Origin of the sequence: Sphingopyxis panaciterrulae, assembly GCF_014199295.1 — a bacterium.
In the GTDB taxonomy this organism is placed as follows: Bacteria; Pseudomonadota; Alphaproteobacteria; order Sphingomonadales; family Sphingomonadaceae; genus Sphingopyxis; species Sphingopyxis panaciterrulae.
The window spans coordinates 168,600-216,822 of sequence record NZ_JACIJH010000005.1 but is presented as its reverse complement, the minus strand read 5'-3'; the positions used below and the strand labels follow the sequence as shown (position 1 = coordinate 216,822).

The following is a 48,223-nucleotide window of genomic DNA, read 5'->3' as shown; positions in this document are numbered from 1 at the left end:
GCAACCCGGTACGACAAGCTCGCCAGAAACTACGCTGGCTTCCTCAATCTCGTCGCAGCCATCAAATGTGCCGCGTGAATGTAAACGTCGCCTAGGGTCAGGACCCATTAATTCCACTTCGAGGCGTCGAAACGGCGAAGATATCGGGTTCGGGCGGGTGCAGCGGGTAGCATCGCTACCCGCAAGGCTGCACGGGCCCGAGATCGAAGCCATTTCGGCGTCGCTTCGCGATTTGACCGATTTTGCCCATGGCTTCAAACCTCGAGCGCGGAATTAATGGGTCCTGACCCTAGGATTGATCGAGCGCTTCGACCGAATAGGCGGGCGTTCCCGACCAGGTGAGCCGATACATGGCGCCCGGCACGACCGACTGCACGACATTGGGCCACAGCGCGGCGATGCAGGTGCCCCCGGCATGACGGACCGAGGGATAGATGATGCCATTGTGCCCCGCAGCCCGCGCCGCCGCGGCGACCGCGTTGCCCGCAGGATAGCCGACGGCCGGATCGGGATCGAGGCTGGCGTGCGCCGGCGCCTGCCGCAGGTCGACGAACAGCCCCGCCATGCTCGCGAGCATCTCGCCATACTCGACGACCGCATGGAAATCGCCGGCGTCGGCCAGCGCCCGCGTCAAATGGAAGCCAACCTCGGCGAGGCACGTCTCCGCGGCCAGCGCGGCATACCAGGCGCCCCGGTCGGCGGGGCTGAAGCGCATCGGTTCGCGCGGCTTGGCATAGGCGAAACTCGCATTGATGAACCGGGCATGGGGAACGCCGTGGACCAGCTCCGCGGCGGACAGCCCGGCCTTCCCGCGCTCTTCGGCGATCAGTCGGCTGCTGGTCGCCCCCTCGATCTCGGCAAGCAAGGCGAGTTCGTTGTCATCGTCGGCGAGCGGGCGCATCACCGCCGCACGCAGCCGCGCGCTGGTGACGAGCCGGATGGTCCGGGGAAAGGCGACCCGGACCAGCGCCAGCCCGTTCATCGCCCCCTCGTCAGAGACCGCCACGCAAGGCGTCTACATATTGCCGGGTCTCGAGCATCCGCGGGATGCCGCCTTCGATCATCGCCTGCACCGGCGTCTTGCGGTCGAAGACCGGCCCGCGATTCTCCAGCATGGGCCAGCGATCGGCCATGGCGTCGGCGAAGAGCAGGTGAAGCCCCTTGAACACGCCGATCAGCGCGGAGGCCCGGGTCAACTGATCCTGGCTCAGCACGCCGTCCCAGCGGCCGGCCTTCATCCGGTCCCAGGTGCTTTCCGACACGCCGAGCAGCGCCGCGCCCTCTGCATTGCTGCCGCCCCAGGCGTCGACGAGGCGCAGCACGGCCTTCACCGCAGCCCCGGTCAGCCGCCGCCGGTCGGGCTCGGCCGAAAATGTCTGCAACCCACCCGGTGCCGCCGGCGGGGTATCAAACCAAAGCGCGCTTGCCATATCGCACCTCCTGATGCGATCATAAGCATCATATGATGCGATTTCAAGAGGCGCGCGGCCAGTAGCGATCGCGAATCACTCTTTTGTAGAGCTTCCCCGTGTCGAGGCGCGGCAGCGCGGGGTCGAAATCGACCGATCGCGGGCATTTGACGGCGCTCAGCCGGCGCTTGCAGAAGCGGATCAGCTCGGCGGCGAAATCGGGCGTGGCGTCGGCGGGGTCGAGCGGCTGGACCACGGCTTTCACCTCTTCGCCGAATTCGGCGTTGGGGACGCCGATGACCGCGGCGTCGGCGACGCGCGGATGGGTGATGAGCAGATTTTCGACCTCCTGCGGATAGATATTCACGCCGCCCGAGATAATCATGAAGCTTTTTCGATCGGTCAGATACAGATAGCCGTCGGCATCGACATGCCCGATATCGCCGAGCGTGCTCCATTGCGGATGGTGCGGATGACGCGCATCGCGTGTCTTTTCGGGGTCGTTGAGATATTGGAAATCCCATCCGCCCTCGAAATAGACGAGGCCGTCGACGCCCGGCGGCACCTCGCCCCCCTCCTCGTCGCAGATATGAAGCGTGCCCCAATCGGCGCGCCCGACCGATCCCGGCCGTTCGAGCCACTCCTGCGGAGTGATGAAGGTCGAGCCATTGCCTTCGGACCCGCCATAATATTCATAGATGATCGGCCCCAGCCACTCGATCATCCGGTGCTTGATCTCGACCGGACAAGGCGCGGCGGCGTGGACGATCTTTTGCAGCGAGGACAGGTCATGACCCTTGCGCACCGCGTCGGGCAGCGCGAGCAGGCGGACGAACATCGTCGGCACCATCTGCATGAAGGTCACGCGGTGCGCCTCGATCAGCCGCAGCGTCGCTTCGGGGTCGAACCGGTCCATGATGACGAGCGTCGCGCCGTTGCGGTGCGCGGCCATGCCATAAGCGAGCGGCGCGGTGTGATAGAGCGGCGCGGGCGACAGGATGACGCTGTCGGTGCCGACCCCGTAGCGCGCCGCGATCCGTTCGCCGAGCATGTGCGGCGCATCGGCGGGTTCGCCGCTGAGCGGCAGCCGGATTCCCTTCGGCCGGCCGGTCGTGCCCGACGAATAGACCAGATGATAGCCGGCCGTTTCGTCGCCGATCGGCCGGGCGGGCTGCCCGGCCAGCGCCGCCGCCCAGGATTCGAGATCATAGCGATGCGCGACACCGGGAATCAGCGCCGCGCCCAGCGACGCCGCGCCGGGAACGTCCTTATGCGTCACGAGCAGCCGCGAGCCGCTGTCGTTCAATATATAGGCGGCCTCTTCGGCGGTGAGATGGCTCGATATCGGGCAGAGATAAAGCCCCGCGCGCTGCGCCGCCCAGTAGATTTCGAAATATTCGCGGCAATTGCCGAGCCAGACCGCCACCGTCTCGCCGACGCCGATGCCCAGGGCGCGAAAGAGCTGCGCCCCACGGTTCGCAGCCGCTTCCAGCCCCGCGTAGCTGACCGTCTCGCCGGTCGCCGCCATCACGATCGCGGGATGGGCCGGCGCCTGCTGCGCGAAAAAGCGCGGATGCATCCTCTGCTCCTCTTCTCTCGTCCAGTTATATAACTACGTTTACTTTCTATGTCGATTGACATATTGCGGCGACAGAAGCGACCGGCCGCCATAGACTGCGGCCGACGGGAAAGGATGGATGCGGATGGATTTGAAACCCGGATCACGTTGGAAAAGCGCGGTATGCGAGGCCCAGATGGTGGTCGTGCGGCCGCCGAGCACTGTGGGCGAGCTGCAATGCGGCGGCGCCGCGGTGATTCCGATCGACGATGGCGCCGCGCCGACGGGCGAGGTGAGCCCCGATTTCGCCGAGGGGGTCGCGATCGGCAAACGCTATGTCGACGAGGCGAGCGGGCTCGAGGTGCTGGGCGCCAAGGCCGGCAAGGGGTCGCTGGCGTTCGACGGCAAGCCGATGACGCTCAAGGGCGCAAAGCCGCTTCCCGCTTCGGACTGATCCCATGCGCACGCCGCTGCTGCTCGACATCGCCGCCGACGCCGCCTTCGATCGCATTGCGCTCGGCGCGCGCGCGGAGGGGTTCGATTTCGAAGCCTATCGCGCCAGGGCATCCCAGGTAGCGGGCTGGCTTCGGGGCCGAGGCAAGACGAACACCGCCTTTCTGGGCATGAACGGCGACGTGCTGCCGGTGCTGCTGTTCGCGAGCGGGATGGCGGGAACGCCGTTCGTGCCGCTCAACTACCGCCTTGCCGACGCCGACCTGAACAAGCTCGTCGCCCGAACCGCCCCTGCGGTGCTGGTCGTCGACGACGCCATGCTGTCGCGCATCGCCCCCGTCGACGGGATCGAGCTTGTCGCGCGCAGCGACTTCGAAGCCGAGTTCATCGCGGGCCGGCCCCCCGCGCGGATCGAGTTGCCCGAGGCCGAGAACGACATCGCCGTGCTGCTCTTCACCAGCGGCACGACCGGCGAGCCCAAGGCCGCGGTACTGCGCCACGCCAACCTGACCTCCTATGTCATGTCGACGGTCGAATTCCTGGGCGCCGACGAGGAAGAAGCGGCCCTGGTCAGCGTGCCCTCTTACCATATCGCGGGAATCTCCGCGATCCTGACCTCGGCCTATGGCGGGCGGCGGATCGTCTACCTTCCCGCCTTCACCGCAGAGGACTGGGTGCGGGTCGCGGCGGCGGAGCGCATCACCCACGCAATGGTGGTGCCGACGATGCTCGACCGCATCCTCGACGTCATGGAACGGACCGGCGAGACTTTGCCGACCCTGCGCGCCCTCTCCTATGGCGGCGGCAAGATGCCCGAACCGGTGATCGCGCGGGCGCTTGCGATGCTGCCGCACGTCGCCTTCGTCAACGCCTATGGCCTGACCGAGACCAGTTCGACGATCGCGCTGCTCGGCGCCGAGGATCATCGCGCCGCCTTTGCCTCCGACGATCCGCTGATCCGCCGCCGTATCGCGTCGGTCGGCCAGCCGCTGCCGAGCATCGAACTCGAGATTCGGCGCGAGGACGGTTCCTGCTGTGCGCCCGGCGAGCATGGCGAGATCCATGTCCGCGGCGAGCAGGTGTCGGGCGAATATCTGCACAGGAAGGCGGTCGCCGACGACGGCTGGTTCGCGACCAACGACGCAGGCTGGCTCGACCAGGGCGGCTATCTGTTCGTCGAAGGGCGGCTCGACGACGTGATCGTGCGCGGCGGCGAGAATATCTCGCCCGGCGAGATCGAGGACGTCCTGCGCGGCTTCGACGATATCGCCGATTGCGCGGTGCTGGGCATCCCCTGCGAGAAATGGGGCGAAAAGGTCGTCGCGGTGATCGTCTCGCGCTCGGGGAAACCCGACACCGAGGCGATGGCGCGGGCGATCCGCGCCAAGCTGCGCTCGACCAAGACGCCCGAGCAATGGTTCGTGCGCGACGACCTGCCGTACAACGAAACCGGCAAGCTGCTGCGCCGCGTGCTCAAGGCCGAACTGGCGGAAGCGGTCTGCGCCGGATAGAAAGCGCCGATATGACCGGCCCCGACCATCTCGACGCGGACCGCCTGTCCGCGCCGGGCGGGCAGCCGGTGCTGGTCGTCGATGCGGCAGGCTGGCGCCGCCCCCTCGCGCCGATCCAGGCGGTGGTGATCGGGATCGACCGCGAGGGCGCGCTGCCCACGGTCGTCGCCGACGATTTCGACCTGTTGCTGACCGTCGCCGAGAGTGCCCCGCGGCCCTGGGTGACCGACCCGCAGGCCGATCGGCTCGCGGACGCGGTGCGCGCGAACCCGATCGCGGCGACGATCGCGGCCGGGGTGCTGCGGCTGACGGCCAGGCTGCCTCTCGCCGATGCGTTGCAGGTCGAATCGCTGGCCTATTCGGCGCTGCTGGGAGGACGCGAGTTCCAGCGGTGGCGCAGCGCGGCGCCGGGCGGCGCGGCGCCCTGCCCGACCGAGCCGCTGGCCATCGCACGCGAAGGCGACCGGTTGCTGCTGACGCTCGACGACCCGACGAACCGCAACGCCATGTCGGCGGCGATGCGCGACGCCCTTTACGAAGCGCTGGCGAACGCCCTCGACGATCCGAGCCGGCCCGCGGTCCTGATCCAGGGCGCGGGGAAATGCTTTTCCACCGGCGGCGCGCTGGCCGAGTTCGGCACCGCGCACGACCTGGCAGAGGCCCATGCGGTGCGAACGCTCCATAGCTGCGCGCGTGCGCTCGACGTGCTCGGATCGCGGGGGACGGTGCGGCTGCACGGGGCCTGCGTCGGGTCGGGAGTCGAGGTCGCGGCGGCGGCGCATCGGCGGATCGCGGCCGCCGATAGCTGGTTTCAGCTTCCCGAGGTGAGGATGGGGCTGATCCCCGGCGCCGGCGGCACCGCGACGGTCGCGCGCGCGATCGGGCGGCATCGCACGCTGTGGATGCTGCTTTCGGCGCGGCGCGTCGGTGCGCGGCAGGCGCTCGACTGGGGGCTGATCCATGCAATCGGGGATGCGCCGTGACGGCGCTGATCGAGGCCGTCGCGGCGGCGGGCGACCGACTGGTCGCCGCCTCGCACGGGCGCATCGCCTTTGATCCGCGCCGCGCGCTGTCCCGCCACGACGAGCTTGTGCTTGCCGAGCCGGGCGTCTGCTCGCCGAACGGTCAGAGCCGGCTGATCGCATGCCGCGACGGCTGGATCGCGGTGTCGCTCCCCCGCGAGGAGGATCGCGAACTGGTGCCGGCGTGGACCGGCGCGGGCTTCGACGAGGACCCGTGGCAGGCCGTCGCCGCCAGCGCAGCCCGTCGCACGGCGGCGGAGATGAGCGAGAGCGGCGCCGGACTGCACCTGCCGGTCGCGCGCGTTAGCGAGGCCGAGCCGCCGGCACCGCCCGCATGGCGCGAAGGCGGCGCACGCGACGGGTCCGTCATCGACCTGTCGGCGCTCTGGGCCGGGCCCTATTGCGGCGGGCTGCTCGCCGAAGCGGGGTTCGAAGTGGTGAAGATCGAAAGCCCTGGGCGGCCCGATCCGACGCCGCTTCACACCCCGCATCTCGATGCGCGGCTCAACGGGCGCAAGCGGCGGCTGCGCATAGCGCTCGATTCCGCCGCACTGCGCGATCGGATCGCGGGCGCGCGCGTCCTCATCACCGCGGCGCGGCCGCATGCGCTCGCGCGGCTCGGGCTCGACGAGGAACGGCTGTTCGCGCGCAACCCCAGCCTGCTGTGGATCGCGATCACCGCGCATGGCTGGCGCGGGGAGGCGGCAATGCGCGTCGGCTTCGGCGACGATTGCGCGGCGGCCGGTGGACTGGTGCACCACGAGGCGGGCGCCCCCCGCTTCATGGGCGACGCGCTCGCCGACCCCCTCACCGGACTGACCGCCGCGACGCTGGCGCTGGAAGCGCTCGACGCCGGACGTTGCGGGCTGCTCGACATGGCGCTCGCGCAGACCGCCGCGCGCTTTGCGGAGGCGATCCGATGACCGGGCGTTTCGACCTGCTGATCCGCAATGCGCGCGATGCGCGAGGCCGGGGAACGAGCATCGGCATCCGCGAGGGCCGGATTGCGGCGATCGGACCGGATGGGGGTGGCAAGGGCCCCGAATATGACGCGCGAGGGCGGACGGTGGGCGCGGGCCTGCACGATCATCACCTGCACCTGCTCGCGACCGCCGCGCGGATGGAATCGGTCGATCTTTCCGCATGCCGGACCGCCGATGACGCGATCGCCCGCCTGCGCGCGAAGGCGGGGCCGCCGGGGCGCTGGGTGCGGGCGATCGGCTATGACGAGCGGATCGCCGGCCTTCCCGATCGCCGCCTGCTCGACGCCTGGCTTCCCGATCATCCGCTGCGAATCCAGGATCGCACCGGCGGCTATTGGCTGCTCAACGGCGCGGGTATCGCGAAGCTCGGCGAACCGCCCTTCCCCCCCTGCGTCGAGCGCGGCGCCGACGGGCGGCCCAACGGCCGCATCCGGCGCGGCGATGCCTGGCTGCGCGAACGGATCGGCGGGGCGCCACCCTCGCTGGCGGCGCTCGGCGCGACGCTGGCGCGGCGGGGCGTGACGGGGCTGACCGACGCCGGCGCCGCGAACGGGGCGGCCGAGGCCAGGCTGCTGTCCGGCGCGATGCCGCAGCGCCTGACCCTGATGGGAACCGAGAGCCTGAGCGCGGGCGAAGGCTATGCCCTGGGGCCGGTCAAGCTGCTGCTCGACGAAGCCGACCTGCCGCCGGTCGAGACCGTCGCCGCGCGCATCGCGGCGGCGCGGTCGCTCGGCCGCAATGTCGCGGCGCATTGCGTGACGCTGGGCGAGCTGCTCTTCTATCTGGAGGCGCTTGCCCAAGCGGGCGGATCGCAGCCCGGCGACCGGATCGAGCATGGCGCGATGATCGCCGAAAGCCTGATCGGCGATATCGCGGCGGCAGGGCTGACCGTCGTGACGCAGCCCAATTTCATCCACGACCGCGGCGACCGCTATCGCGCGCGGATGGACGCCGACGAACGCGGCGACCTCTACCGGCTCGGGTCGCTGCTGCGCGGCGGCGTGCGGATGCTCGGCGGATCGGACGCGCCCTATGGCGATCCCGATCCATGGGTCGCGATCCGGGCGGCGACCGACCGGCGAACTCGCGACGGCGCGGTCATCGGCGGTGGCGAGGCGGTCGACCGGGCGGCGGCGCTGGCGCTCTATCGGACCGGACCGCTGGCGGTCGGCGCGCCGGCGGACCTGATCCTCCACGACTGGCCCGACGATCCGGCCGCGCCCGCGACGATCGATCTGACCCTGATCGGCGGCCAGATCGTCTGGCAATCCTAGGATCGATCGACATTCAGAAGATGGCGAGTCGAAAATGGTGGTTTTCCGCGACCCGGAGCGCAGCGTGCTTCTGCACGTGAGTACCGGAAGCGTGGAAAGCCGCCATTTGCAGGCCGCCAGAGCTGAATGTCGATCGGTCCTAGTCGCGCACGAGCAGCATTGCCCCCGCAAGCGGCCCGCCCGAGGTCGAGGTCGCGCAGACGTGCGGATCGCCCTTCACCTGCCGCGCGCCGGCCCGCCCCCAGAGCTGGGTGCATGCCTCGTGCACCGCGCCATAAGCGTGAAGCCGCCCTGCCGACAGCGCGCCGCCGCCGGTGTTGACCGGCAGGTCGCCATCCAGCGCGATGCGATGACCGCCCTCGATGAAATCCTTTGCGCCATAGCGTTCGCAAAAGCCGAAATTCTCTAGCCAGTTGATCGTGTGGAAGCTGAATCCGTCATAGAGCTGCGCAATGTCGACGTCGGCGGGCCGGAGGTCGGTGCGGCTCCACAGCATCTCGGCGACCCGAGGCTGCGCCTGCGTGTCGAGCGCGTCGAGCTGGGTCCAGCTATTGCGATAGCGCATCGACGAACCGATTGCCTCGATGCGGATCGGCGGGTTCCTGAGCGTCCGCGCGACATCCATTCGCGACAGGATGATCGCCGCGGCGCCGTCGATCGGAACGTCGCAATCGTACAGGCGGAGCGGCGTCGCGATGATCGGTGAGGCTAGATAATCGTCGAGCGTGATCGGAGTCTTGTAGATCGCCTTCGGATTGAGCGCGGCGTTGCGGCGCTGGTTGACCGCGATCTGCCCGACCTGCTCGGGCGTGATGCCGCTCTTGTGGACATAGAGGTTGAAGAAGAGCGCCTGCTGAAGCGCCGCGGCATAGGTGTAATAGGGCGCATACCAGGCGAAGGCGCCCGCCTGCCGCTGGCCTTGGCGGAGCAGCGAATTGGCGTAGGAGGTCTTGCGCGCCGTCGCCTCGTACATGGTGCGAAAGATCAGGACGTTGCGGCAGAGGCCGGCGGCGATCGCCCCGACCGCGTTGAACACCGCGCCATATTGGCCCGGCGCCTCGCCGCCGCCGGCATACCAGCCGACCTCGAGCCGCAGCGCGTCCTGCACCGCGGCGCAGCCGACCGGCGAGAAGCCCGATCCGTCGGCGCGCTCGCCCGGCCAGGTCGCGATGCCGTCGATCTCGGCGCGGGTCAGCCCGGCGTCGGCGATCGCCTCGACGCAGGCATCGACCGTGAGCGCGAGCGCCGATTTCGCCGCGCCGCGCGCGACGTCGGACATGCCGACACCCGTGATCGCGGTGTCCTTCTCGGCCAGGCGGGTCATGGCCGCACCGGGCGGAAGAGGGGGACCCAAAGATCCTCGGCGGGCTCGAACAGAACCTCGACCGGCATGCCGAAGGCGACCTCCTCCGGCGCGCAGTCGACGATGTTGCACGCGATGCGGACATCCTCCTGCTCGTCGAGCGCGACGAGCGCGAGCACATAGGGGACCGAAAGGCCGGGTACCCACGCCTTGTGGTTGACGGTGAAGCTGACGATCCGGCCGCGCCCCGACACAGCCTGCGCCGCAACGTCGCGTCCCTCGCATTGCGGGCAGAAAGGCACGGGCGGATGGACATAATAGCGGCAATCGGCGCAGCGATGGATGGCGAGCCTCCCCTCCCCGCCCCAGGTCCAGAAGGCTTCATTGTCCCTGTCGATCGCAGGCAATATCCGCGCCGTCATCATCCTCTCCCCGATCCTTCTCCGGACTTATCTAACCAGGTCATAATCCAAGAGTTGACACATCGTCAATTTTTGCGAAGATAGGCGCAACGACAAGAACCATGAGAGGAGAGTCGCCATGCAGATGGACGACATGATCATCATCAGCGTCGACGACCATGCGATCGAGCCGCCCGAGGCGTTCGTCCGCCACTATCCCGAGGGCAAGAAGGATCGCGCGCCGCGCATCGTCCAGGACAATGGCAAGGATATCTGGCTGTGGAACGGCCAGCGCTTTCCCACCATCGGCCTCAACGCCGTCGTCGGCCGCCCACGCAGCGAATATGGCATGGAACCGAGCGCGTTCGACCAGCTTCGCCCCGGCACCTACGATCCCAGGCTGCGCGTCGACGACATGAACGCCAATGGCGTGCTCGCCTCGCTGAACTTCCCCACCATGCCCCAGTTCGCCGGCGGCACCTTCGTCGGCATGGCGCAGAAGGCGCCCGAGGAGGCACTGCTCGCCTGCCGCGCGTGGAACGACTGGCATGTGCAGGAATGGTGCGCCGCCGCGCCCGGCCGCTTCATCCCCATGTGCCTGATTCCGATGTGGGATATGGCGGAGACGCTGAAGGAATTGAAACGCATGAGCGACCTGGGCGTCCATGCGGTCAGCTTTTCCGACAATCCGGCTAACATCGGCCTGCCGAGCATCCACAACGAATATTGGGAGCCCTTCTGGGCGGCCTGCTCCGACTACAAGATGGTCATCAACTGCCACATCGGCACCGGCGCGCGCGCGATGCACCCGTCGAGCGAAAGCCCGATCGACGCGTGGATCACCGCGATGCCGATCTCGATCGCCAATTCGGCGGCCGACTGGACCTTCGCCAAATTCTGGCAACGCTATCCCGACCTGCGCATGGCGCTCTCGGAGGGCGGCATCGGCTGGATTCCCTATTTCCTCGAACGCGCCGACTTCACGCACGAGCATCATCGCGAATGGACCTTCACCGATTTCGGCGGCGAACGTCCGTCCGACCTGTTCAAGCGGCACGTCATCTGCTGCTTCATCGACGATCAGTTCGGGGTGAAGAATCTCGAATATATGAACGTGGACATGGTCGCCTATGAATGCGACTATCCGCATTCCGACACGGTCTGGCCGAACGTTCCCGAATATCTGTGGGCCTCGGTCAACGGCCTGGACAAGGGCACGATCGACAAGATCACCCACCTCAACGTGATGCGCGAATATAGTTTCGACGCCTTCGCGCTGAACGGCGGGCGCGAGAAATGCACGGTCGGCCATCTGCGCGAACTCGGCAAGGACGTCGACGTCAGCCCGCGCCACAATCTGGGCGGGCTCAAGATCGACAGCATGGACGCGATCGGCAAGGCGCGTCGCCCGGTGACGTCGGGCGACATCGAACGCATGTTCGCGTCGGCCTGAGCCGTGGCGAGCCTGGCCCAACGCTGCCCGGTCGCGCGGGCGGGTGCCGACGCCCCGCCCGCCCCCGCGCATGTGCCGCCCGAACTGGTGCTCGATACGCGATTCGCGGCGGGCGTCGTCCCCAATGATCTGGTCGAGCCCTATCGGCCGATGGACGTGGTTCGCGAAGAGGATTTCCCGCGAATCCACTATTACCCATGGCCGATCAGCGGCAACCAGCACGGTGCCTGGGTCGTCACCCGCTATGAGGATATCCGCCGCGTCTATGAGGACAACGCGCTTTTCTCGTCCGAGGGCGTCGCGCAGTTCCAGGCGCTCGCCGGCGAAACCTTCCCCTCGATCCCGCTCGGAATCGATCCGCCCGACCACGGCCGCTATCGCAAGTTCCTGAACCCCTGGTTCACCCCGGTCGCGATGAACGCGCGCGAGCCGCGCATCCGCGAGATCATCGGCGGGATGATCGACCAGTTCGCCGCCAGTGGCGAGGTCGACATCGCCTATGAATTCGGCCGCGTCTTTCCGGTGCGCGTCTTCCTCGACCTGATGGGCTTTCCCTTCACCATGTTCGAGCAGTTCCTCGACTGGGAGTGGAACATCCTGCACGAGGACGCGATCGAGAAGAAGGCGGAGGCGCTTCGCGGCGTTCTCGCCTATCTGCGCGGCTTCATCGCCGACAAGCAGGCCGATCCCGACGACACGCTCGGCAGCTATATCGCCAACGGCTCGATCGACGGCAAGCAACTGACCGAGGACGAGGTCATCGGCATGACCTGGTTCCTGTGGCTCGGCGGGCTCGACACGGTCGCCTCGACCGTCAGCCAGATGTTCCGCCGCCTCGCGATGCACCCCGAGCTTCAGACGCAGATCCGGGAGGACAAGGGGCTCATCAATTCGGCGGTCGAGGAATTCCTGCGCACCCAGCCGCTCGTCAATTCGGGACGCAAGGTGAAGCGCGACTTCGAATGGCACGGGGTCCAGATCAAGGCCGGCGATTGGGTCAGCGTCTTCAACACCTCGGGCAATTTCGACCCGGATCAGTTCGAATGCCCGCACCGGTTCGATCCCGCGCGCAAGAACAACCGCCATTTCACGCTGGCGGGCGGCGTGCATATCTGCCTGGGTGCCCATCTGGCGCGGCGCGAGTTGCGCGTGCTCCTCGACGAATGGTTCGACCGCATTCCGCACCCGTTCCGGGTGAAGGAAGGAGCCGACACCACCGTGGTCCCGAGCCTGTTGTCGATCCGCAATCTGCCGATCGTCTGGGACGCCGAAGCCGCTTCATAAGGACAAGAAAAACATGGCCTTTCTGAAATATGCCGACGCCATTTACGTGGGCGGCGAATGGGAGAAGACCGACCAGCGCGAAGCGGTCATCAACCCCGCCGACGAAAGCCTGCTGATCGAGGCGCCGGTGGGCAGCGCGCGCCAGGTCGACGCCGCGATCGGCGCGGCGCGGACGGCGTTCGACAAGGGCGACTGGCCCCACCTGCCGGTCGCCGAGCGACAGGCGGTGCTGACGCGCTTCCTGAACGCGATCGAGGCGCGCAAGGGCGCGATCGTCGACATGATCGTCGCCGAAGCGGGCGCGACGCGGATGCTGGCCGAATTCCTGCAGTACGGCATTCCGATGAAGCACGCGCGCCGGACAGTCGAAGTCGCCGCGCGGCCCGCGGTCAGCGCGCTGCCGGTCGAGCTGACCCCCAATGCGCTGGGTCGCACCACGCTGGGCACGGGGGTGGTCAGCCGCGAGCCGGTCGGCGTCGTCGCGGCCATCTCGCCCTATAATTTCCCCTTCTTCCTCAACATCGGCAAGGTCGTCCCCGCGCTCGCGGTCGGCTGCGCGGTGGTGCTGAAACCTTCGCCCTACACGCCGATGGAAGCGCTGATCCTCGGCGAGATCGCCGATGAGGCCGGGCTGCCCAAGGGCGTGCTGAGCATCGTCACCGGCGACGTCGAGACGGGCAAGCTCCTCACCACCGACCCGCGCGTCGATCTCGTCCATTTCACCGGATCGGACAAGGTGGGCGCGATGATCCAGGCGCAGGCGGCGCCGACACTCAAGCGTATCGTCATGGAGCTTGGCGGCAAGTCGGCGCTGATCGTCCGCGCCGACGCCGATATCCAGAAGGCGGCGGCGGCCGGGATCGGGGGCTTCACGACCCACGGCGGCCAGGGATGCGCGCTGACGACGCGCCATCTGGTCCACAACAGCATCCGGCCGCAGTTCGTCGAGGCGATGAAGGCGATGCTCGGCCATATCAAGATCGGCAACCCGGCCGATCCGAGCGTCAGCTATGGCCCGTTGATCCGCGAGGTCGCACGCAAGCGGACCGAGGATTATGTCGCGATCGCGCAGGATGAGGGCGCCACGCTGGTCGCGGGCGGCAAGCGTCCCGACGGGTTCGACAAGGGATTCTTCTATGAACCGACGCTGTTCGACAATGTGAAGAACGACAGCCGCCTCGCCCAGGAAGAAGTGTTCGGGCCGATCGGTGCTGTCATCGGCTTCGACGACGACGACGAGGCGATCGCCCTGGCGAACGCGAGCGACTTCGGCCTGTCGGGCGCCATCTACTCGGCCGATGCGGGCCAGGCCTATCGCATGGCGCTGAAGGTCCGCACCGGCGGCGTATCGATCAACGGCGGCGCGGGGACGATGCAGTCCGATGCGCCCTTCGGCGGCATCAAGCGGTCGGGATACGGCCGCGAATATGGCGAAGATGGCCTCAACGAATTCACCTATCAAAAGGTGATCGGTTTTCACGCCGAATAGGGAGAGAGGGCGATGACAAAGGTCATGGAGGGCATCCGCGTCCTCGAGGTCGCGCAATTCACCTTCGTGCCGGCAGCAGGCGGGGTGATGACCGACTGGGGCGCCGACGTGATCAAGATCGAGCATCCGGTGCGCGGCGACGCGCAGCGCGGCATCCAGATGCTCCAGCGGCTCGCGGTCAATCCGCAGCGCTCGTCGCTGATGCAGCACCCCAATCGCGGCAAGCGCAGCGTCGGCATCGACATCTCGACCGAGGAAGGGCGCGAGCTCCTCTATGAGATCGCGAAGACCGCCGACGTCTTCCTGACCAACTACCTCCCCTCGGCGCGACAGAAGCTGAAGATCGATATCGAGCATATCCGCGCCGCCAATCCGGACATCATCTATGTCCGCGGCAGTGCCTTTGGCGACAAGGGACCCGAGCGCGACAAGGGTGGGTTCGATTCCACCGCCTATTGGGCGCGCGGCGGATCGGCGGTGCTGGTGACGCCCAAGGCGCTCGACGGTCCGCTGACCCAGCCGGGGCCGGCCTATGGCGACACGATCGGCGGCATGAATATCGCCGGCGGCATCGCCGCGGCGCTGTTCCACCGCGAGCGCACCGGCGAGGCGACCGAGGTCGATGTGTCGCTGCTCTCATCAGGCATCTGGGCGACCGCCTGTTCGGTCGACGTCGCGATGGAACTGGACAAGGACCCGTTCGAGAATCTGATGCCCGGCGGCGGCCAGGCGGTCGGCACCAATCCCTTCATGGGCGTGTTCAAGACCTCGGACGGCAAGTTCATCAACCTGACCGTGCTGTCGCCGGGCCCCTATATCGAGGATGTATTCGGCCATCTCGGCATCCCCGAGGCGGCGAAGGACGAGCGCTTCTCGACCGCCGAGGCGATCATGGCGAACGCGGCCGAGGCCTATCCGCTGGTCAAGGCGGCGATCGCAGCCAGACCCTTCGATTATTGGACCCAGCATCTCAAGACGATGAAGGGGCAATGGGCCGCCTATCAGTCGGTGCATGACGTCGCGAGCGACGAGCAGGTGCTGGCGAACGACCTGATCTTCGAGGTCGAGAGCGCCGACGGTGGACCGCCGATCCGCCTCGTCGCCAACCCGGTGCAGTTCAATCATGCGGGCGTCGAAAACACGCGCGCGCCCGAAGCGTCGGAACATACCGAACTGTTCCTGATGGAACTGGGACTCGACTGGGATCGCATCGAAGAGCTGAAGAACCGGAAGGCGATCGCCTGACGGCGGTCGGCGCGGACATGACGACATGACGAACTCTCCCCTTCGCGTCGGCATCATCAGCGCCGCTTGGGGCGCCCGGGCGCATCTTCCCGCGTGGCGCAGCCTCGACGGCGTCGAGGTCACCGCCATCTGCACCTCGCGGCCCGAGACGGCGGCGAAGGCCGCGGCCGATTTCGATGTCGCGCGTGCCTTTCACGATTTCCGCGCGATGGCCGCCGATCCCGAGATCGACATCGTCGATTGCGGCACCCGCCCCCCGCTGCGTCATGCGATGGTGATGGCGGCGCTCGGCGCGGGAAAACATGTCTATAACGGCATCCCCTTCGCCAAGGACCTCGCCGATGCGCGGGCGATGGCCGCGGCGTGGTGGAGCGCCGGAACGGTCGCCGTCGTCGATGCCTTCATGCAGGCGGTGCCAGCGATCGTTCAGATGAAGGCGATGATCGACGCCGGCTGGATCGGCGAGGTCTTCGGCGCCGATGTCGCGTTCGAGGTGCCGCTGTTCAGCGCCGCGCAGACCAATGTGCCGGGCTATGTCTGGTTCGCCGATCCCGCCAACGGCGCCAGCGCGGGACGCAATCTGGGCAGCCATATGCTGCATCTGCTCGTCCATGCCTTCGGCCCCGTCGCGTCGGTGACCGCCGACCAGTCGCTGGCGCTGAAAGCGTGGCCGGTGGACGGCGAGACCGTCCTGCCGCAAGTGCCCGACCGCGCGTCGCTGCTGCTGCGTCACGCATCGGGGCTGCCGACCCGGCTCGAGGCGAACTGGTGCAAGATCGGCGGCGAAGGGTTCCGCTTTTCCGCCTGGGGATCGAAGGGACGGCTCGAAGCGCGGGCGCCGGTGTTTCCGATGGCACATGATACGCGGCTGTTCGGCACGCAGGACCCGGCGCTCGGCAGCGCGCGAACGGAAGAGATTGCGATCGAGCCCGGCCATCTGGCGGTGCCCGGATGCCATGCCGTCGCCGACCGGCCCGAGACGGGGCTGCTCGCGCTGGCGTCGATCTTTGCCACGATGCGCGATGCGATCAACGGCAAGGGCGTCGCGGCACCGGATTTCGCGCAGGCGCTGCATATCCACGAGGTGGTCGAGGCGGCCGGGCGTGCCGCCGACGAACGGCGCTGGATCGACCTCTAGGGACTGTTCTGTTCAGATGGAATCGAATGTTACCATAGCCCTGAGCCTGCCGAAGGGCGCTTATCGGCGATAGACGCCCTTCGACAGGCTCAGGGCTACGGTCAATCCCAACAGGACAATTCTAGTCCCGCCGGAGCAGCATCGCGCCGGCGATGAAGCCGCCGCCCATCCCGCACACCGCGGTCTTCGCGTCTGCGACCTGACGCCCGCCGCCCTGTCCCCAGAGCTGGGTGCAGGCTTCGTGCAGCAGGCCGAAGCCGTGCAGCCGCCCGCCCGAGAGCTGGCCGCCGCCGGTGTTGACCGGGAAGCGCCCGCCGGGGCCGATATGGCCATCGGCGATGAAATCCTTCGCCTCGCCATGACCGCAGAAGCCGAAAGCCTCGAGCCAATAGGGCACGAAGATGCTGAAGCCGTCATAGAGCGCAAGCACGTCGACGTCGGCGGGCTTCATGTCGGTACGCGACCAGAGGTCGGCGCAGGCGTCGTGGGCGCCCATCGTCGTGAGGTCGGCGCGCTGGTCCCATGTCTCCTGCGAGCCGAGGGCCGAGCCCAGCGCCTCGATCGTCAGCGGCGTGCGGGCGCAGTCCCTGGCCGCGTCGGCGGCCGACACGATGACCACGCACGCGCCGTCGATCGGCACGTCGCAGTCGAACAGGCCGAGCGGAGAGGAGATCATCCGCGCGCCGAGATAATCCTCCATCGTCAGCGGCGCCTGCATCACCGCCGAGGGGTTGTGCTGCGCAAAGGCGCGCTGGCCGGTCGCGACCATGCCCAGATGCTCGCGCGTCATGCCGAACTCGTGACAATAGCGGGTCGCCATCCAGCCCGCCCAGTTCGACGCCGACATGGCGTTGGCGGGAACCAGATAGGAGTACCAGCCGCCGAGACGCGCGCGACCGGCGCCGGGAATGCTCGCGCGCCGGGTCGCGGTCTGCGAGCTGCTTTCGGTCAGCGCCCGGAAGCAGAGGACATGCCGCGCCTGCCCCGTCGCGACCGCCATCGCGGCGACCATGATCGGCGCCATCTGCGCCGGTCCGTCGGGCACCGCGCTGTGCCAGCGCGTCTTGAGGCCGAGCGCGTTTCGAACCTCTCCCGTGCCGAGCGGCGACATGCCCGGCGAATTGTCGGCCTTACCCGGATAGGTGCAGATGCCGTCGATATCGTCCCGGGTCAGCCCCGCGCAGTCGAGCGCCCGGCGCGCGGCTTCGGCAAGGTGGATCATCGCGGGGCGGCCGGTCTTGCGGCCGATATCCGACATGCCGACGCCGGTGATCGCAGCGCTCATCGTCATGGCGCCGGCTCCCACTGCGGAAACCAGATGTCGTCGATGTTGGCGAAAGTGACGCGCATCGTCTGGCCGATGGCGACACTTTCGGGGTCGGCGCCCACGACCTCGGCGGTGACGCGAACGCCGGGAGCACCGTCGACGTCGACCACGGCCAAGGCGAATGGAACGGCCATGTCGGGCGCCCAGGGCTGGTGGTTGACGGTGTGGCTGTAGACTGTCCCTGTTCCAGAAACTGGTTTGAATTCAATAGCTTCGTTCCAGCATTCGGGGCAGACGAGTTGCGGCGGGTGGATCGCATGGCGGCAGGCGCCGCAAAAGGCGATCATCAGCCTGCCCTGGGCGCCGCCGGTCCAGAAGGCGGTGTTTTCGGGCGTGAGTTCGGGAAGAGGTCTCATGGCATATCCGGTTCGATGGTGCGGGGAAGGAGGAAGGACAGCAGGATCGCGCCGACGCAAAGCGCGACGATTGCGATCACCGCGAGGTCGTAGGCGAAGGGCGATGGATAGCTCTCGCCGCCGCGGCGCACGACGTCGACCGCGAGCAGCGTCGTCACCATCTGCGCGCCGATGCCGAGGAAAAGCTGGCGGATCACGGTGAGCATCCCCGAAATCTCGCTGATCCGTTCGGGCGGCGAGGCTTGCGCGATGACGGTCGGGGCGACCGAGAAGAGCATCGTCGCGCCGAAGCTGATGAGGATGAGCTGCGCGACGACGAGCAGGAAGCTGTTCACATCGACGAGGAACCAGAGCAGCCACCCCGCGGTCGTCACCAGCCCCCCGGCGACAAGCGCGAACCGGCCCCCGCCCCGCCCCGCGAGCCAGCCGCCGAGCGGCCCGGCCAGGGTCGAACTGAGGTTCGAGGGCAGCTTGGCGACCCCCGCGAGCGTCGCCGAGAAGCCGAGCCCCGCCGCGGTCCAGACCGGGGCCTGCATCAGCAGCGAGAAGAAGACGGTGATCTGGAGCGTCCCCATCGAAACGAGCGCGGTGACCGCGCAGCCGACGGCGATGGTGCGGTTCGAGAAGCTGCGCACGGCGATCAGCGGGTTCGGGCTGGCGAGGCTCTGGCGCACCCACCAGACGACGAGCGAAAGGCCCGCGATCAGCGCGGCGAGCCCCCAGCCGTTCGCCCAGCCCCAGCCCTTGCCCATGCTGAAATAGACGAGGATGAGCGCGACGCCGGGGGCGAAGGCGAGCCCGGACACCCAGTCGACCGGCGCCGGCGCCTTTCGAAGCGGCGAGGCGGGCACGAAGGCGCGCGTGGCGGCGACGGCGCACAGGCACAGCCCGGCGCTGGTGAAGAAGATGCCGTGCCAGTTGAAGCTGTCGACGATCATCCCCCCGACGACGAGCCCCGCCGCGGTCCCGATCGACGCGCCGGAAATCATCAGGCCGATCCCCATCGGCGCGCGCTCCTGGCCCAGATTTTCGTGGACGAGCCCGATGCACAGGGGCAGGATCGCGCCCGTGACCCCCTGCATCAGCCGACCGGTCAGCAGGATCGCGAAATTGCCCGACAGCGCGCTGATCAACGAACCGGCCGCGCCGATCAGCAGCACGGCGATCAATATCCGGCGGCGCCCGAACAGGTCGCCGAGCCGCCCGACGACCGCGGCGATCGCGGCCCCGACGATCAGATAACCGGTGATGAGCCAGCCGACCATCGCGGGGTTGCCGAAATCCTCGATCAGCCGCTTGAGCGCCGCGAGGATCATCGCGGTCTCGAACGAGCCCGTGACCTCGGCGATCCAGAGCGCGGCGATCAGCAGCGGCAGATTGCGGCGAGCGGTCATCTGGAACTGAAGTTCATCACATCAAGATCGTCATGCTGAACTTGTTTCAGCATCCATGGTCTGCGCTCTCGGTTCGATATCGCGCCGCATTCAAGGGCAGGCCATGGACCCTGAAACAAGTTGGCAATTATACCCTTGGCATCCGTAAGCCTCCTTACTTCGTCATTGCGAGCGGAGCGAAGCAATCCAGAGTGTACGCAAACCGCTCTGGATTGCTTCGCTCCGCTCGCAATGACGGGATGACGGATGCGAAAGCGATAAGCGCCAAACAAGTTCAGGGTGACGATGGAGAATGTCACGAACGTCGTTTCCCGCCTCACTGGTCGGCGACCTGCTTCGCCCCTTCGGGCACGCCGGTCTGCGCGGCGCGCACCTCGATCAGATCGACCCCGATGTCGGCGGGAAGGCCGATCACCGCGAGGAGCGAGGCCGCCATCGATTCCGGGGTCGCGGATTCCCCCGTCATCGCCGCGTGCCCCGTCGCGACGATCTTTTTGTAGAAGGCGTCGATGGTCTCCTGCGACCAGGCCTTGCCGCCCGAGCCGCCCTTGACCGAACCCGAACGCAGGATGGTGACGCGGATATCGTCGTCGCGCAGTTCGTCGCGGAGCCCCTGACACAGGGTTTCGACCGCCGCCTTGGTCGCCGCATAGAGGGCGAGCATCGGAAAGGGCATCCGCACTGATTCGCTGCTGATCGCGACGATCTGCCCCTTGGTCGCGCGCAGATGCGGAATGCTGGCGCGGATCAGCCACGAGACGCCGAGGATGTTGATGTCGACATGGCTGCGGATGATCGCGTCGCTGCCGCTTTCGAACGCGAAGGGATGGTAGACCGCGGCATTGGCGACGACGACATCGATGCGGCCGAACCGGTCGACCGTCTGGGCCACCGCGGCGTTCACGGCGTCGGAAACCGTGACGTCGCAAGGCAAGGCGAGCACCGCGTCGCCGAATTCATCGGCGAGGCTCGCCAGTTCCTCCGACGGCCGTGCGAGGCAGGCGACGCGCATCCCCGCCCCCACCAGCGCCGCGACGGAATGCCGCCCCATTCCCTTTGAAGCACCGGTCACGACCGCAACCTTGCCGGCAAGCCTTTCCATCCCGAATCCCCAATTTCCGTCTGTTTCTCGTTATTTTTGACGATACGTCAATTTTTTGCCATATCGCAAGCCTGCTGTTAGGATGAACCGAGAAAAACAGGGGCAGGACAGGATTTTGAGGAACGAACCGGCGCTGGCGGATCAGGATGCGCCCGAAGCCAACGGCCGCAAGCTGGGCGCCAAGGGCCAACGAACACGGCAGCAGTTGATCGACGCGACGGTCGCGCTGCTCGAAACGCATGGCCTGCGCGACGTGTCGGTCGTCGATGTCGCACGCGCGGCGCAGACCTCGCCCGCCACCTTCTATGTCTATTTCAAGGGCGTGCCCGAAGTGGTGCTCGCGGCGCTGGAGGGGGCAAGCCAGACATCCCCCGAACTGGAGGCGATCATCGCCCGCGACTGGCTGGTCCCCGGGGCCGACGAGGCCGCAGCGGCTTTCGTCGAATGCTATACCGACCTGTGGAATCGCAATCGTACGATCTTCGTCGTCCGCAACCTCGCCGCCGAAGAGGGCGACGTTCGCTTTTACGAGGCGCGCATGAAGCAGGCGCGGCCGATGATGGACGCGATCAGCCAGCAGGTCGAGCGCGCGCAGGCCGCGGGGCGGACGCCCGCGCATCTGTCGTCGCGGTCCTGCGCGGGCACGGTGCTGATGATCCTCGAGCGCCTGTCGGCGATCGGACCGATGAGCAGCCATAGCGACGGTGTCGGCTATGCGGACCTGAAGGCGGCCGCGGCGCACAGCATCGCGATGATGCTGGGCGCGCGCGGCTGAGCCCTTCCTCCCGCTGCGGAAGCGAGATCAGGCGGCCGCCGCGGCTTCCGCGATCATCTTCTGGATGTCGAGTACCCCGGTCGCGAGGCCGCCCGCGAGGCCGGCGTCGACCGGCAGGCAGACGCCGCTGATGAAGCGCGCGGCGTCGCTGTTGAGCAGGATGAGCGGCAGCGCCTGTTCCTCGGCGGTCGAATATCGCCCCTTGGCCCTGGCGAAGGCGCTGAGCACCGCGTCGCCCGCCACCTTGCGGAATTCGCCGAGCATCGGCGTGTCGATCGGGCTGGGCATCGTGCAATTGATGCGGATATCCTGCCCGATCAGGTCGGGCGCGCGCACCTGGGTCCAGGTGTTGATCGCTTCCTTCGCGAGGCTGTAGGGGTCGCCCACCTCTTCGGCGCGGTCGCGATACCATTGGCGCGCTGCCTCGAAATCGGTGATCGCGATGAATTCGCGCAGCAGCGGCTGGCGCGTCAGCCACTTCATGCCGCCGAGCGACGACACCGACACGATCGCCGCGCCGGGGTTGAGATGCGGAATCCAGCCTTCGGTCCACGCCCGGATACCGAGGAAGTTGACGGTGATCACATCCTCGCCGGGGAACGTCTGCGGCAGGCCCGAGACGTTGAACACGGCGTCGATCCGGCCGCCGATCGCCGCGATACCCGCGGCGATCGCGTCGGGGTTCTTGAGGTCGACTTCGGTGAAGGAAGCCAGATTCACCGGCGAGGGCTTGATGTCGGCGCCATGCACTTCGGCACCCAGATCGACGAGCGCGCGGGCACACGCCTCGCCGGTTCCCGAAAAACAGCCCATGACGACGACGCGCTTGCCCTTGTAGCCCAGGATATCGCTAGCCATTGCACCCTCACCTTTCGTCATTTTCCTTAGAGAAACCGGGATAAACCCGGGCGCGGAACGCGGCAACATAAAAATTGACACTTCGTCAGAAAATCACTCCAGCGGGGCGAATTTCGTTGCCGCGAGGCTGCCCATCGCGTCAGCCATCAATGTCGCCTCGCGCGCCTCGTGCGCGTTGCAGAGGATGATCGCGGGCGCGGTCCCGATCCGGCCCGCGGCGACCGCCTCGCGATAGGCGGCCCAGGCCGCGGCGTGATCGGCGAAGCGCCGGCGGAGCGCGCCCTCGATCTCGGCCTTTTCCGCCTCGTGAAAGCCGGGCTGGTAGCGCTCGATCGCGCGCCACCATTTGACGAGCCGCGCGAGGCCCTTCGCCTTCACCGCCGCCTGCTGGTCGGCAAGGCGCGGGACGATAGTGTCGCGGATATCGTCGAGCGCGATCGCGAAGCTGCGTTCGTGGGCACCGGGCGCCGCATCGGGCAGCGCGACCGCAGGCAGCGCGACGCCCGCCGCCTCGGCAAGCGCTTCGGACAGCACGCGGCGATGGATCGTCGAATAGACGAGATTCATGCCGAGGTTCGGCGGCGGCGGCGCGTCGGGATCGTCGTAGCGCGACCGGCGCGCGAAACCGGTCTGAAAGAGCAGCCGCCAATAGCGGAGCCGGGCGAGGTCGACCCGGTGGCCGCCCGCGGCCTCATAGGCGGCGAAGGCCTGCGGCAAGGGCACGAAGCCCTGAAACAGCATCCGCAGGCAGAGCATCGCAAGGTCGGCCATCGGGTCGCCGTAATGGACCAGTTCCCAGTCGAGCAGCGCGGTGACGCGGTTGCCTTCGTACAGGAAATTGCCCGGCCCCGCGTCACCATGGACGATGACGGGCGCGGGCATGTCGGTGGGGACGTTCGCCTCCAGCCAGTCCAGCGACAGGTGGATCAGCGGGTCCCACGCCTGGCCGCCGTTCGCGGCGCGCAGGCTGGCGACGCGGCGGCGGATATAGGCTTCGGCCGGCTCGACCGGCCCCATGCCCTCCACCGGACTCGCCGCGACGTCGATGCGATGGAGGGCGGCGAGCTGGGCCATGAAATCCTGCGCGAGCGCATCGCGCTGCGCGGGATCGGCGATGGCGGCGAAGCGGTCCCGGCCCGCGACGAGGCCGCAGACGAGCGCGCGCTGCTCCGGGACCGAGGCGTAATAGGGCGCGACGCGGACGCCCGCGCCGGCAAGCGGGCCCGACAGCGCGCGCAGGATCGCCGCCTCGCGCAGGAAGGCGGCGTCGTCCCCCGCGCCCGCCCGGTGGACGTCGTAATTCATATAGGCGCTCGCCGCGCGGCCGTCGGACCAGGCGAGATCGAGTTCGGCGCCTTCGCGCGAGGCGCCGCCGCCGCCGCGCGGGCGGACGGCGGCGATGCGCGCGCCGCTCGCCGTTTCGACCGCGGCAGCGAGACCGTCGGGAAGGAGCGCGGCGGGATCGCTCATCCGACGATCTTCGCGGCGCGGAAAGCGGCGATCTCTTCGTCCGAATAGCCGATCTCGCGCAGGATCGCGTCGCTATGCTCGCCCACGGCGGGGCAGCAATGCCTGAAGGTCACCGGAATATCGCCGAAATGCCAGAAGGCGCCGGGCTGCTCGACGAGGCCGTAAAGCGGCTGCGGCAGCACCGAGACGAGGTTCATCGCACGGTTCGCCGGATCGTCGAAGAAGCGGTGCATCGCATCCTCGAAATTGACCAGATCGCAAGGGACACCTGCGGCTTCGAGCGCGGCGAGAAGATCGGCGGCATCGCGTGCCTTCGCCGCGGCCTCGAAATCGTCGCCGAGCATCGCGCGCATCGCGGTGCGTTGTCCGGCCTTGTGCGCGGCGACGGCGATCCAGCGGCCGTCGGCGCATTCATAGATGCGGTGCCAGGGCGAAAAGCCCGTCTGGTCGCTGGTGAGATGATAGGTGTCGGTAAGCTCGCCGTCGGGGCCGATCAGCCGCTCGCCCTGGGTGAAGGCCGCCATGCCGAGCAGCGAGGTCTGCGTCGTATAGCCGCGCCCCGTCGCCCGTTTCGCATAGAGCGAGGCCATCAGCTCGACCAGCGTGCTTTGCGCGGTCGCGACGTCCATCGTGCCGGGGCGGTTGAAGACCGGGCGGTTGCCCTCGCCGGCATTTTCGAACTCCCATCCCGCGATCGCGTTGAAGATCGAGTCATAGCCCGGCCAGTTGCCGCGCGCGCCGCGCTGGCCGTAGGCGCTCGCATAGTTGAAGGCGACGTCGGGATTGTGCCGCCGGATGCCCTCCTCGCTGAGCCCCAGTTTCGCCGCGCCCTTGAAGCGCATGTTATGATGGACGAGCTCGGCCCATTCGAGGAGGCGCTTCAGGATCGGCTGCGCCCCGGGCTTGGTCAGGTCGAGCGCGAGGCTGCGCTTCGAGCGCGCCGCCGCCTGATAATAGCGGTGCATGAAGCGGATGCGGTCGCCGGTCAGCGCCTCGACCTTGATGACGTTCGCGCCCATGTCGCCCATCATCGAGGGGCCCATCGGCCCCGCGAGGAACATGCCGAGGTCGAGGACGCGGACGCCGTCGAGCACCGCGGCGGGCGCCTCTCCGGCCGCAGGGCCGGGCTTCGGCGTCCACGCCCGCTCGCCGCCCTCGCCGAGCCGCGGCGCCGGGCGGCCCTGCGGCAGGTCGGCATCGCTGTGGAAGGGCGTGTTCGGCTGAAGCGTCCGGCCGAGTTCGGGATCGTCGACCTCGACGACATAGCGGTTCGCCACGACATCCTCGTGACGCAGCACCTCACCCATCGGGAAAGCCGGCTCTGCGGCGATGTCGGCGGCGCGAAGGTCGGCGAGCCAGGCCTCCAGCGGGCGGCGGCGAAAGGCGTCCTGCTGGCCGGCCTCGGTTTCGAGGTCGACATCGGCCTCGGCCATCACGTCCCACATCGTCGGCATGGTCGCATAATCGAACTGCCGCGTCGGGTCCATGATCTGCAGCCAGTTGCCGTCCGCGCACTGGAAAAGCTGCTGCGCGATCGCGCGCGGCTTGTCGGGCGGATAGGTTGGCGGATTGGGCATCGGCCCTTCGCTGTTGCGCGCCCAGACGAGCGGCAGCGTCGCGAGATAGCCCTGGAAGATCGACGTGTGCGCGGCGCCGCCCCGGCCAGACCGGAGGCGCGCCACGAGCCGCGCGAGGATCGCCGCGGCGGCCAGGTGCGCGGCGGACCAGCTTCCCTGGCGATAGCGATAGACGATCGGGCCGGCGCGGTGGCCGTCATTCTCGTACAGCGCGCCGAGCCGCGCGGCGACGAGCAGTTCGTCGTCGCTGCGCTCGACGTCGGGGTGACCCCGCGGTGAGCCGGTGATGCCGCAGACGACGAGGTGCGGGTGCGCCTCGGCAAGGCGCGCATCGTCGAGCCCCAGCGCCTTCGCGCGCGCCGGCGTGAACTGGTGAAGCAGCGCATCGGCGCCCGCGAGCCGCGCATCCAGCGCGGCGCGGCCCTCCGCCGTGTCGAGATCGAGGACGAGGCTGCGCTTGCCGCGGTTCCAGTTGGCGAAAGGCGCGGTGCCGCGCGCGGGATCGCCGCCGGGACGCTCGACCTTCAGCACGTCGGCGCCGAGTTCGCAGAGCATCAGCCCCGCGACCTGGACGGCCATGTCCTCCCCGATTTCGACGATGTCAAGGTCGCCGAGCATCGCGTCAGGCCTTGCGGAAATTGGGAAGGACCCAATCGTCCTGGATCGGGGTCCATTCGACCGCGACCTTCATCCCGATCCGAACCTCCTCGGCATCGCAGCCGGTGACATTGGCGTTGAGGCGCGCGCCGGGTGCGCCGTCGAGGTCGACGACGACGGGGACATAGACATAATCCTCGCCGGTCTTCGGATTCTTGTTGCACACGACATAGCTGAACACGGTCGCGGTGCCGGGGAGCGCGGGCCAGTTTTTTTCCCGGCTGCCGCAGTCGGGGCAGACCGCAGTCGGCGGCATGCGAAATCGGCCGCATTCGCCGCACTGGCATGCGGTCAGCTTATGCTCCTTCGCCGCCTGCCAGAAAGGTTCGGTATCGGGGTTGGTGGTGATGCGGATCTGTTCGCCGGGAAGCACCCGCGCCGGACCATAGGCCATGTCAGTCCCTCCTCAGGATCAGGCTGGAAACGGGAAGCGAGGCGGGGCCGCCCGATGCGAGCGCGAATTCGGCGTCCGTCACCTGATTGATCGCGGTGCCGCGCACCTGCTCGACCGCCTCGACGAGGTGCGTCATGCCGATGATATAGGCTTCGTTGAGGTTGCCCCCGTGGGTGTTCACCGGGACGCCGCCATTCGCCTTGCCGCCGGTCGATGCGTCGTAACGAATCTTGCCCGAGAGGACATAGTCACCGCCCTCGCCGCGCTCGCAGAAACCATAATCCTCGAGCTGCATCAGCACCATCGGCGAGAAATGGTCGTAGAGCAATGCGACGTCCATATCCTGCGCCGTGAGGCCCGATTGCGCCCAGATGCGGTTCGCGGTGAATTCGTGCCCCGCGCTTGCGAAATAGGGGTCGGGCATCCCCATCCAGGCGAAGGCACGGCCCCATTCGCGCTGCCCGCCGTGCGCGCAGGCATGGACCAGCGCCGGCTTGTGACGGCAATCCCTGGCACGATCCTTCGTCGTCGTGACGACCGCGACCGCGCCATCGGTTTCGAGACAGAAGTCGAGCCGGCGCAGTGGATCGGCGAGCATCGGCGAGCCCCAATATTCCTCGTCCGACAAGCCATTTCTGCGCACCGCCTTCGGCCGGTTGCGGGTGTTGGCGCGGGTCGCCTGGACGATCTCCTTCAGCGCTTCGGGCTGCGTGCCGTACAGATGCATGTGCCGCCGCGTCAGCATCGACATCAGATGCCCCGGACCGACGAGCCCCGACGGCTGGAGGAAGCTGTTCTCGGGACTGGGCGCCGCGGCGCCGAAGACGACGCCCAGCCGGTGCTGCGGAAGCTGCTGCAGGGCCATGACGGTCACGGCATAGGTGCAGTCCTCGTTCATCAGCCCGGCGGTCGCGAGCCCGACCGCGCCGACGCAGCCGCCGCCGCCGCTGGTCAGCGTCGCCGAGAAGCTGATGTGCGGCATGCCCAGCGTTTCCATCAGGCTGGCGGTGTCGAACTTGTCGAGATAGCCGGCCCCGGCGGTCGAATAATAGGCAAAGCCGTCGATCTGCTTATGGCTGATCCCGGCATCGGCACAGGCGTTCATGATCGCCTCTGCCGCCATGTCGTTGATCGTGCGCGGCCAGCTTTTGCCGCGGACATAATAGTCGGTCGCCCCGACGCCGACGATCGCGCATTCATCCTGATGCGACCAGGCCATATGCCTCTCTCCCCGAGTCCAACTTATATAACTTAGTAAAATATGACGCTTTGCGAAGGCGTCAAGCGAAATGCAGTTTCCGGTATTTTCCGCGAAAGTAGAGCAAGGGGTCGCGGCGCGGTTCGAAGATCGCCTTCAGCACCCGGCCGACGAGGATGAAATGATCGCCGCCGTCGTGCACCGCCTCGCGCGCGCATTCGAAACTGGACAGCGAGCCCGCCAGCACCGGCGTGCCATATTCACCGAGTTCCCACGGCGTCGCGGCAAAGCGATCCTCGCCCTTGCCAGCGAAGCGGTTCGAGGTCGGCTGCTGGCCGATCTGGAGCACGTTGACCGCAAAGCGCTCCGTCTCGCGCAGCCGGGGAGCGCTGCCCGCCGTGTTGGCGACGCAGACGAGCAGGAGCGGCGGATCGAGCGAGACCGAGGTGAAGCTGTTCGCGGTGAGCCCGATCGGGGTGCCGTCGGGACAGACCGCGGTCACCACCGTGACTCCGGTCGCGAAGCAGCCGAGCGCATCGCGGAAGGTACGCGCATCCGACCCGGCGCGATATTCGGGCGACCGGCGCGGCGCGCGGCGCTCGAGGAAATCGACCAGATGGCCGCCGAGCGCGTCGATCCGGTCCTCGCGCACCACCAGCGCCGCATCCTCGACCTCGGCGAATTCGCCGTCGGGAAGCCTGTCGACGAAGGCGACGGCATCGGCCCGCGAAACGATCTCGCTGACCGCCCCGCGCACATAGAGGGTGGGAAGCGCGATCGTCGGCGCCGCGGCCGCGATGCGCCCGGCGACCGCCGCGGTATCGAGCGACCCGATCAGCCGCCTGTCCCACGCCGCCTGCCCCGTCGCAAGGTCCGCGGTCGCGCGCAGCCGCTCGCCGATCCGCCGCGACACGTCGGGATCGGCCTCGACGGGCGTGTCCACGAGCACGAGGCCCGAAGCGAGCATCGCGGCATCCTGTTCGAGCGCCGCGCCCGCGATCCAGCCGCCGAGGGTCGAGGCGACGACGACCGGGCGCGTACCGAGCTGCGCGAGCACGGCGCGCAGATCCTCGACGAACGCCTCGAAATCATAGCGGCCATCCTCGGGCCATTCGCTCCCGCCATGGCCGCGCAGGTCGAGGCTGATGACGCGCCGCCCCGCCATTTCGAGCGCCTCGGCGACGCTGCCCCAGACGGCGCGCGCCTGCCCCGCGCCGTGGATGAGCAGCACCGCGGGGTCGTCTTCGGCGCCGATTGCTTCGGCTTCGAGCCGCACGCCGGCGAAGCCGCGAAAGGCCAGGATGCTCATGCCGCACCCCCCAGCCATTCGTCGAACTGGCGCGAGCGGCGGTTCATCATCAGCCGCGCGACCTCCAGGTCGCCGTCGATGATCGCGGTGCACAGGCTGCGCTGCATCGCGCGCGTCCGCTCGCGGCGGTCCGCGTCGGCGTAGAGGTCGCTCCCCTTTTCGTCGAGACCGAAACTGTAGCCGATCTCCATCACCAGCTCGAACACCGGATTGCCGCTGAGCCCCGAGATCAGGCGTGCCAGCTCGACCTCGGCGGCGATCAGCGCGCGCGGCGTGTCGTGATCGTCGATCGCAGCGACGAACGCCTGCAACCGCTCGATATCGGCCGGGCCGCGCCGCTCGGCGGCGGCAACTGCTGCCTCCTCCGACACCGGCCGCGTCACCTGGATGACGTCGCCGAGCGTCGCGCCCCGCAGGCGCAGGAAGCGCGCGAGCGACTGGATCGCGTCGCGGGCGTCAGGGCGCTCGGCGAAATAGCCGCCCTTGATTCCCCGGCGGATGCTGATCAGCCGGTCGCGCTCGACCAGCTTGGCGGCTTGGCGCAGGGTCGGGCGGCTGACCCCGAAACGCTGGAGCAGATCGTCCTCGGCACCCAGATGATCGCCGGGCGCCGCCGCGAGGCTGAGATCCGCCAGCGCGCGCGCGGTACGGCTCGCCAGCGTTTCGGCCCGATCGTCCATCATCATCTTCACCTCCAAACCAGATATCTATTTTATGGATGAAACCCATCGTGTCCACGAAAAATATCCGGTTGACTTATATAACCAGGTATCTGTTTAATGGAGACAGCACCTGCCGAGTCGAGAGGAGTCCCGTGATGAAACCCTTTGTGTTCAGCGCCGACAGCCACATCATGGAACCGGCCGACCTCTTCCTCGAAGGCCTTCCCGCCTCGCTGAAGGATCATGCGATCCATTCGCGCAAGGAGGGCGAGTATCTGATCACCGGAACGAAGGACAAGATCATCCATCGCCTGCGCGTCGGCCAGCATCGCGAAAAGGAGCTGGGGGATTCGCAGCGCCGCGGGATTCGCGAGATTCCGGGCCGCCTCGAGGATATGGAGCTGGAGGGCATCGACGCCGAAATCTGCTTCCCCTCGCTCGGCCTGTGGCTCTATTGCCTCGACGATCCCGAGGCGGAAGCGGCGTCGGCGCGGCTCTACAACGACTGGAACGACCGGTTCCTCGGCGATCATCCCGATCGCTTCGTGCGCTGCGGCATGCTGCCGGTGCTCGATTTCTCGAACACGCTCGCCGAGCTCGACTATCTGGCGTCAAAGGGTTTCCGGGCGGCGATGCTGCCCGCGACGACGCCCGTCAACCTGCCCAAATATAATGACGAGGCATGGGACCCCGTCTTCGCCAGGGCGGCGGCGCTGGGCATCGTCTTTGTCATGCACACCGGCACCGGCCTGGCGACCGTGGTGGTCGAGCGCGGGCCGGGGGCGGCGATCATCAACTATGCGAACCAGATGAACGACGCACAGCGCAGCGTGATGTATCTGGCCGCGGGCGGCGTGCTCGACCGCAATCCGGACGCCAGGGTCGCCTTTATCGAGAGCGGCGCAAGCTGGCTCGTCGCGCTTGCCGAGCGGATGGACGAGGTGTCGGTCGCGCATGCGAATTTCGTGCGCCCCAAGCTCGACCGGATGCCGAGCCGGATCATCGACGACCAGGTCTGGGCGAGCTTCCAGCACGACCGCGCCTGCATCGCCTCGGCCGCGGCGGGGCTGCCCGGCGCGAAGAACATCATGTGGGGATCGGACTATCCGCACGCCGAAGGCACCTTCCCGATCAGCCGCCGCATCGTCGACGAACTGTTCGAGGGGATCGCGGTCAGCGACGCGGTTCGCCGCGATATATTGGGCCTGAACGCCGCGCGGCTGTTCGGGATCGAACCGCTGGTCCGGACGAGTGCGAAGCTGGCGGCTTAGCGCCGATCGCCCTCGTCGATCGGCCGCGCGGTCCGCCCTGCCATGATCGCGGCAATCCCGCCCACCAGCAGGCAGAAGCTGAGCACTGCCAGCGCGGGTTGCAGCGACAATTCGCCATATTCCGGCGTGAAGTAGCGGCTGAGGAAACCCGCGACCGTCCCGCCGAGCCCGACGCCGGCAAGGCCGATGAACATGTTGATCGTCGCCGACATCATCGCCCGCATATGCTCGGGCACCTGCGCGAAGCAGAGCGCGATGATCGGCCCCAGGTGCAGCGTCATGGTGAACTTGACGACGACGAAACAGGCGAGCGCGACATAGGCGTTGCCGGCGAGCGCGAAACCGAGGCCAAAGGGAAAGGAGACCAGCAGGCCGATCCCGGCGAACCAGCCGTTGAAACGCGGCTTGGCCTTGCCGTAGCGGTCGCCGACCCAGCCCGCGACGAGATTGCCGAGGACCAGTCCCGCCGCCATCGCCCCGCCGAGCCAGAAGCCGGTTTCGGTCTTGTCCATCGCATGGACGCGCTGAAAGAAGGACGCGCCCCACAGGATGAAGGCGAAGCCGGTCACCGGCACCATGCAGAGCAACAGCGCGACCCAGCGCAGCGACGGATTCGACGCCATCGTGCGGAGCACCTCGCCGGGGCTCGACCGCTGCGGCGGCGCGGGGTCCAGAACGCCGCGGCGGCGCGGTTCGGCCGCCAGCAGATAGACAAGCAGCCCGATCGCGATTCCCGGCAGGCCGACGATCAGGAACACGGCGCGCCAGCCATACCATTGCGACAGCCAGCCCGCGAGCGCGAGCCCGCCCGACAGCCCGACCGCATTGGCGGCGAGCATGACCGAAATCACGGTCGTGCGCCGCTCCTTCGGGAAGATTTCGGTCAGCAACGACATGCCCGCCGGCCCCGCCCCCGCCTCGGCCGCGGCGAGGCCGATGCGCGCGAGCAGCATCTGCCAGAAATTATGCGCAAGCGCCGACAGCGCGGTGGCGACGCTCCAGATCGAGACGCAGACCGCAATCACCAGCCGCCGGTCGCCGCGATCGGCATAACGGGCGATCGGAAAGGCGGCGAGCGCATAGAAGGCGGCGAAGGCGATACCGGTGAGCAGCCCGAGCTGCGCGTCGTCGAGCCCGAGCTCGACCTTGATATCGTCCTGGAACAGGGTGAAGACCTGACGATCGACATAGCTCAGGACCGCGACGAGCGCGAGCAGACCCAGGGTCAGCCCCCGCCGGCTGGAAATATCTGACGCCATCCTCTCCCTTTCGCAAAAAATAAGGGGAGGTCCGGCATCGCCGACCCTCCCCCAGTTGCTCCGAGGAGCGCCCAATGGTTCCTAGAATTTGAAGCTGGCGGTCACACCATAGCTGCGCGGCTCGTTATAGGATGTGCCGACGTAGATGTTGCTGAGCAGCAGCGTATATTGCTGTTCCTGATCGTTGGTCAGATTCTTGCCCCACAATGCGAGTTCGAAATTCCGTTCCGGCCCGAAGCTGAGCGCGACCCGCGCATTGAGGATGCCGAGCGAGCCAGACTGGGCGACCGCGGCGAGCTGGTCGGCCTGCGCCTGGGTGAGCCCGAGGCCGCCGGGCGCCGTCGAGGTGAACATGCTCGCCGGAATGTCGATCTGCGGCATCCTGCCCTGCCAGGCGTAGACGATGTTCGCGTCTAGTCCGACGCCGCCGAAATCCCGGCTATAATTTGCGCCGACCGAATATTGCTTCTTGACGAGGCCGACGAGCAGATAGTCGCTCTTGTCGACGGTCACGATCGCCTGGTTCGGCGGCACGCCGTCGAGCGCCTTGCCCTCGTAGCGCGTATATTTGGGATCGGTCAGTGCACCCGAGGCGAAGATGGTGAAGCCGTCGACCACCTCGATCGACGCATCGGCCTCGACGCCCCAGGTTTCGGTGTCGGCATTCTCGATCACCGTCTGGCTGACGCCGTTCGGTGCCAGCACCGGGCTGCGCTGCGCATCCGATACCTTGTTGTGATAGCCCGCGACATTGAACCGGCCGCGTCCGCCGAGGAAGGTCGTCTTGATACCGATTTCCTGCTCATGCACGATTTCCGGATCCGACGGCGTCGAATCGGCGAGCGTCACCGTGCGAAGCTGCATCGCCCCGGAGCGGTAGCCCTTGCTGTATTTGGCATAAATGAGAATGTTGTCGGTCAGGTCATAATCGATGCCGGCGGTATAGGAGAGATTGGTGAAGGTCTTGTGCCGTTCGCGCAGACAGGGGATCGCCACCGTCGACGGGGTGCAGCGGACGAATTCGTCGCTATTGTCGACGACATCGCCCGACTGGGTGATCACGCGCTTGTCGTCGATCGAGTAGCGCAGGCCGCCAGTGATGCTGAGCGCGTCGGTCAGTTCGTAATTGAGCTGCCCATACATGCCGAAGCTGTCGTTATCGAGCGTGCCCGAGAAGTTCGACCAGCTCGTGCGGCCGACATATTCGGGCGGCACCGTCGGGCCCGCGGCGAACTTGCCGCCGAACAGGTTCGAGCGCGACTGGTCGAAGCCCGTTTCGCGGAAATAGGTAAGCCCCGTCGCGAAGTTGAGCCGGTCCTCGAACGCGGTGCCGGTCAACTGGAGCTCGGTCGAATATTGCTTGAGGTCCTGCTTGCCTTCGGTGAAATGGCCGACGACGCTCGATCCGTCGAGATCGATGATATTCTCGCTCTGGACACCGCGATAGCCGTTGATCCAGCGCACCTGCCCGAAGCTGGTGTCGAGGATGAACTTGGCCATGTAGGTCTGCGTCTTGGTCTTGTTGAACGGTCCCCGCGGATCGGCGCCAACCACCGCCGAAGGCGAGGTATAGGCCGCGAGATTGGGATTCCCTCCGAACGCGTCGCGTTCGGCGGCGGCAATGCCGTCGACGATCGGCTTGGCCGGCCCAAAGGCAGCGGGCGCGTTGAAGAAGAGATTCTGGCGGATCGGACCGTCGATATCGGTGTCGTACCACTCACCCGACAGCAGGATCTCCAGCGTCTCGGTCGGCTTCCAGCCGAGCTTGACGCGGCCGTTGATCGTCTCGCGCCCTTCATATTTGGCGCCGGTGTTGACGTCGGTCTTGTACCCGTCGCGCTTCTGATACCAGAGCGCGCCGCGGACCGCGAGGCTGTCCGACAGGCCAAGGTTGAGCACCGCCTGCCCGGTGCGCTCGTCGAAGCGCCCGTAAGTCGCGCTGAGCTTGCCCGAGATTTCGCCGTAGCGCGGGTTGGCGGTCTGGATCAGCACGGCGCCGGCCGAGGTGTTGCGGCCGAACAGCGTCCCCTGCGGGCCTTTCAGCACCTGCACGCTTTCGACATCGACCAGTTCGGTGTTCAGGCCATAGGCGCGCGCGATGTACATTTCGTCGAGATAGGTGCCGACCGACGGCTCGAGCGTCGCGATATTGTCGTTCTGGATCTGGCCGCGCATCGCGAGCGTCAGCGCGGTCGGGTTGTTGCCCGCCCCGCGGATGTTGAAGCCGGGCGTGAAGGTCGCGATTTCGTCGACCTTGCCGATTCCCTGCTCGGTCAGCGTCTCGCCGCTGAACGCCGTGATCGCGATCGGCGTATCCTGGATATTGGCATCCTGCTTGGTGATGCCGGTAACCACGATCGCGTCGCCGTCATATTTCGTCTGACTGGCGGCGGGCTGTTGCGGAGCGGCGGTTGCGTCCTGCGCCATCGCCGGAACCGTCGCCATCGCGAGCGCCCCGACCGAGACGGTCGCAAGAATTCGAACCGAATCGCACTTATCCTTGAAATTCATGGCCAACATCCTCCCCGCGAGGCTTCCTGGCGTCCTCGCTGAGCCAGTTATATAACTAAGTCTAACAAGACAGACAAGTGGGTTGCGGAATTTGCCGGATGACCTAGCGTCAACTCCGGTCAGGCAGGCGCTTTCGGCATCATTCCTGCGGTATCATCCGTGCCAGTGCCGGGACGTCGGCCAGCGCGCGCAGGACATCGTTGAGATGCGTGCAGCCGATGGTGCCGGCGAGCGTGTCGAGCACCGCCTGGCGAAATCCGCCGACATCCTGCCCCACCATGCGCGCCGCCTTCATCGATGCGCCGGGACATTCGCGAAAGGGCAGGATCAGGGGCAGCGCCTGAAGCGCCACCAATGTGCCGCTCGCCTCGTCGATTTCGGCATAGACGCGATATTCGTGGATCGCGGAGCGCGTGCCCTGCGGATTGGGGCCGCTGTCCTGAAAGCCGGCGTCGACCTTCAGCACCCCTTCCGCGCGCCAGACGTCGATCCGGCGCGCGCGGCGCGCCTGCGGCCGCCCTTGCTGTACCGGCAGATCGTGCCAGCCGTCGGGATCGTCGGGATGGACGAGCGGGCCGACCTCGGTCGCCGACTGGTCGCTGTGGTCGACCTCGCCGTCGGCGGTCAGCGAACTGCCCCCCGCGGTGAATCCGGTGCAGATATTGACCATCCGCCCCTTGTTGCCGGCGGTCGATTTCGCGCGGTTCGCGGCCATGCGCGCGTGCCAGTCGTCGGTCCAGCGCGACCAGATCCAGCCCGCCACGAGGCTTGCCCCGGCAAAGTCGTCGAGAATTTGAAAGAGGGGCGTGCCGCGCAGGTCGCCGAGCACCTCGCCCAGCGCCGTGCGGCTCGCACCGCCCGCGCGCACCCCGACCATCTCGCCGAGGCGCGGATGGTCGGGAGCGGCGGCGATGTCCAGAATCTCGCGCAGCGGCGATGTCCTGATTCGAAAGCTGCCGCTCGCGAGTTCAACCGCATCGCCCTCGACGGGGGTCAGCAAATCGCGCCCGCGGCCGGTCATGATCCACGGCTCGCCGAAGCCGTCGGGCCAGTCCGAATCGATCGAGGTCGTGCGGCGGACCGAGCCGGGCCGGCGCAGCGGTGCGGGGCCTGCGGACTGGCGCGCGAAGGGGAATTGCTGGGGTGCGTTCAAAATGGTTATCCTATTTGGGCGGCATGCGGATGGCGCCGTCGAGCCGGAGATTCTGGCCGTTGAAATATGTGTTGCGGGCCAGTTCGAGCACCAGGCTGCCGAACTCCTCGGGCTTGCCCAGGCGCTTGGGGAAGGGCACCGAGGCCGCGAGCCCCTCGAAGATCGCCGGCGCCTTGTCCTTGACCGCGAGCATCGGCGGCGTCGCGAAAATGCCCGGCATGATCGAATTGACGCGGACGCCGAGGTCCATCAGGTCGCGCGCCATCGGCAGCACGAGCCCGTTCACGCCGGCCTTGAGCGAGCCGTAGCCGACCTGTCCGATCTGCGCATCCTGCGCCGCCGCCGAGGCGGTGAGGACGATCGCGCCGCGTTCGCCGTCCTCGTTGAGCGGGTCGGCATTGGCCATGCCGAGCGCGGCGATCGACGCGAGCCGATAGCTTGCGATCAATATTCCCTGGGCCGAGAAGGCATAATCCTCGGTCGAATAGCGGACATAGCCGCCGCTCGCCTTGTCGTAGCGGACGGTCTTGCCGCCCTTCGAGATCTGCGCGCAATGGACGAGGATGCGTTCCTGCCCGTGCGCCGCCCGCGCGGCATCGTAGCCGGCGACGACGCTGTCCTCGCTGGTGATGTCGACGCGGCAGAAAAGGCCGCCGATCGCGTCGGCCACCGCCTTGCCGCCCTCTTCGTTGACGTCGAAGATCGCGACCTTCACCCCCGCGGCCGCCAGCGCCTCTGCGCTCGCACGGCCGAGGCCGGAGGCGCCGCCGGTGACGACCGCCGCAATGTCACTGCCCAGTTTCATAATCCATCCTTCGCTTGCCAATCATTGCAGAACTTCGAGGTTGCCGCCATCGACGACGAGCACCTGGCCGGTGATAAAGCCGGCGCGGTCGGAGCAGAGAAAGGCGGCCGCCGCCGCCATGTCCTCTGGCGTTCCCATGCGCGGGATCGGGTAATGGCTCGTCCGCTCGGCGATATGCTCATCGTACGTCTGGCCGCGTTCGGCCGCGATCTTCGTGAAGACCGCCTTGAACTGCGGCGTCGCAATCGCGCCGGTACCGAGCGTATTGACCGTGATTCCCATCGGGCCGACTTCGGCCGATAGCGTCTTCGACAGCGCGAGCGCTCCCACGCGGTAGGTGTTCTGCGCCGCGCGCGCGAGCTTCCGGTGCGGCGCCTTCACCGAATTGGTGCCGATGGTCAGGATACGGCCCCAGCCCCGCGCGTGCATGTGCGGAACCACCGCCTGCACCGCCCAGCGGAAGGCCATGACATTATTGTTGTTGGCGGCCGCGAAGGTTTCGTCGTCGACCTCGAGGAAGGCGCCCTTGGGCCCAGAATCGACGTTGAAGATCAATATGTCGGGCGGACCGAACGCGTCGGTCGCGGCCTGCACCGCCGTCGCGATGCCGTCCCTTGTCGTGCAGTCGGCCGAGACGCCGACGACGTCCCCGCCTGCGGCCCGCACCTCGGCGACCGCAGCGTCGATCGTCGCCCGGGTGCGCGCCGCGATGACGGTGCGGCAGCCTTCGCGCGCGAATTCGTGCGCGCAGCCGAGCCCGATCCCCTTCGACCCGCCGAAGACGAGCGCGACCTTGTCCTTGATCCCCAGGTCCATCAGGGCGCCTTTCCATGCTGGAGCTTGAGCCGGTCCTGCAGGATGTCGTTCCGCCCGGGCGACGCGGCGACGGTCGAGCCGCCATCCATCTTGATCGTCGTGCCGGTGATATAGTCGGAGCGCGCCGAGGCGAGAAACAGGCAGGCGTGTGCGATATCCTCGGGCGTCCCCGGCCGTCCGACCGGCACCGTCGCGCCATAGGCGGCGAGGCCCTCCTCGCCGAGCACCGCCTTGGCGCGGTCGCTCGCGACGAGGCCGGGGTTCACCGCATTGACGGTGATCCCCTCGCCCACCACATCGCCCGCCGCGGCGCGGACGAAAGCGTCGAGCGCCGCCTTCGCCATGCCATAGGCGGTCATGTTGGGAACGACGTTGAAGGTGCCGTTGACCGAGCCGATCGCGATGAAGCGCCCGCCGTCGCGCGCCTTGGCCAGATAGGGTCGCGCCGCGTCGAGCAGCCACCACGCCGCCTTGGCGATGCTCGCGAAGCCCGCTTCGAGGCGCTCGTCGTCGACGTGGCCGAGCCCGCCGTGCGGAATGTCCGCGGCGGCATGGACGATGATGTCGACCCCGCCGAACGCCCGCGCCGCCGCCTCGACCAGCGCGCGGCAGTCGGCGTGCCTCGCGATATCGGCGGCGAAGCATTCGGCGATCCCGCCCGCCTTCTCGATCTCCGCCTTCACGTCCTCGGCATAGGAAATGGTGCGTGCGCCCAGCATCACCTCGGCCCCTGCCGCCGCGAACGCCCGGGCGATCCCGCGCCCGACGCCGCGCCCGCCGCCGGTAACGATCACGACCTTGCCGGAGAAGTCCTCCATCATCCTGCCTCCTCGAACAATGCGCGCAGCCCCGGAGCCGATGGCTTCATCGACGGGGTGCGCGGGAAATCGGAAACGAAGCGAAAATGGACCGGTACCTGATAGGCGATCAGCCGATCCTTGAGCCATGCCCTGAGTTCGTCGGGGGCGGGCGCGACCGCACCGTCCTTCAGGATGATCGCAGCGGCGGGCACCGCCCCGAGCCGCGCGTCGGCAACGCCGACCACCGCCGCCTCGCGAACCGCGGGGTGCGCCCCCAGCGCGCGCACCACATCGTCGGGATGGACCTTGAACCCGCCGCGGATGATCGCATCGTCGGCGCGGCCGCGGATGAAGAGGAAATGGTCGGCATCGAGGACCGCGCGATCGGTGGTGCGCAACCACCGAAGCCCGTTGCCGAGCTGTTCGCCCTTGAGTTCGAGCAGCCCTTCCTCACCGGCGGGCAGCGCCGCACCCGTGGCGGGGTCGACGACGCGCGCCGCGATATTAGCATGAACCCGGCCGACCGCACCGCGCTTTTCGGTCCAATGCTTGCGGAAATCATCGATCGTCCAGCCGGCGATCGCGCCCGCAAATTCGGTCGCGCCATAATTGGTGCAGATCGGGATATCATATTTTTCGAGGAAGGCATCGACCAGATCGGGCGCGAGCGGCGCGGTGCCCGAGATCAGCGCGCGCAGGCTGGAAAGGTCGGCGGGGTCGACGTCGGCATCGAGCAGCATCCGCACCGCCGAGGGTACCGCCGGCGCGACCGCGGGGCGGTTGCGCTTCACCGCGTCGACCCACGCCTCGACCGAGAATTTTTCGAGCAGCGCGATCTTGCGCCCGGCCGCAAGCGCGGCGATGCAGCCGTAGATGCCGCCGATATGGGTCAGCGGGTTGACGATCATCGTGCAGCCCGAACTGAGCGTCGGCGGATCGTCGAAGCTGCGCCCGCGCTCATAGCGGGTGAAGCCGCGGAAGCTGGCGTCGAAGGACTCGCGGCTGAGCGGCACCCGCTTGGGGGTGCCGGTGGTGCCGCTGGTCAACATCTCGATCGCGACGCCGGGCGAGGTCTGCATCGCGGTCCGCACGTCGCGCCGCATCACCCGCACGCCGTCGAGCCGCGGACCGATCTCGATCACCGCAGAGCCGGCGCGGTCGAGCGCCTCGGCAAGCCCCGGCCGCGCAAGATCGGCCGTGTCGGCGATGATCGCCGGCAGCCCCAGCCCTTCGACATCGGCAAAGAGCCGGTCGTCGGGAAGCGCCGGATTGAGCGTGACGAGGCAGCGATCGGTCGACAGCACTGCGACGGTCGCGGCGACATGGCCGGGCCGATTGCGCAGCATCACGCCGATGCGTGTATCCTCTGGCAGGCCCATCGCGCCCAGAGCATCCTCGATAGCGCGAACGGCATCGGCGATCTGGCGCCAGCTATAGTCGCGCCCCTCGAAATCCAGTTCGATGCGATCGGGATCGAGCGCCATGATCGCGCGCAGTTTTTCGGTCATCAACGCCATCAGAGCGCGAGCCCTCCGCTGGCCTCGATCACCTGTCCGGTCACCCAGCGGGCATCGTCGCCGAGCAGCATCATCACCGCGCCGGCAATGTCAGCGGGCTCGCCGATGCGGCCCATCGGCGTGTGCTTCGCGGTCGCCTCGTCCCAGCCGGGCCGGGCACGCAGCGCCGCAATGAATTCGGTCGCGACCGCACCGGGGGCGATGCAGTTGCAGGTGATCTGCCGCTTTGCCACCGCGAGCGCGGTCGAGAAGGTCAGGCTCTGGATCGCGCGCTTCGTCATCGCGTAGCTCGCGGCGAAGGGCTGGCCGACCTTGCCCGACATCGAGCCGATGTTGACGATGCGCCCGCCGTCGCGGAGCCGCGGCAGCGCCGCCTGCGTCACGAAGTGCGGTCCCTTCACATTGACCGCGAACAGTTCGTCGAACAAGGCCTCGTCCGCGCCGGTCAGCGTGCCGTCGCGGCCGCCGCGGCCGACCCCGGCATTGTTGATCAGGATGTCGAGGTTGGGCGCGCCGCCGAAGGCCGCGTCGCAGGCGGCGAACAGCGCCTCGATTCCGACGAGGGTCGAAACGTCGGCCCGGACGGCGAAAGCGCTGCCCCCGCCCGCCTCGATTTCCGCCGCCAGCGCCTCGGCCGCGTCGCGGCTGCCCGCATAGTTGATCGCGACATGCGCGCCCGCCTGCCCCAGCCGCCGCACGATCGCGGCGCCGATGCCGCGCGAGCCGCCGGTGACCAGCACGGTCTTGCCCGCGAGGCTCACAGGAACAATCCTCCGCTCGCCTCGACGATCTGACCAGTCACCCAATGCGCCTCGTCGCGCACGAGCATCATTACCGCGCCGGCGATGTCTTCGGGAACGCCGAGCCGCTTCATCGGCGTGAGCTTCGCCGTCCCCTCCGCCCAGCCGGGCTTTTCGAGCAGCGCGCTGTTGAATTCGGTATCGACCGCGCCGGGCGCGACGAGGTTGCAGGTGATGCCGCGCGGCGCGACGACGACAGCGGTCGACATCGTCAGGCTCTGCAGCGCGCGCTTGGTCGCGGCATAGGCGGCGAAGGGCGGCAGCGCCGAACGGCCGCCGAGCGACCCGATGTTGACGATGCGTCCTTTGTCGCGGAGCCGGTCCAGGCAATATTGCGTGATGAAGTGCGGCGCCTTCTGGTTCACCGCGATCATGCGGTCGAACAGCTCCTCGCTGCATTTTTTCAGGCTGCCCGCGTCGCCCTCGCCGCCGACTCCGGCGTTGTTGACGAGAATGTCGAGATTGGGGGCGCCGCCGAAGGCCGCGTCGCAGGCATTCAGCATCGACCGGATACCGTCGAGCGTACCGACGTCGGCCTGCACGGCGAAAGCCTTGCCGCCCGTCGCCGCGATCTCCGCCACCAGCGCCTGGGCCGCGTCGCGGCTGCCCGCATAGTTGACCGCGACATGCGCGCCGGCGTCCGCGAGTCGCCGCGCGATCGCCGCGCCGATGCCGCGCGAAGCCCCGGTAACGAGCGCCGTCTTTCCGCTCAGCTCCATGCTTTCGTCTCTCCCCATTTGCTTCGACGTAATTGACTTAGTTATACAAGTGGTGCAAGCCCTGCCGAAAAGAAACTTGGGAGAGACCATGTCCGAACTGGTCCTGAGCGAGCGCGACGGTGCCCTGCATATCCTCACGTTGAACCGGCCCGACCGGCACAATGCGATGGACGACGCCATGTCGGCGCTGTTCCGCACGCGGCTCGACGACGCGCTCGAGGAAAGCGAAAGCAGCGCGATCCTGATTCGCGCCGCAGGCAAAAGCTTCTGTTCGGGCCGCGATACCCAGGTGCTCGGCCACCGCGCGCGGGACGAGAGCGACTTCCACTTCGTCCGCCGCCACCAGGAAGGGCGCCTGCGGATGCAGGAATCGACGAAGCCGATCGTCGCCGCGCTCAAGGGAGGCGTCATCGGCGGCGGATGCGAGCTCGCGCTCGCCGCCGATATCCGGGTGAGCGACACGACGCTGAAGCTGGCGCTGCCCGAAATCCTCTATGGCGTGCTGCCCGATACCGGCGGCACGCAGATGATGACCGCGCTGATCGGTCCGTCGCGCACCAAATATATGGTGATGACCGGCCGCCCGATCGACGCGGCGACCGCCCTCGAATGGGGCGTGGTCGATTTTGTCGTGCCGCCCGAAGAGCTCGACGCGCGCGCGCTGGACCTCGCCCGAGACATCGCGGCCAAACCGCCGATCAACCTGGCGATGGCCAAGGAGATGGTGAATCTGATGCACGGCCCGACGATCCGCACCGGCACGCGCGCCGAGCTTTATGCGCAAAGCTATCTGTTCAAGACCGAGGATTATCAGGAAGCCCGCGCCGCGCACCGCGAGAAGCGCGCGCCCAGCTACAAGGGGAAATAGGATGGCCCTTCCCGCCCCGCCCCCGCCCGGCGCCAAGGCGCTGCCCGACGGGACCTATGACGGACAGGTGGTCGCGGTAACCGGCGGCGGCACCGGGCTCGGCAAGGGCATGGCGGTCGAGTTCGCCCGGCTGGGCGCGAAGGTCGCGATCCTCAGCCGCAAGCCCGACCATCTCGAATCCGGACTCGCCGCGATGCGCACGGTCGGCGCCGAGGCGATCGCGGTCGCCTGCGACGTGCGCGAACCCGAAGCGATCGCCCGCGCCTTCGACGAGATCGAGGCGAAGCTCGGCCCGGTCGACGTGCTCATCAACAACGCCGCGGGCAATTTCCCCGCGCCCGCCGAGGAGATGACACCGAACGGATTTCGCACCGTGGTCGATATCGTCCTGAACGGCACCTATAACTGCAGCCGCGAGTTCGCATTGCGGCGGCTGGCGGCAAAGCGGCCCGGCGCGATCCTGAACATCGGCGCGACCTATAGCTGGACCGGCGGACCCGGCACCGCGCATTCGGCCGCAGCAAAGGCGGGGGTCACCAACCTCACGCAAAGCCTGGCGGTCGAATGGGCGCCCGACGGCATCCGCGTCAACTGCATCGCGCCGGGCCGCTTCCCGCACGAAGACCTGCCCGGGCATATGACGCGCCACCGCGAAGGCGAGCGCGGCGACAATACGATTCCGGGAATGCGGGTGGGCGAGGTACGCGAGCTCGGCTGGGCGGCGACCTTTCTCTGCTCGCCCTATGCAAGCTACATCAGCGGGCACACGCTGGTCGTCGATGCCGCCAACTGGCTGCGGCGGTCGCTGGTGATGCCCGAATTCGTGCCCATCCGTGAACAGTTCGGCAAGCGCGCGATCGAAAGCGGCAGCGCCAAGGACGCCATTGCCAGGACGCGCAGGGACGGCTGATGGACATCGGCTTTTCCCTTGAAGAGACGCGCTTTCGCGAAGCGTGCCGCGACTGGCTGCACGCCCATGTCCCCGCGGAGAAGCGCCCGCTGAACGCGGCCGACGCGATCGATTTCGACAAGGCGTGGCAGCGGCGGCTGTTCGACGCCGGCTGGGCGGGCATCAACTGGCCGACCGACTATGGGGGGCGCGGGCTGTCGATCGTCCAGCAGGTCGTCTGGCTGGAGGAGTATGCGAAGGCGCATGCGCCGTGGATCGGCGCCAATTTCGTCGGCATCAACCATGGCGGCCCGACGCTGATCCTTAATGCGAGCGAGGCGCAGAAAGCCTATCACCTGCCGCGTATCCTGAAGGGCGAGGCGATCTGGTGCCAGGGCTTTTCGGAACCCGGCGCGGGGTCGGACCTTGCCGGCATCAAGACGCGCGGGCGGATCGAGGGCGACGAACTGATCGTCAACGGATCGAAGATCTGGACGAGCTTCGCCCATGTCGCCGACTGGCAGGAACTGGTGCTGCGTACCGAAGACGGATCGCGGCGGCACGCTGGACTGAGCTGGGTCATCTGCGACATGCACGCGCCGGGAATCACCGTGCGGCCGATCCGCAAGATGTCGGGGCAGACCGAGTTCGCCGAGGTCTTTTACGACGATGTCCGCATCCCGCTGGCCAATGTGGTCGGCGGGCTCGGCAACGGGTGGAAGGTGGCGATGTCGACCCTCAGCTTCGAGCGCGGCACCGGCTTCATCGCCGATCAGGTCAAGCAGAGCCAGGAGATCGAGGAGCTGATCGCCGCGGCGCGCGCGAACGGCATGATGAAAGACGATCGCGTCGCCGACCAGTTGGCGCAGATGCGCGCCGAGGTCGCGGCGGTGCGTGCGATGACCTATCGCAATATCTCCCATGTCGTCCGCACCGGCCAGCCGGGAGCGGAGGCGTCGGTGATCCGACTCTTCACATCCGAACTCGGCCAGCGGCTGGAGCGCATGGCGGTGTTGCTGAAAGGGGCCGACATCCTCGACTTTCGCTATGGCGACGACGATGCCGTCGCCGACTATCTGCGCGGTTTCGCCGCGACCATCGCCGGCGGCAGCGCGCAGATTCAGCGCGATATCATCGGCGAGCGGCTGCTTGGCCTGCCGAAATCGCGATGAGCGCGCAGCGGGCATCGCACCCCGGCGCGGGCCGGAACCCGGGAACGAAAGCCTCCGCATGGACCTGACGCCGAACGACGAGCAGACCGTCTTCCAGACTGCAACCGCCGACTGGTGCCGCGACAATATGCCGCTCGAAGCCGCGCGCGCGCGTCCCGCCGGGCTGTGGCAGCAACTTGAAGCCATGGGCTGGACCGGCATGACCGCGCCGGGAATGGACCTCGATCACGCGACCGAGGCGCTGGTGTTCGCCGAGCTCGGCCGTTTCCTTGCGCCGGTGGCGCTGCTGTCCAGCGCGGTCGCGGCGCGCTGGACGGGCGCGACGGTCAAGGTTGCGCTCGCCCTGCCCGCGGACGGCGGCGCGCGCCTCTTCGATGGCGAGGGAGCGACACATGCGCTCGGCCTCTTCGGCGGCGCCCTGGGGCATTTCGAGATCGGCGAGGCGCCGCCATCCGCGCCGTCGCTCGACCAGTCGGCGACATTGACCCGGATCGCCGGTCCGTTGACGATTGTGGCTATCGACCACCCGCACGCGGCGCTCCATCTTCAGATCCTTGCCGCCGCCTATGCCATCGGCGCCGCCGACGCGGCGCGCGACATGGCGGCGGCCTATGCACAGGTTCGCGAGCAGTTCGAGCGGCCGATCGGCTGGTTCCAGGCGATCAAGCATCTGTGCGCCGACATGGCGGTTCGCTGCGCCGTCGCGCGGTCGCAGCTCTATTATGCCGCCTGCGCGCTCGATGCGGGCGATGCCGGTGCGGCGTTCCATGTCGCCGCCGCGAAACGGCTCGCCGACCAGGCGGCGCTCGACAATGGCCGCGCCAATATCCAGATTCACGGCGGGATCGGCATGACCGACGAGGCCTATCCGCATTTTTGCCTGAAGCGGGCGCATCTGCTGCAGCATGTCGCACCGGCCGAGCGCACGGCGCTGCTCGCGGCCTGAGTCATGTCAGTCATCGACGATGGCCTGGAACTCCTCTTCCAGCCACCGGCGAAGGCGGGGCTCGACGGCGCCCGCGAATTCCGCGAGCGGCAGTTGGTCGCGATAGGCGAAGAAGCCGAGCGAGACCATCATGAAGCGCGCCGCCTTCACATCCGCTCCTTCGCCGCCGAACCATTTCTGCAACGGTTCGAACACCCGGTCGCGGAGCAGGCGCTGCGCCACCGCGCGCGCCTCGCTGTCGGCGGCCGCCCGGAACAGCATCGGCAGCGGGCTGACCCGGTCGTCTTCATCAGCGAAACGCGCGACGATCAGGCGGCCGAACCCCTGCCGCGGAAGGTCGGTCATCAGCCGCGCGTCGAGCACGGCATCGAGCGCCGCCTCGAACAGTTTGAGCTTGCCGCCGAAATAGCGGCTGACGAGCGACGGATTGACGCCCGCGCGCGCGGTGATGTCGCGCACCCCCGCCTCCGCAAAGCCCTTTTCGGCGAAAACCTGCTGCGCGGCGTCAAGGATCGCCTGCCGCGTCCGGTCCGCATCGCGCGCGGGGATCTCGATCTTCGTCGCCATATGCGCTCCCTGTTGACTCCTTATGTAAACGACCGTTTACTTGCGTCAAGAGGAGAGGATGAATGACCGAGTCGCAGGTGCCGGCGCGTTCGCCGGTCTATGAGTTCGACTATGTCGCCGACCCCGGCGTGCTCGCCGACTGTCACGCGCGCTATTGGGAGCTGAAGGAGACCGCACCGCCGGTTTTCTGGACCAACGCGCATGGCGGCCACTGGGTGTGCAATACCGGTGCGGCGGTGCAGCATGTCGTGCGGCACCCGGAAATCTTCTCGAGCCGCTATCTGTCCATCCCGCCCAATCCGAACCAGCCGAAGATGATCCCCGAGATGCTCGACCCGCCCGAGCACCGGCCCTATCGGCAGATGCTGCGCCCCTTCTTCGAATCGAAGGCGATCGAGCCACTCGAAGCCCGCGTCGCCGAGTGGACCGACCGGCTGCTCGGCGAGGTGGCGGGGAGCGGCGAATGCGAATTCGTCGCCGCCATCGCCTCGCGCCTTCCGGTCGCGGTCTTCATGGAATTGTTCGGTTTTCCGATGGAGCGGTTCGACGAATTCCGCCGGCTCGTCGTCTCCTTTTTCAACTCGCAGGCGAGCAACGAGGAGCGCAACGCGCTCGCGCAGCAGATATTGGGGCATCTGACCGAGCTGATCCGGGCGCGGATGGCCGAGCCGCGCGACGACATGATCTCGAAGATCATCGCCAGCGAGATCGACGGCCGCCAGCCGAGCTTTGAGGAACTGATGTCGATCGGCTTCCTGATGTTCCTCGCGGGGCTCGACACGGTGACCAACGCGATGAGCTTCGGCATGCGCCATCTCGCGCATGACGACGGCCTGCGCCAGCGCGCGATCGACGATCCGGTGGTGATCCCCAGCATGGTCGAGGAACTGCTGCGCCGCTATGCCTTCGTCGCGACCCCGCGCTATATCGTGGAGGATACCGAGCTCGAAGGGGTGCGGCTTTTCGCGGGCGACTCTATCCTCGCGCCGCTGCCGCTCGTCGGCTGGGACGAAGATCTCGCCGAGGACCCGAAGACGGTATCGGTCGAACGGCAATTCTACCGCCACGCGGCGTTCGGATCGGGCATCCACACCTGCCTTGGCCTGCATCTCGCGCGGATGGAGTTGATCGTCTTCTATCGCGCGTGGTTCGGCCGCATCGGCCATTTCCGGCAAATCGAAAAGGGCGACGAAAGCTGCCGCGGCGGCAGCGTGATGGCGCTCGAACATCTGCATCTGGCGTGGGAGTAAAGACAATGGATCAGGCCGTGCATATGCTCATGGTGCCAGCGGGCGACATGGAGACCTTGCGTAAATTCTACATCGACGGTCTCGGCTGGCGGAGTTGGGGTCCCGAGGTACCGGGCTCGCTCATGCTGCGCGCCGGAACGGTGGTGATCGTGTTCGTGCCGCGCGATTATCTGGCCGCAGAAAGCGGCATCGACCTTTCCGCCGTGCCGCGCGCCGTGAACGCGATCTTCGTCGAAACCAAGGCCGACGTCGACACGCAATTCGCCAAGGCGATCGCCGTCGGCGCCACAATTACCAGCCCGATCCGTGACCGCGATGGCGGTCTCTATTCGGGCTATTTCGCCGACCCCGAAGGCAATGGCTGGGAGATCGTCTGGAGTCCGGTGATGCGACCCGGCGCCGATGGCGGGCTTGTCTTGGCGACGCCGGAAAACACCTGAAAAAGAAAAGGATGACATCATGGCCAGCGCACCTGCAGTCCACCTGCACCTGGGGCACGAACAGAGGACGAGCGGCAGCGGCGGGACGCACCCGCACCTGCATCCGGTGAAGCAGGAGGTTCAGGCGGACATACCGCTCGCCGGCGCGCGCGAGGTCGAGGAAGCGGTCGCCAAGGCCGCGGCGGCGCAGGACGACTGGCGCCGCACCCCGCCCGAGGCACGGCGCGACATATTGAACCGCCTTGCCGACCTGCTCGAGGCGAACAGGACCCGTCTTGCCGAAATGGCCGCGCTCGACGGCGGCACGACGCTGATGGTCGGCGAGCGTGGGGTCGACACCGCGGTCGGCTGGACGCGCTATTATGCCGGCTGGTGCGACAAGATGTCGGGCGAGCTCATCAGCACCTTCGATACGCGCGGCGAGCTTTCCTATACCGTACCCGAACCGATCGGCATCGTCGGCATCATCATCACCTGGAACGGGCCGCTGATCTCGCTCGGCATGAAGGTCGCCGCGGCGCTCGCGGCGGGCAATTGCGTGATCTGCAAGCCCGCCGAGATCACGCCCTTCGCGCCCGAACTGTTCGCGCAATTGTGCAAGGAAGCCGGGGTGCCCGACGGCGTGCTGTCGATCCTGCCCGGCAATGCCGAATGCGGCGAGGCGATCGTCCGGCACAAGAAGATCCGCAAGATCAGCTTCACCGGCGGCCCGATCACCGCGCGCAAGATCCTCGCGGCGTGCGCAGAGGAGATCAAGCCGTCGGTCATGGAACTGGGCGGCAAGTCGGCGAGCCTCGTCTTTCCCGACTGCGACCTGCAGGCGGCGGCCGAACGCGCG

45 protein-coding genes (1 of these 45 running past the window's edge) are annotated in these 48,223 nt (G+C 67.5%); 19 read left to right on the top strand and 26 right to left on the bottom strand.

Going from position 1 to position 48,223, the window contains the following annotated elements; all coding sequences use genetic code 11:
* Positions 1-289 precede the first annotated feature (289 nt).
* Genes FHR21_RS21170 through FHR21_RS10495 form a run of 3 tightly spaced genes read right to left on the bottom strand, consistent with a single transcriptional unit; the run spans position 290 to position 2,988 of the window.
* Entirely contained in the window at positions 290-1,006 is a 717-nt protein-coding gene (locus FHR21_RS21170) for an RES domain-containing protein (protein ID WP_221235121.1), read from the bottom strand.
* Positions 993-1,430, bottom strand: a complete 438-nt coding sequence (locus FHR21_RS10500) for an antitoxin Xre-like helix-turn-helix domain-containing protein (protein WP_184097970.1) — start codon at positions 1,428-1,430, stop codon at positions 993-995. Before FHR21_RS10500 ends, FHR21_RS21170 begins: the two co-directional genes overlap by 14 nt.
* A 43-nt stretch (positions 1,431-1,473) precedes the next feature.
* Positions 1,474-2,988: an acyl-CoA synthetase gene (locus FHR21_RS10495; protein WP_184097968.1), complete on the bottom strand. Its 1,515-nt coding sequence runs from the start codon at positions 2,986-2,988 to the stop codon at positions 1,474-1,476.
* 124 nt (positions 2,989-3,112) lie between these two features.
* Here FHR21_RS10495 and FHR21_RS10490 point away from each other — a divergent pair, with 124 nt between their 5' ends.
* Genes FHR21_RS10490 through FHR21_RS10470 form a run of 5 tightly spaced genes read left to right on the top strand, consistent with a single transcriptional unit; the run spans position 3,113 to position 8,210 of the window.
* The gene (locus FHR21_RS10490) at positions 3,113-3,421 is read left to right on the top strand and encodes a hypothetical protein (RefSeq protein WP_184097967.1); all 309 of its coding nucleotides are present in this window, start codon (positions 3,113-3,115) and stop codon (positions 3,419-3,421) included.
* A gap of 4 nt (positions 3,422-3,425) precedes the next feature.
* Complete coding sequence (locus tag FHR21_RS10485; protein ID WP_184097964.1) at positions 3,426-4,931, top strand: class I adenylate-forming enzyme family protein; 1,506 nt, start codon at positions 3,426-3,428, stop codon at positions 4,929-4,931.
* Between the two features lie 11 nt (positions 4,932-4,942).
* On the top strand, positions 4,943-5,914 hold the full coding sequence (locus FHR21_RS10480; RefSeq protein ID WP_184097962.1) for an enoyl-CoA hydratase/isomerase family protein: 972 nt from the start codon (positions 4,943-4,945) through the stop codon (positions 5,912-5,914).
* Positions 5,911-6,876 (top strand): CoA transferase, encoded by a 966-nt coding sequence (locus tag FHR21_RS10475; protein WP_184097960.1) that lies wholly within the window; start codon positions 5,911-5,913, stop codon positions 6,874-6,876. The genes FHR21_RS10480 and FHR21_RS10475 overlap by 4 nt, the downstream gene beginning before the upstream one ends.
* Positions 6,873-8,210 carry an amidohydrolase family protein gene (locus tag FHR21_RS10470; protein WP_184097959.1) on the top strand — a complete coding sequence of 446 codons (1,338 nt, stop codon included), beginning with the start codon at positions 6,873-6,875 and terminating at the stop codon, positions 8,208-8,210. The genes FHR21_RS10475 and FHR21_RS10470 overlap by 4 nt, the downstream gene beginning before the upstream one ends.
* A 139-nt stretch (positions 8,211-8,349) precedes the next feature.
* Here FHR21_RS10470 and FHR21_RS10465 read toward each other — a convergent pair whose 3' ends face one another.
* A complete protein-coding gene (locus FHR21_RS10465) occupies positions 8,350-9,534 on the bottom strand; it encodes a thiolase family protein (RefSeq protein WP_184097958.1) in 1,185 nt (394 codons plus the stop codon).
* Entirely contained in the window at positions 9,531-9,938 is a 408-nt protein-coding gene (locus tag FHR21_RS10460) for a Zn-ribbon domain-containing OB-fold protein (RefSeq protein WP_246427159.1), read from the bottom strand. Before FHR21_RS10460 ends, FHR21_RS10465 begins: the two co-directional genes overlap by 4 nt.
* Positions 9,939-10,053: 115 nt before the next feature.
* Between FHR21_RS10460 and FHR21_RS10455 the strand changes: the two genes are divergently transcribed.
* The 5 genes from FHR21_RS10455 to FHR21_RS10435 are packed head-to-tail and all read left to right on the top strand — an operon-like array spanning position 10,054 to position 16,523.
* The gene (locus FHR21_RS10455) at positions 10,054-11,367 is read left to right on the top strand and encodes an amidohydrolase family protein (RefSeq protein WP_184097956.1); all 1,314 of its coding nucleotides are present in this window, start codon (positions 10,054-10,056) and stop codon (positions 11,365-11,367) included.
* A 3-nt stretch (positions 11,368-11,370) separates the two neighbouring features.
* Positions 11,371-12,651 carry a cytochrome P450 gene (locus FHR21_RS10450; protein WP_184097954.1) on the top strand — a complete coding sequence of 427 codons (1,281 nt, stop codon included), beginning with the start codon at positions 11,371-11,373 and terminating at the stop codon, positions 12,649-12,651.
* Between the two features lie 13 nt (positions 12,652-12,664).
* Positions 12,665-14,140, top strand: a complete 1,476-nt coding sequence (locus FHR21_RS10445; protein WP_184097952.1) for an aldehyde dehydrogenase family protein — start codon at positions 12,665-12,667, stop codon at positions 14,138-14,140.
* Between the two features lie 12 nt (positions 14,141-14,152).
* Positions 14,153-15,385, top strand: a complete 1,233-nt coding sequence (locus FHR21_RS10440) for a CaiB/BaiF CoA transferase family protein (protein WP_221235120.1) — start codon at positions 14,153-14,155, stop codon at positions 15,383-15,385.
* Between the two features lie 25 nt (positions 15,386-15,410).
* Entirely contained in the window at positions 15,411-16,523 is a 1,113-nt protein-coding gene (locus FHR21_RS10435) for a Gfo/Idh/MocA family protein (protein ID WP_184097950.1), read from the top strand.
* 121 nt (positions 16,524-16,644) lie between these two features.
* On the opposite strand, the gene FHR21_RS10430 is transcribed toward FHR21_RS10435, so the two are convergent.
* The 4 genes from FHR21_RS10430 to FHR21_RS10415 all read right to left on the bottom strand — a co-directional run bounded on the left by FHR21_RS10430 (position 16,645) and on the right by FHR21_RS10415 (position 20,702).
* Positions 16,645-17,814: a thiolase C-terminal domain-containing protein gene (locus FHR21_RS10430; RefSeq protein ID WP_184097948.1), complete on the bottom strand. Its 1,170-nt coding sequence runs from the start codon at positions 17,812-17,814 to the stop codon at positions 16,645-16,647.
* Positions 17,811-18,206, bottom strand: coding sequence for a Zn-ribbon domain-containing OB-fold protein (locus FHR21_RS10425; RefSeq protein ID WP_184097946.1), 396 nt, complete (start codon positions 18,204-18,206; stop codon positions 17,811-17,813). Before FHR21_RS10425 ends, FHR21_RS10430 begins: the two co-directional genes overlap by 4 nt.
* Entirely contained in the window at positions 18,203-19,600 is a 1,398-nt protein-coding gene (locus tag FHR21_RS10420; protein WP_184097944.1) for an MFS transporter, read from the bottom strand. The genes FHR21_RS10425 and FHR21_RS10420 overlap by 4 nt, the downstream gene beginning before the upstream one ends.
* Before the next feature lie 316 nt (positions 19,601-19,916).
* On the bottom strand, positions 19,917-20,702 hold the full coding sequence (locus tag FHR21_RS10415; protein WP_184097942.1) for an SDR family oxidoreductase: 786 nt from the start codon (positions 20,700-20,702) through the stop codon (positions 19,917-19,919).
* 82 nt (positions 20,703-20,784) lie between these two features.
* Here FHR21_RS10415 and FHR21_RS10410 point away from each other — a divergent pair, with 82 nt between their 5' ends.
* Complete coding sequence (locus FHR21_RS10410) at positions 20,785-21,477, top strand: TetR family transcriptional regulator (protein WP_184097940.1); 693 nt, start codon at positions 20,785-20,787, stop codon at positions 21,475-21,477.
* A gap of 27 nt (positions 21,478-21,504) precedes the next feature.
* Here the strand turns inward: FHR21_RS10410 and FHR21_RS10405 are convergent, their stop codons facing one another.
* From FHR21_RS10405 to FHR21_RS10375, 7 genes are all read right to left on the bottom strand, one after another.
* Complete coding sequence (locus FHR21_RS10405) at positions 21,505-22,335, bottom strand: coniferyl-alcohol dehydrogenase (RefSeq protein ID WP_184097938.1); 831 nt, start codon at positions 22,333-22,335, stop codon at positions 21,505-21,507.
* Positions 22,336-22,428: 93 nt separating this feature from the next.
* Positions 22,429-23,805, bottom strand: a complete 1,377-nt coding sequence (locus tag FHR21_RS10400) for a phosphotransferase family protein (RefSeq protein ID WP_184097936.1) — start codon at positions 23,803-23,805, stop codon at positions 22,429-22,431.
* Positions 23,802-26,000 (bottom strand): CoA transferase, encoded by a 2,199-nt coding sequence (locus tag FHR21_RS10395; protein WP_184097934.1) that lies wholly within the window; start codon positions 25,998-26,000, stop codon positions 23,802-23,804. Before FHR21_RS10395 ends, FHR21_RS10400 begins: the two co-directional genes overlap by 4 nt.
* A gap of 4 nt (positions 26,001-26,004) precedes the next feature.
* The gene (locus FHR21_RS10390) at positions 26,005-26,433 is read right to left on the bottom strand and encodes a Zn-ribbon domain-containing OB-fold protein (RefSeq protein WP_184097932.1); all 429 of its coding nucleotides are present in this window, start codon (positions 26,431-26,433) and stop codon (positions 26,005-26,007) included.
* 1 nt (position 26,434) lies between these two features.
* The gene (locus FHR21_RS10385; protein WP_184097930.1) at positions 26,435-27,652 is read right to left on the bottom strand and encodes a thiolase C-terminal domain-containing protein; all 1,218 of its coding nucleotides are present in this window, start codon (positions 27,650-27,652) and stop codon (positions 26,435-26,437) included.
* A 61-nt stretch (positions 27,653-27,713) separates the two neighbouring features.
* Complete coding sequence (locus FHR21_RS10380; RefSeq protein ID WP_184097928.1) at positions 27,714-28,940, bottom strand: alpha/beta fold hydrolase; 1,227 nt, start codon at positions 28,938-28,940, stop codon at positions 27,714-27,716.
* Positions 28,937-29,626 (bottom strand): FadR/GntR family transcriptional regulator, encoded by a 690-nt coding sequence (locus FHR21_RS10375; RefSeq protein WP_184097926.1) that lies wholly within the window; start codon positions 29,624-29,626, stop codon positions 28,937-28,939. Before FHR21_RS10375 ends, FHR21_RS10380 begins: the two co-directional genes overlap by 4 nt.
* Before the next feature lie 131 nt (positions 29,627-29,757).
* On the opposite strand from FHR21_RS10375, the gene FHR21_RS10370 reads away from it, so the two are divergent.
* Complete coding sequence (locus FHR21_RS10370) at positions 29,758-30,873, top strand: amidohydrolase family protein (RefSeq protein WP_184097924.1); 1,116 nt, start codon at positions 29,758-29,760, stop codon at positions 30,871-30,873.
* On the opposite strand, the gene FHR21_RS10365 is transcribed toward FHR21_RS10370, so the two are convergent.
* The 9 genes from FHR21_RS10365 to FHR21_RS10325 form a co-directional block, all read right to left on the bottom strand.
* Positions 30,870-32,132 carry an MFS transporter gene (locus tag FHR21_RS10365; protein WP_184097922.1) on the bottom strand — a complete coding sequence of 421 codons (1,263 nt, stop codon included), beginning with the start codon at positions 32,130-32,132 and terminating at the stop codon, positions 30,870-30,872. The genes FHR21_RS10370 and FHR21_RS10365 overlap by 4 nt on opposite strands.
* Positions 32,133-32,213: 81 nt before the next feature.
* A complete protein-coding gene (locus FHR21_RS10360; protein ID WP_184097920.1) occupies positions 32,214-34,643 on the bottom strand; it encodes a TonB-dependent receptor in 2,430 nt (809 codons plus the stop codon).
* Between the two features lie 139 nt (positions 34,644-34,782).
* On the bottom strand, positions 34,783-35,796 hold the full coding sequence (locus FHR21_RS10355) for a DUF2889 domain-containing protein (RefSeq protein WP_184097918.1): 1,014 nt from the start codon (positions 35,794-35,796) through the stop codon (positions 34,783-34,785).
* A gap of 10 nt (positions 35,797-35,806) precedes the next feature.
* Positions 35,807-36,601 (bottom strand): SDR family oxidoreductase, encoded by a 795-nt coding sequence (locus FHR21_RS10350; protein WP_184097916.1) that lies wholly within the window; start codon positions 36,599-36,601, stop codon positions 35,807-35,809.
* Between the two features lie 21 nt (positions 36,602-36,622).
* The gene (locus FHR21_RS10345; RefSeq protein ID WP_184097914.1) at positions 36,623-37,417 is read right to left on the bottom strand and encodes an SDR family oxidoreductase; all 795 of its coding nucleotides are present in this window, start codon (positions 37,415-37,417) and stop codon (positions 36,623-36,625) included.
* Positions 37,417-38,235: an SDR family NAD(P)-dependent oxidoreductase gene (locus tag FHR21_RS10340; RefSeq protein ID WP_184097912.1), complete on the bottom strand. Its 819-nt coding sequence runs from the start codon at positions 38,233-38,235 to the stop codon at positions 37,417-37,419. Before FHR21_RS10340 ends, FHR21_RS10345 begins: the two co-directional genes overlap by 1 nt.
* Positions 38,235-39,725 (bottom strand): class I adenylate-forming enzyme family protein, encoded by a 1,491-nt coding sequence (locus tag FHR21_RS10335; protein WP_184097910.1) that lies wholly within the window; start codon positions 39,723-39,725, stop codon positions 38,235-38,237. The genes FHR21_RS10340 and FHR21_RS10335 overlap by 1 nt, the downstream gene beginning before the upstream one ends.
* Positions 39,726-39,733: 8 nt before the next feature.
* A complete protein-coding gene (locus FHR21_RS10330; protein ID WP_338113126.1) occupies positions 39,734-40,495 on the bottom strand; it encodes an SDR family NAD(P)-dependent oxidoreductase in 762 nt (253 codons plus the stop codon).
* Entirely contained in the window at positions 40,492-41,253 is a 762-nt protein-coding gene (locus FHR21_RS10325) for an SDR family NAD(P)-dependent oxidoreductase (RefSeq protein WP_184097908.1), read from the bottom strand. Before FHR21_RS10325 ends, FHR21_RS10330 begins: the two co-directional genes overlap by 4 nt.
* A gap of 88 nt (positions 41,254-41,341) precedes the next feature.
* On the opposite strand from FHR21_RS10325, the gene FHR21_RS10320 reads away from it, so the two are divergent.
* From FHR21_RS10320 to FHR21_RS10305, 4 genes are read left to right on the top strand one after another with little or no spacing between them, the layout of a single operon-like run.
* Complete coding sequence (locus FHR21_RS10320) at positions 41,342-42,121, top strand: enoyl-CoA hydratase/isomerase family protein (RefSeq protein WP_184097906.1); 780 nt, start codon at positions 41,342-41,344, stop codon at positions 42,119-42,121.
* A gap of 1 nt (position 42,122) precedes the next feature.
* Positions 42,123-43,031, top strand: a complete 909-nt coding sequence (locus FHR21_RS10315) for an SDR family oxidoreductase (RefSeq protein WP_184097904.1) — start codon at positions 42,123-42,125, stop codon at positions 43,029-43,031.
* The gene (locus tag FHR21_RS10310; RefSeq protein WP_184097902.1) at positions 43,031-44,182 is read left to right on the top strand and encodes an acyl-CoA dehydrogenase family protein; all 1,152 of its coding nucleotides are present in this window, start codon (positions 43,031-43,033) and stop codon (positions 44,180-44,182) included. The genes FHR21_RS10315 and FHR21_RS10310 overlap by 1 nt, the downstream gene beginning before the upstream one ends.
* Before the next feature lie 58 nt (positions 44,183-44,240).
* On the top strand, positions 44,241-45,128 hold the full coding sequence (locus FHR21_RS10305; protein ID WP_184097900.1) for an acyl-CoA dehydrogenase family protein: 888 nt from the start codon (positions 44,241-44,243) through the stop codon (positions 45,126-45,128).
* A gap of 6 nt (positions 45,129-45,134) precedes the next feature.
* Here the strand turns inward: FHR21_RS10305 and FHR21_RS10300 are convergent, their stop codons facing one another.
* A complete protein-coding gene (locus FHR21_RS10300) occupies positions 45,135-45,695 on the bottom strand; it encodes a TetR/AcrR family transcriptional regulator (protein ID WP_184097898.1) in 561 nt (186 codons plus the stop codon).
* A gap of 62 nt (positions 45,696-45,757) precedes the next feature.
* On the opposite strand from FHR21_RS10300, the gene FHR21_RS10295 reads away from it, so the two are divergent.
* The 3 genes in view from FHR21_RS10295 to FHR21_RS10285 are tightly spaced (at most 19 nt apart) and all read left to right on the top strand, a layout consistent with a single transcriptional unit that may run on beyond the window.
* Positions 45,758-46,945, top strand: coding sequence for a cytochrome P450 (locus FHR21_RS10295; RefSeq protein ID WP_184097896.1), 1,188 nt, complete (start codon positions 45,758-45,760; stop codon positions 46,943-46,945).
* A gap of 5 nt (positions 46,946-46,950) precedes the next feature.
* Entirely contained in the window at positions 46,951-47,385 is a 435-nt protein-coding gene (locus FHR21_RS10290; protein WP_184097894.1) for a VOC family protein, read from the top strand.
* A 19-nt stretch (positions 47,386-47,404) separates the two neighbouring features.
* Positions 47,405-48,223 carry the 5' portion of an aldehyde dehydrogenase family protein gene (locus tag FHR21_RS10285; RefSeq protein ID WP_184097892.1) on the top strand. It continues 660 nt past the right edge of the window, so 819 of the gene's 1,479 nt are visible here — the first part of the coding sequence; the start codon lies at positions 47,405-47,407; its stop codon lies off the right edge, out of view.

Coding starts and splice junctions, on each gene's coding strand:
- FHR21_RS10325 (WP_184097908.1), bottom strand. CDS start 41,253: ATGGAGCTGAGCGGAAAGACGGCGCTCGTTACCGGGGCTTCGCGCGGC.
- FHR21_RS10290 (WP_184097894.1), top strand. CDS start 46,951: ATGGATCAGGCCGTGCATATGCTCATGGTGCCAGCGGGCGACATGGAG.
- FHR21_RS10495 (WP_184097968.1), bottom strand. CDS start 2,988: ATGCATCCGCGCTTTTTCGCGCAGCAGGCGCCGGCCCATCCCGCGATC.
- FHR21_RS10500 (WP_184097970.1), bottom strand. CDS start 1,430: ATGGCAAGCGCGCTTTGGTTTGATACCCCGCCGGCGGCACCGGGTGGG.
- FHR21_RS10470 (WP_184097959.1), top strand. CDS start 6,873: ATGACCGGGCGTTTCGACCTGCTGATCCGCAATGCGCGCGATGCGCGA.
- FHR21_RS10420 (WP_184097944.1), bottom strand. CDS start 19,600: ATGACCGCTCGCCGCAATCTGCCGCTGCTGATCGCCGCGCTCTGGATC.
- FHR21_RS10315 (WP_184097904.1), top strand. CDS start 42,123: ATGGCCCTTCCCGCCCCGCCCCCGCCCGGCGCCAAGGCGCTGCCCGAC.
- FHR21_RS10460 (WP_246427159.1), bottom strand. CDS start 9,938: ATGATGACGGCGCGGATATTGCCTGCGATCGACAGGGACAATGAAGCC.
- FHR21_RS10395 (WP_184097934.1), bottom strand. CDS start 26,000: ATGCTCGGCGACCTTGACATCGTCGAAATCGGGGAGGACATGGCCGTC.
- FHR21_RS10370 (WP_184097924.1), top strand. CDS start 29,758: ATGAAACCCTTTGTGTTCAGCGCCGACAGCCACATCATGGAACCGGCC.
- FHR21_RS10310 (WP_184097902.1), top strand. CDS start 43,031: ATGGACATCGGCTTTTCCCTTGAAGAGACGCGCTTTCGCGAAGCGTGC.
- FHR21_RS10380 (WP_184097928.1), bottom strand. CDS start 28,940: ATGAGCATCCTGGCCTTTCGCGGCTTCGCCGGCGTGCGGCTCGAAGCC.
- FHR21_RS10405 (WP_184097938.1), bottom strand. CDS start 22,335: ATGGCTAGCGATATCCTGGGCTACAAGGGCAAGCGCGTCGTCGTCATG.
- FHR21_RS10375 (WP_184097926.1), bottom strand. CDS start 29,626: ATGATGATGGACGATCGGGCCGAAACGCTGGCGAGCCGTACCGCGCGC.
- FHR21_RS10465 (WP_184097958.1), bottom strand. CDS start 9,534: ATGACCCGCCTGGCCGAGAAGGACACCGCGATCACGGGTGTCGGCATG.
- FHR21_RS10345 (WP_184097914.1), bottom strand. CDS start 37,417: ATGGACCTGGGGATCAAGGACAAGGTCGCGCTCGTCTTCGGCGGGTCG.
- FHR21_RS10385 (WP_184097930.1), bottom strand. CDS start 27,652: ATGGCCTGGTCGCATCAGGATGAATGCGCGATCGTCGGCGTCGGGGCG.
- FHR21_RS10490 (WP_184097967.1), top strand. CDS start 3,113: ATGGATTTGAAACCCGGATCACGTTGGAAAAGCGCGGTATGCGAGGCC.
- FHR21_RS10415 (WP_184097942.1), bottom strand. CDS start 20,702: ATGGAAAGGCTTGCCGGCAAGGTTGCGGTCGTGACCGGTGCTTCAAAG.
- FHR21_RS10305 (WP_184097900.1), top strand. CDS start 44,241: ATGGACCTGACGCCGAACGACGAGCAGACCGTCTTCCAGACTGCAACC.
- FHR21_RS10440 (WP_221235120.1), top strand. CDS start 14,153: ATGACAAAGGTCATGGAGGGCATCCGCGTCCTCGAGGTCGCGCAATTC.
- FHR21_RS10455 (WP_184097956.1), top strand. CDS start 10,054: ATGCAGATGGACGACATGATCATCATCAGCGTCGACGACCATGCGATC.
- FHR21_RS10400 (WP_184097936.1), bottom strand. CDS start 23,805: ATGAGCGATCCCGCCGCGCTCCTTCCCGACGGTCTCGCTGCCGCGGTC.
- FHR21_RS10335 (WP_184097910.1), bottom strand. CDS start 39,725: ATGACCGAAAAACTGCGCGCGATCATGGCGCTCGATCCCGATCGCATC.
- FHR21_RS10360 (WP_184097920.1), bottom strand. CDS start 34,643: ATGAATTTCAAGGATAAGTGCGATTCGGTTCGAATTCTTGCGACCGTC.
- FHR21_RS10350 (WP_184097916.1), bottom strand. CDS start 36,601: ATGAAACTGGGCAGTGACATTGCGGCGGTCGTCACCGGCGGCGCCTCC.
- FHR21_RS10485 (WP_184097964.1), top strand. CDS start 3,426: ATGCGCACGCCGCTGCTGCTCGACATCGCCGCCGACGCCGCCTTCGAT.
- FHR21_RS10365 (WP_184097922.1), bottom strand. CDS start 32,132: ATGGCGTCAGATATTTCCAGCCGGCGGGGGCTGACCCTGGGTCTGCTC.
- FHR21_RS10445 (WP_184097952.1), top strand. CDS start 12,665: ATGGCCTTTCTGAAATATGCCGACGCCATTTACGTGGGCGGCGAATGG.
- FHR21_RS10300 (WP_184097898.1), bottom strand. CDS start 45,695: ATGGCGACGAAGATCGAGATCCCCGCGCGCGATGCGGACCGGACGCGG.
- FHR21_RS10340 (WP_184097912.1), bottom strand. CDS start 38,235: ATGGAGGACTTCTCCGGCAAGGTCGTGATCGTTACCGGCGGCGGGCGC.
- FHR21_RS10430 (WP_184097948.1), bottom strand. CDS start 17,814: ATGACGATGAGCGCTGCGATCACCGGCGTCGGCATGTCGGATATCGGC.
- FHR21_RS10390 (WP_184097932.1), bottom strand. CDS start 26,433: ATGGCCTATGGTCCGGCGCGGGTGCTTCCCGGCGAACAGATCCGCATC.
- FHR21_RS10425 (WP_184097946.1), bottom strand. CDS start 18,206: ATGAGACCTCTTCCCGAACTCACGCCCGAAAACACCGCCTTCTGGACC.
- FHR21_RS10435 (WP_184097950.1), top strand. CDS start 15,411: ATGACGAACTCTCCCCTTCGCGTCGGCATCATCAGCGCCGCTTGGGGC.
- FHR21_RS10480 (WP_184097962.1), top strand. CDS start 4,943: ATGACCGGCCCCGACCATCTCGACGCGGACCGCCTGTCCGCGCCGGGC.
- FHR21_RS10410 (WP_184097940.1), top strand. CDS start 20,785: ATGAACCGAGAAAAACAGGGGCAGGACAGGATTTTGAGGAACGAACCG.
- FHR21_RS10320 (WP_184097906.1), top strand. CDS start 41,342: ATGTCCGAACTGGTCCTGAGCGAGCGCGACGGTGCCCTGCATATCCTC.
- FHR21_RS10295 (WP_184097896.1), top strand. CDS start 45,758: ATGACCGAGTCGCAGGTGCCGGCGCGTTCGCCGGTCTATGAGTTCGAC.